General features: G+C 71.6%; 52 protein-coding genes (1 of these 52 only partly in view). 22 read left to right on the top strand and 30 right to left on the bottom strand.

Features of this window, described 5'->3' with window-relative positions:
- A partial coding sequence (locus HC031_RS12485) for a transglycosylase SLT domain-containing protein (protein WP_240942391.1) occupies positions 1–318 on the bottom strand: 318 nt, incomplete at its 3' end.
- Positions 319–438: 120 nt separating this feature from the next.
- On the opposite strand from HC031_RS12485, the gene HC031_RS12480 reads away from it, so the two are divergent.
- Positions 439–1,308 carry an alpha/beta fold hydrolase gene (locus HC031_RS12480; RefSeq protein ID WP_167925398.1) on the top strand — a complete coding sequence of 290 codons (870 nt, stop codon included), beginning with the start codon at positions 439–441 and terminating at the stop codon, positions 1,306–1,308.
- A gap of 4 nt (positions 1,309–1,312) precedes the next feature.
- On the opposite strand, the gene HC031_RS12475 is transcribed toward HC031_RS12480, so the two are convergent.
- Entirely contained in the window at positions 1,313–1,651 is a 339-nt protein-coding gene (locus HC031_RS12475) for a hypothetical protein (RefSeq protein WP_167925397.1), read from the bottom strand.
- A 66-nt stretch (positions 1,652–1,717) separates the two neighbouring features.
- Here HC031_RS12475 and HC031_RS12470 point away from each other — a divergent pair, with 66 nt between their 5' ends.
- From HC031_RS12470 to HC031_RS12460, 3 genes are all read left to right on the top strand, one after another.
- On the top strand, positions 1,718–2,026 hold the full coding sequence (locus HC031_RS12470; RefSeq protein WP_167925396.1) for a type II toxin-antitoxin system Phd/YefM family antitoxin: 309 nt from the start codon (positions 1,718–1,720) through the stop codon (positions 2,024–2,026).
- A gap of 99 nt (positions 2,027–2,125) precedes the next feature.
- Positions 2,126–2,854: a hypothetical protein gene (locus HC031_RS12465; protein ID WP_167925395.1), complete on the top strand. Its 729-nt coding sequence runs from the start codon at positions 2,126–2,128 to the stop codon at positions 2,852–2,854.
- A 28-nt stretch (positions 2,855–2,882) separates the two neighbouring features.
- On the top strand, positions 2,883–3,965 hold the full coding sequence (locus HC031_RS12460; protein ID WP_167925394.1) for an NAD-dependent epimerase/dehydratase family protein: 1,083 nt from the start codon (positions 2,883–2,885) through the stop codon (positions 3,963–3,965).
- A gap of 1 nt (position 3,966) precedes the next feature.
- Here the strand turns inward: HC031_RS12460 and HC031_RS12455 are convergent, their stop codons facing one another.
- The 11 genes from HC031_RS12455 to HC031_RS12405 form a co-directional block, all read right to left on the bottom strand.
- The gene (locus HC031_RS12455) at positions 3,967–6,492 is read right to left on the bottom strand and encodes an ATP-dependent Clp protease ATP-binding subunit (protein ID WP_167925438.1); all 2,526 of its coding nucleotides are present in this window, start codon (positions 6,490–6,492) and stop codon (positions 3,967–3,969) included.
- Between the two features lie 48 nt (positions 6,493–6,540).
- Positions 6,541–6,939, bottom strand: coding sequence for a YbjQ family protein (locus HC031_RS12450; RefSeq protein WP_240942429.1), 399 nt, complete (start codon positions 6,937–6,939; stop codon positions 6,541–6,543).
- A 186-nt stretch (positions 6,940–7,125) separates the two neighbouring features.
- A complete protein-coding gene (locus HC031_RS12445) occupies positions 7,126–7,683 on the bottom strand; it encodes a DsbA family protein (protein ID WP_167925392.1) in 558 nt (185 codons plus the stop codon).
- Positions 7,680–8,171, bottom strand: a complete 492-nt coding sequence (locus tag HC031_RS12440) for a redoxin domain-containing protein (RefSeq protein ID WP_167925391.1) — start codon at positions 8,169–8,171, stop codon at positions 7,680–7,682. The genes HC031_RS12445 and HC031_RS12440 overlap by 4 nt, the downstream gene beginning before the upstream one ends.
- A gap of 146 nt (positions 8,172–8,317) precedes the next feature.
- Entirely contained in the window at positions 8,318–8,881 is a 564-nt protein-coding gene (locus HC031_RS12435; RefSeq protein WP_167925390.1) for an HdeD family acid-resistance protein, read from the bottom strand.
- A gap of 19 nt (positions 8,882–8,900) precedes the next feature.
- Positions 8,901–11,543 (bottom strand): ATP-dependent chaperone ClpB, encoded by a 2,643-nt coding sequence (clpB, locus tag HC031_RS12430; protein ID WP_167925389.1) that lies wholly within the window; start codon positions 11,541–11,543, stop codon positions 8,901–8,903.
- The gene (locus HC031_RS12425; protein WP_167925388.1) at positions 11,534–11,857 is read right to left on the bottom strand and encodes a chaperone modulator CbpM; all 324 of its coding nucleotides are present in this window, start codon (positions 11,855–11,857) and stop codon (positions 11,534–11,536) included. The genes clpB and HC031_RS12425 overlap by 10 nt, the downstream gene beginning before the upstream one ends.
- Entirely contained in the window at positions 11,858–12,844 is a 987-nt protein-coding gene (locus HC031_RS12420; RefSeq protein WP_167925387.1) for a DnaJ C-terminal domain-containing protein, read from the bottom strand.
- A 1-nt stretch (position 12,845) separates the two neighbouring features.
- Positions 12,846–13,511, bottom strand: coding sequence for a nucleotide exchange factor GrpE (locus tag HC031_RS12415; protein ID WP_167925386.1), 666 nt, complete (start codon positions 13,509–13,511; stop codon positions 12,846–12,848).
- Complete coding sequence (gene dnaK / locus HC031_RS12410) at positions 13,508–15,445, bottom strand: molecular chaperone DnaK (protein WP_167925385.1); 1,938 nt, start codon at positions 15,443–15,445, stop codon at positions 13,508–13,510. Before dnaK ends, HC031_RS12415 begins: the two co-directional genes overlap by 4 nt.
- A gap of 89 nt (positions 15,446–15,534) precedes the next feature.
- A complete protein-coding gene (locus HC031_RS12405) occupies positions 15,535–16,116 on the bottom strand; it encodes an Hsp20/alpha crystallin family protein (RefSeq protein ID WP_167925384.1) in 582 nt (193 codons plus the stop codon).
- Positions 16,117–16,418: 302 nt separating this feature from the next.
- Between HC031_RS12405 and HC031_RS34360 the strand changes: the two genes are divergently transcribed.
- From HC031_RS34360 to HC031_RS12390, 3 genes are all read left to right on the top strand, one after another.
- On the top strand, positions 16,419–19,133 hold the full coding sequence (locus tag HC031_RS34360; RefSeq protein WP_167925383.1) for a winged helix-turn-helix domain-containing protein: 2,715 nt from the start codon (positions 16,419–16,421) through the stop codon (positions 19,131–19,133).
- Positions 19,134–19,386: 253 nt separating this feature from the next.
- The gene (locus HC031_RS12395) at positions 19,387–19,758 is read left to right on the top strand and encodes a response regulator (protein WP_167925382.1); all 372 of its coding nucleotides are present in this window, start codon (positions 19,387–19,389) and stop codon (positions 19,756–19,758) included.
- A 128-nt stretch (positions 19,759–19,886) separates the two neighbouring features.
- The gene (locus tag HC031_RS12390) at positions 19,887–20,819 is read left to right on the top strand and encodes an EamA family transporter (RefSeq protein ID WP_205862625.1); all 933 of its coding nucleotides are present in this window, start codon (positions 19,887–19,889) and stop codon (positions 20,817–20,819) included.
- A gap of 78 nt (positions 20,820–20,897) precedes the next feature.
- Here the strand turns inward: HC031_RS12390 and HC031_RS12385 are convergent, their stop codons facing one another.
- The gene (locus HC031_RS12385; RefSeq protein WP_167925380.1) at positions 20,898–23,306 is read right to left on the bottom strand and encodes a Tex-like N-terminal domain-containing protein; all 2,409 of its coding nucleotides are present in this window, start codon (positions 23,304–23,306) and stop codon (positions 20,898–20,900) included.
- 282 nt (positions 23,307–23,588) lie between these two features.
- Here HC031_RS12385 and HC031_RS12380 point away from each other — a divergent pair, with 282 nt between their 5' ends.
- Positions 23,589–24,386, top strand: a complete 798-nt coding sequence (locus tag HC031_RS12380; protein ID WP_167925379.1) for a dienelactone hydrolase family protein — start codon at positions 23,589–23,591, stop codon at positions 24,384–24,386.
- Between the two features lie 9 nt (positions 24,387–24,395).
- Entirely contained in the window at positions 24,396–25,250 is an 855-nt protein-coding gene (locus HC031_RS12375; RefSeq protein WP_167925378.1) for an aldo/keto reductase, read from the top strand.
- 6 nt (positions 25,251–25,256) lie between these two features.
- Here HC031_RS12375 and HC031_RS12370 read toward each other — a convergent pair whose 3' ends face one another.
- Both HC031_RS12370 and HC031_RS12365 read right to left on the bottom strand, forming a co-directional pair.
- Entirely contained in the window at positions 25,257–26,990 is a 1,734-nt protein-coding gene (locus HC031_RS12370) for a GAF domain-containing sensor histidine kinase (RefSeq protein ID WP_167925377.1), read from the bottom strand.
- An 18-nt stretch (positions 26,991–27,008) separates the two neighbouring features.
- Complete coding sequence (locus tag HC031_RS12365) at positions 27,009–27,656, bottom strand: response regulator (protein ID WP_167925376.1); 648 nt, start codon at positions 27,654–27,656, stop codon at positions 27,009–27,011.
- A 516-nt stretch (positions 27,657–28,172) separates the two neighbouring features.
- Here HC031_RS12365 and HC031_RS33045 point away from each other — a divergent pair.
- The 8 genes from HC031_RS33045 to HC031_RS12330 all read left to right on the top strand — a co-directional run bounded on the left by HC031_RS33045 (position 28,173) and on the right by HC031_RS12330 (position 36,911).
- Complete coding sequence (locus HC031_RS33045) at positions 28,173–28,775, top strand: GtrA family protein (protein ID WP_338090621.1); 603 nt, start codon at positions 28,173–28,175, stop codon at positions 28,773–28,775.
- Positions 28,669–29,841, top strand: coding sequence for a glycosyltransferase (locus tag HC031_RS12360; RefSeq protein WP_338090625.1), 1,173 nt, complete (start codon positions 28,669–28,671; stop codon positions 29,839–29,841). Before HC031_RS33045 ends, HC031_RS12360 begins: the two co-directional genes overlap by 107 nt.
- Positions 29,831–31,471, top strand: a complete 1,641-nt coding sequence (locus HC031_RS12355) for a glycosyltransferase family 39 protein (protein ID WP_205862622.1) — start codon at positions 29,831–29,833, stop codon at positions 31,469–31,471. The genes HC031_RS12360 and HC031_RS12355 overlap by 11 nt, the downstream gene beginning before the upstream one ends.
- A 33-nt stretch (positions 31,472–31,504) precedes the next feature.
- Positions 31,505–32,950, top strand: a complete 1,446-nt coding sequence (locus tag HC031_RS12350; RefSeq protein ID WP_167925374.1) for a hypothetical protein — start codon at positions 31,505–31,507, stop codon at positions 32,948–32,950.
- Positions 32,951–32,968: 18 nt separating this feature from the next.
- The gene (locus HC031_RS12345) at positions 32,969–34,171 is read left to right on the top strand and encodes a sensor histidine kinase (RefSeq protein WP_167925373.1); all 1,203 of its coding nucleotides are present in this window, start codon (positions 32,969–32,971) and stop codon (positions 34,169–34,171) included.
- Positions 34,171–34,842: a response regulator gene (locus tag HC031_RS12340; RefSeq protein ID WP_167925372.1), complete on the top strand. Its 672-nt coding sequence runs from the start codon at positions 34,171–34,173 to the stop codon at positions 34,840–34,842. Before HC031_RS12345 ends, HC031_RS12340 begins: the two co-directional genes overlap by 1 nt.
- Positions 34,843–35,320: 478 nt before the next feature.
- On the top strand, positions 35,321–36,556 hold the full coding sequence (locus HC031_RS12335) for a glycoside hydrolase family 5 protein (RefSeq protein WP_205862621.1): 1,236 nt from the start codon (positions 35,321–35,323) through the stop codon (positions 36,554–36,556).
- A 199-nt stretch (positions 36,557–36,755) separates the two neighbouring features.
- Entirely contained in the window at positions 36,756–36,911 is a 156-nt protein-coding gene (locus tag HC031_RS12330; protein WP_167925370.1) for a DUF6131 family protein, read from the top strand.
- A 60-nt stretch (positions 36,912–36,971) separates the two neighbouring features.
- Here HC031_RS12330 and HC031_RS12325 read toward each other — a convergent pair whose 3' ends face one another.
- Positions 36,972–37,484 carry a hypothetical protein gene (locus tag HC031_RS12325; RefSeq protein WP_167925369.1) on the bottom strand — a complete coding sequence of 171 codons (513 nt, stop codon included), beginning with the start codon at positions 37,482–37,484 and terminating at the stop codon, positions 36,972–36,974.
- Positions 37,485–37,593: 109 nt separating this feature from the next.
- Complete coding sequence (locus HC031_RS12320) at positions 37,594–38,823, bottom strand: DUF4032 domain-containing protein (protein WP_167925368.1); 1,230 nt, start codon at positions 38,821–38,823, stop codon at positions 37,594–37,596.
- A 118-nt stretch (positions 38,824–38,941) separates the two neighbouring features.
- On the opposite strand from HC031_RS12320, the gene HC031_RS12315 reads away from it, so the two are divergent.
- Together HC031_RS12315 and HC031_RS12310 are read left to right on the top strand one after the other, a co-directional pair.
- Positions 38,942–39,430, top strand: coding sequence for a hypothetical protein (locus tag HC031_RS12315; RefSeq protein WP_167925367.1), 489 nt, complete (start codon positions 38,942–38,944; stop codon positions 39,428–39,430).
- Positions 39,427–40,629 (top strand): alcohol dehydrogenase catalytic domain-containing protein, encoded by a 1,203-nt coding sequence (locus HC031_RS12310; RefSeq protein WP_167925366.1) that lies wholly within the window; start codon positions 39,427–39,429, stop codon positions 40,627–40,629. Before HC031_RS12315 ends, HC031_RS12310 begins: the two co-directional genes overlap by 4 nt.
- Here the strand turns inward: HC031_RS12310 and HC031_RS12305 are convergent.
- The 4 genes from HC031_RS12305 to HC031_RS12290 all read right to left on the bottom strand — a co-directional run bounded on the left by HC031_RS12305 (position 40,616) and on the right by HC031_RS12290 (position 44,066).
- A complete protein-coding gene (locus HC031_RS12305) occupies positions 40,616–41,884 on the bottom strand; it encodes a hydroxyacid-oxoacid transhydrogenase (RefSeq protein WP_167925365.1) in 1,269 nt (422 codons plus the stop codon). The two genes, HC031_RS12310 and HC031_RS12305, sit on opposite strands and share 14 nt — an antisense overlap.
- Positions 41,881–42,333, bottom strand: coding sequence for an acyl-CoA thioesterase (locus HC031_RS12300; RefSeq protein ID WP_167925364.1), 453 nt, complete (start codon positions 42,331–42,333; stop codon positions 41,881–41,883). The genes HC031_RS12305 and HC031_RS12300 overlap by 4 nt, the downstream gene beginning before the upstream one ends.
- A gap of 321 nt (positions 42,334–42,654) precedes the next feature.
- Positions 42,655–42,834, bottom strand: coding sequence for a hypothetical protein (locus HC031_RS12295; RefSeq protein ID WP_167925363.1), 180 nt, complete (start codon positions 42,832–42,834; stop codon positions 42,655–42,657).
- A gap of 74 nt (positions 42,835–42,908) precedes the next feature.
- Complete coding sequence (locus HC031_RS12290) at positions 42,909–44,066, bottom strand: NsdA family TPR-like regulatory protein (RefSeq protein WP_338090620.1); 1,158 nt, start codon at positions 44,064–44,066, stop codon at positions 42,909–42,911.
- 188 nt (positions 44,067–44,254) lie between these two features.
- On the opposite strand from HC031_RS12290, the gene HC031_RS12285 reads away from it, so the two are divergent.
- The gene (locus tag HC031_RS12285) at positions 44,255–44,740 is read left to right on the top strand and encodes an NUDIX hydrolase (RefSeq protein ID WP_167925361.1); all 486 of its coding nucleotides are present in this window, start codon (positions 44,255–44,257) and stop codon (positions 44,738–44,740) included.
- An 88-nt stretch (positions 44,741–44,828) separates the two neighbouring features.
- Here the strand turns inward: HC031_RS12285 and HC031_RS12280 are convergent, their stop codons facing one another.
- The 6 genes from HC031_RS12280 to HC031_RS12255 form a co-directional block, all read right to left on the bottom strand.
- On the bottom strand, positions 44,829–46,379 hold the full coding sequence (locus tag HC031_RS12280; protein WP_167925360.1) for a deoxyguanosinetriphosphate triphosphohydrolase family protein: 1,551 nt from the start codon (positions 46,377–46,379) through the stop codon (positions 44,829–44,831).
- A gap of 9 nt (positions 46,380–46,388) precedes the next feature.
- Entirely contained in the window at positions 46,389–47,207 is an 819-nt protein-coding gene (locus HC031_RS12275) for an endonuclease/exonuclease/phosphatase family protein (protein WP_167925359.1), read from the bottom strand.
- A gap of 14 nt (positions 47,208–47,221) precedes the next feature.
- The gene (locus tag HC031_RS12270) at positions 47,222–48,037 is read right to left on the bottom strand and encodes a chitosanase (protein WP_338090619.1); all 816 of its coding nucleotides are present in this window, start codon (positions 48,035–48,037) and stop codon (positions 47,222–47,224) included.
- Positions 48,038–48,125: 88 nt separating this feature from the next.
- A complete protein-coding gene (locus HC031_RS12265; RefSeq protein ID WP_167925435.1) occupies positions 48,126–49,292 on the bottom strand; it encodes an MBL fold metallo-hydrolase in 1,167 nt (388 codons plus the stop codon).
- A 111-nt stretch (positions 49,293–49,403) separates the two neighbouring features.
- Positions 49,404–50,666 carry a L,D-transpeptidase gene (locus HC031_RS12260; protein WP_167925358.1) on the bottom strand — a complete coding sequence of 421 codons (1,263 nt, stop codon included), beginning with the start codon at positions 50,664–50,666 and terminating at the stop codon, positions 49,404–49,406.
- A 195-nt stretch (positions 50,667–50,861) separates the two neighbouring features.
- Entirely contained in the window at positions 50,862–51,068 is a 207-nt protein-coding gene (locus HC031_RS12255) for a hypothetical protein (RefSeq protein ID WP_167925357.1), read from the bottom strand.
- A 193-nt stretch (positions 51,069–51,261) separates the two neighbouring features.
- On the opposite strand from HC031_RS12255, the gene HC031_RS12250 reads away from it, so the two are divergent.
- The gene (locus HC031_RS12250; protein WP_205862620.1) at positions 51,262–52,734 is read left to right on the top strand and encodes an FUSC family protein; all 1,473 of its coding nucleotides are present in this window, start codon (positions 51,262–51,264) and stop codon (positions 52,732–52,734) included.
- On the opposite strand, the gene polX is transcribed toward HC031_RS12250, so the two are convergent.
- Positions 52,731–54,503 (bottom strand): DNA polymerase/3'-5' exonuclease PolX, encoded by a 1,773-nt coding sequence (gene polX, locus HC031_RS12245; protein ID WP_167925356.1) that lies wholly within the window; start codon positions 54,501–54,503, stop codon positions 52,731–52,733. The two genes, HC031_RS12250 and polX, sit on opposite strands and share 4 nt — an antisense overlap.
- 191 nt (positions 54,504–54,694) lie before the next feature.
- Between polX and HC031_RS12240 the strand changes: the two genes are divergently transcribed.
- On the top strand, positions 54,695–56,635 hold the full coding sequence (locus HC031_RS12240) for a glycoside hydrolase family 9 protein (protein ID WP_338090617.1): 1,941 nt from the start codon (positions 54,695–54,697) through the stop codon (positions 56,633–56,635).
- A gap of 72 nt (positions 56,636–56,707) precedes the next feature.
- On the opposite strand, the gene HC031_RS12235 is transcribed toward HC031_RS12240, so the two are convergent.
- Positions 56,708–57,245, bottom strand: partial view of a TetR/AcrR family transcriptional regulator C-terminal domain-containing protein gene (locus HC031_RS12235; RefSeq protein ID WP_167925355.1) — the 3' portion only. 104 nt of this gene lie beyond the right edge of the window; only the last 538 of its 642 coding nucleotides appear in the window; its start codon lies off the right edge, out of view; the stop codon is at positions 56,708–56,710.

The following is a 57,245-nucleotide window of genomic DNA, read 5'->3' as shown; positions in this document are numbered from 1 at the left end:
CCTGCACTTTGGTTTGACGTGCGGGCCGCGGCTCCACCCGCCGCTCTCGCCCAGGGCGACAGCCACGGAGACGGTCCAGTTGTGCCCGCGGAAACCCGCGTCCCGGGCGACTCGGGCGATCTGGACGGCGCTGTAGTGGCTGCCCTGCAAGATCCCCCGTTGCCGGCACCTCGCCTGGGGGGCGGCCGGGTCCGGCGCGGCCGTGGCGACGCCGGGGTCCGGTGGTCGGGTCCCGGCGCTTGCCGGCGTGCTCACCAGTACTCCCGAGGCCGCGGCGACGAACAGGGTGGCGCCCGCTGCGGTGCGGCTGAGAAGCATCGAGATCCTCCATATCGGTCAAGTCCGTTCGATACCGCCATGCCGGGTCCACCGCTGATCGGCGCACGATGGAGCGGCGCTGCCGGTTTGAGCGCCGGCCGGCTGGATACGTGATCGAAGGTGTTCGAAGGCTTCGCGCTGAGCAGGATCGACGTCGGTGACGCCGTGTTGCGCGTCCGGCACGGCGGATCCGGGCCCCCGGTCCTCCTCATGCACGGACATCCGCGCACCCATGCCACCTGGTACCGCGTGGCACCGCTGCTGGTGTCCGACTATACGGTGGTCTGCCCCGACCTGCGCGGCTACGGAGAGTCATCGAAGCCTCCGACCACCGCCGACCACGAGCCGCACTCCAAGCGGGCGATGGCCCGCGACTGCGTGGCGCTGATGAGCGCGCTGGGCCACGACCGGTTCGTCGTGGTGGGGCACGACCGGGGCGCGTACGTCGCCGCGCGCGCGGCGCTCGACCACCCGCACGCCGTGGCCGGCCTGGGGGTCATGGACGCGGTTCCCATCGCGGAGGCGCTGGCGCGGAGCGACGCGACGTTCGCCGCGCTCTGGTGGCACTGGTTCTTCCTCGGGCAGACCGACAAGCCCGCCGAGCGGGTGATCAACGCCGACCCCGATGCCTGGTACCGGGTCACACCCGAGCAGTTAGGCGAGGCGTACGACGACTACCGGCGGGCCATCCACGACCCGGCGACCGTGCACGCGATGTGCGAGGACTACCGGGCGGGCCTGGGTGTCGACCGCGCTCACGACGAGGCCGACCGGGCGGCCGGCCGGCGCGTGCGCTGCCCTGTTCTCATGCTGTGGGCGGCCCGCGACGACATGGAGCTGCTGTACGGAGACCCGCTGGCGATCTGGCGAGACTGGGCCGATGACGTCCGGGGCGGCGGCCCCATCGGCCGCGGGCACCACATCATGGAGGAGGCTCCGGAGCAGCTTGCCGTGGCGTTGCGGGCCTTCCTGGCCGACTGCTACCGCTGACGCCTCAGCCGTGGGGCCCGCCCGGCGGTCTCGGCGGACGGGGATCCGGGATAGCGACGCGCGCCAGCCGGCGCTGCACCTCGAGGGCGGACAGGGCCCGCACCAGGACCTCGCCGTCGATGACGGTCTCACCGCGCTCGAACATCAGCGCCAGCGCGTCGCGCAGGCCGGCCGCGTGGGCTGCGAGGGCCTGTGCCGCGAGCAGCGCGCGGTGGGTGTGCTCGGCGCGGGTGGGGTTGATCCGTGCGAGGTCGTCGACGATCGCGAGGAACTGGTCGACCACCGTGGCTTCCGCGCTGGTCAACGCCGGCATCGGCACGTCGTCTCCGCCACCTCGGCTCATGGTTCGGGAACCCTCCGGCTGGGACCGTACAGCGCGTACGTTCTGTACAGAACGTATCATCATCGTATGGCATACGAGGTCCCGGTAACCCAGGCGCGTGCCGAGTTCGCCGACCTGGTCAACCGGGTCGCCTACGGTGGCGAGCGGGTCGTGGTGACCCGCCACGGCAAGCCGATCGCGGCGCTGGTGCCACCGTCCGACCTGGACCGTCTCGCGCAGGGCGACCAGCCGGACCAGCAGCCCGGCACCGTCGTCCGGCTGACCGCCGACGCGCTCGACCGGCCGGCGCGGCCACGGTCCACGCCCGACCGCCGGTTGGACATCGCCGCCCGGCACCGTCCCGTCGGCGGCGACCCCGGCGCCCGCGTCGATTAGACGCGCCGGAATCTGACTCCGACGCCGACGTTTGAGACGGCGGCTTCGACGGAAGTGTGCCTCTCGGTCGACGTGGTCAGCTGGAGAGGCGCCGGGGATGTGAACAGAAATCAGATACGGGCCGTCCTCCACGGCGCCCGAGCGGCCCTGCCGTACCTCACCGGGCGCGTGTACAACGAGGCGCGGGACGCGATCGAGAACCTGTTCGCCGTACTGGAACGGCGCGCGCCGCAGGTCCGGGACGCGGCCGCGAACTACGTCGCGCTGATGGAGCTGCGCAGTGAGGTCCGCGCGGCGATGGAGAGCGGGGGGCTGACCCCGCCGATACCCGTACGCGCGGTCCTGGCCGAGCGCGCGGTCGTCTGCACGCTGCGCGCCGTGGCCCACGACAGCTGGGACGACGCCGCCGATGCCGACCGGTACCTGCGTCGGCTCGCGCCCGACCTGATGTTCGAGCTGACCGTCGACATGGGACCGGCGTCGCCCGCCGCCTTCACCGGACGGTGGCTGGTCGAGCCGCCGCCCCCGGCGGCCCGCCGGGAGGGGCAGCCGGAGACCTACTGCGGCGTGGCCCAGCTCGGGCACGGGCGGGTGCTCGTCTACCTCGCCGACCTCGACGACCGGCTGCCCGGGTGGCTGGCGGAGTTCGACGACCTGGCCGCCGCCGCCGAGATCCTCCCCGCGCACGTCACCCGATACGCCGCCGCCGCCATCGTGCGCGAGCACAACCGGCAGGAGTGGCTGCGCCGGTTCGCCCGGGCACCCGAGCGGGCCGATCGGCCGCGCCCGGACCGCTCCCGCCCGGTGCTCGCCGGCCGGACCGGTTGATCCGGGCCCACCCGGGTACCTGAACCGCATGCGGATCGTCATCGTCGGCGCCAGCGGCAACGCCGGCACCGCCCTGCTGCGCCGGCTGCGCGACGAGCCGGACGTCGATCTCGTCGGCATCGCCCGCCGGCCGCCCGGCCCGCACGCGGGCCCACCCTACGACGCCGTCGAGTGGCGGTCCCTGGACATCGGCGCGCCCGACGCGGCGGTCCGCCTCCGGGAGATCTTCACCGGCGCGGCGGCCGTCGTGCACCTGGCGTGGCAGATCCAGCCCAGCCACGACCAGCGGGTACTGCACCGCACGAACGTCGCCGGCAGCAGCGCCGTCATCGACGCGGTCGTACGGGCCGGCGTGCCGGCGCTGGTGTACGCGTCGTCGGTCGGCGCGTACGCCCCCGGCCCCAAGGACCGCTTCGTCGACGAGACCTGGCCGACGACCGGTGTCGCCGCATCGTCGTACAGCCGCGACAAGGCGGCGGTGGAGCAGATGCTCCAGCGGGCCGAGTCCGACCATCCCACGCTGCGGATCGTGCGTCTGCGGCCCGGCCTGAACTTCCAGCGCGACGCCGGCACCGAGATCAGCCGGTACTTTCTCGGGCCCCTCGCCCCGGTCCAGCTGCTGCGCTACGGCCGACTGCCGGTGGTGCCGCGCAACGACCGGCTGCGCCTGCAGGCGGTGCACACCGACGACGTGGCGGACGCGTACGCGCGAGCGGTGCTCGGCGATGCCCGGGGTGCGTTCAACCTCGCCGCCGACCCGGTCCTGACCCCGGAGCTGGTCGCGTCGCGCTTCCACGGCCGTACCGTCGCAGTGCCCGCGGCGGCGCTGGCCGTCCTGGCCGACCTGACCTGGCGGGCGCGGCTGCAACCGGTCGACCGGGGCTGGGTGGAGCTGGCCCTCAACGCCCCGCTCATGGCATGCGAGCACGCCACGCGGGAGCTGGGCTGGCGGCCGCGCGTGGACGCGGTGACCGCGCTGCGGGAGCTGTTCGACGGCATGGCGGGGCGGGACGGAACGGGCAGCCCGCCGCTGTCGGACACCGTCATGGCGCCCGGCCGGCTCGGCGGGCTGGTGCGCGGCCGGCTACCCGGACAGGGCAACCCCTACTGAGCTACGGCTGGCGCTCCGCCTGGGCCAGCTGCTCCTGCGGCGACTCCAGGATGAACTGCAGCTTGCCGTCCCTGGCGTCGACCATGACCCGCTGGTCCGGGTTGAGCCTGCCGTCGAGCAGCATCTCGGACAGCACGTTGTCGACCTCGCGCTGGATGGTGCGCCGCAGCGGCCGTGCCCCGAACCGCGGCTCGTACCCGTGCTCGGCCAGCCAGTTCAGCGCCTCCGGGGTGACCTCCACGGTGATGCCCTGGGCGTGCAGCCGCCGCCGGGTGTGCTCCAGGAGCAGATCGGAGATCTGGCGGACCTGCTCGAACTCCAGCCGCTGGAAGACCACGATCTCGTCGATGCGGTTGACGAACTCCGGCCGCATGTGCTCGGTGAGCACCCGCAGCAGGCGTTCACGCAGCGGCTTCTCCACGTCCTCCTGGGTGAAGCCGAGGGCGCCGCGCTGCGCGGTGATGAGATCCGAGCCGAGGTTGCTCGTCATGATGATGATCGTGTTCTTGAAGCTGACCACGCGGCCCTGACCGTCGGTCAGCCGGCCGTCGTCGAGGATCTGCAGCAGGATGTTGTAGACGTCCGGATGCGCCTTCTCGATCTCGTCGAGCAGGACCACCGAGTACGGGCGGCGGCGGATCGTCTCGGTGAGCTGCCCCGCCTGCTCGTACCCGACGTAGCCGGGCGGTGCGCCGATCATCCGGCTCACCGTGTGGCGCTCCTGGAACTCGCTCATGTCCAGCCGCACCATGCGTGTCTCGTCGCCGAACAGGGCCTCCGCGAGCGCCCGCGCCAGCTCCGTCTTGCCGACCCCGGTGGGGCCGAGGAACAGGAAGCTGCCGACCGGACGGTTCGGGTCGCCCAGCCCGGCCCGGGCCCGGCGCACCGCCTGCGCCACCACGCGGACCGCCTCGTCCTGGCCCACGATCCGCCGATGCAGCCGCTGCTCCAGCTCCATGAGGCGCTGCCGCTCCTCCTCGGTGAGCTGGCGGGCGGGGATGCCGGTCAGCCGGGAGACGATCTCGGCGATCTCCTCGGCCGTGACGTCCGGGACGCCGCCACCGCCCTCCTTGGCGTCGTCGATGCGCTGGCGAAGCTGCATCATCTCGTCGCGCAGCGCGCTGGCGCGCTCGTACTGCTCGTCGGCGACCGCCTGGTCCTTGTCGCGGGTGAGCTGCTCCAGCCGCAGCTCGGCCTCGCGTACGTCCATCGTCGGCACGTGGGCCCGCAGCTGGACCCGGGCGCCCGCCTGGTCGATGAGGTCGATCGCCTTGTCCGGCAGGAAGCGGTCGGCGATGTAGCGGTCGGACAGCTCGGCGGCCGCGACCAGCGCCTCGTCGGTGTACCGGACGCCGTGGTGCGCCTCGTACCGGTCGCGCAGCCCGCGCAGGATCTCGATGGTGTCGTCGACGCTCGGCTCCGGGACCAGGATCGGCTGGAACCGGCGCTCCAGGGCCGCGTCCTTCTCGATGTTGCGGCGGTACTCGTCGATCGTCGTCGCGCCGATGACGTGCAGCTCCCCGCGGGCCAGCGGCGGCTTGAGGATGTTGGACGCGTCGGTGGAGCCCTCGCCGCCGCCGGCGCCGACCACCGTGTGCACCTCGTCGATGAAGATGATCAGATCACCGGGGTGGTCGCGGATCTCCTGGATGACGTTCTTCAGCCGCTCCTCGAAGTCGCCCCGGTAGCGGGTACCGGCCACCAGACTGGTCAGGTCGAGCTGGATCAGCCGCTTGCCGGCGAGCGTCCGTGGCACGTCGCCGTCGCAGATCCGCTGGGCGAGCCCCTCGACCACGGCGGTCTTGCCGACACCGGCCTCTCCGATCAGTACCGGATTGTTCTTGGTACGGCGGGCGAGGATCTCGATCATCTGCTCGAGCTCCTGCTCGCGGCCCACCACCGGGTCGATCTTCTCCTCGCTCGCGAGAGCGGTGAGATCGCGGCCATACCGGTCGAGGGTCGGGGTGGCATGGTTGGGCTGGGGTGCGGCGGGCGCGGCGGGCGCGGCCCGTTCGTTCGCCGCCCGCTGCAACGACTCCGGGTTCACGTGGCGCTCGTTGAGCATGCGCCCCGCCTCGGACTCCGGGTTGAGCGACAGCGCCAGCAGGATGTGCGCCGGGCCGAGGTAGGACGCGCCCAGCGCGCGCGCGATCTGGTGCGCCTGCAGCAGCGCGCGCTTCGCCGCCGGCGTCAACGACGGTACGGCGTGGCGCGGGGAGTCCCGGCGGCCCCGCCGCTCGATCTCCCGGGCTATCTCGTCGGGCTCGGCACCCGCCCGCGACAGCAGTTGGCGCAGCGGCTCGCGGTGGCTGGCAGCCCACAGCAGGTGTTCGGTGTCGAGGTCGGAGCTGCCCAGGTCGGCCGCCTTCGCGGCGGCGGTGGCGAGCAGTTCCCGCGCCTCCTGGCTCATCATCCGGGTGATATCCACGCGCTGCATGTGCTGCTGGGGCGTCTGGGCGCCGCCACCGAGGAAGCGTGCGAGGAAGTCGTCGAACTGGCCCGACCCGACGTCGCCGGGTCCCCACATTCCGCCGGTCACGATCGTCCTCTCCGATGTGGGGTTTCCTTCGCGTGTTCAGTCGGTCGGTATCGGCGTCGGCATCGGCGCCGGCGCCCAACCGCGGGCCGACACACTGGTCGCGGGCCCGGCCATCGCCCGGCGCACCGGGGTCGGCACGACGAACACGGCGGTCCCGTACGCGCAGATCTCCGTCCACATCGTGCTGATGTCGCGGTGGTCGAAGCGCATGCACACGACCGCGTTGGCACCCCGTACGTACGCGCGCTGGCTCATCTGCGCGATCGCGTCGTCGCGCCAGCGGGCCAGCGCGGTGCCCATGCGGGGGTTGGAGCCACCGCTGAGCAGCTTGACGCCCTCGTTGTAGACGTTGCGCGACCGGGCGGTGATACCGTGCACCTCACCGAGAACGTCACGGATCTCGTACCCGGGCACCCATTCCGTGGTCACAACCATCATTCGAGGGCCATCCTGCATACGGTGACGTGGCAGTCGAAACGGGCGGCCGAGGACGCGTTTCCGCTGGCATCGGCTCGATCCCGGTCCGCGCCCTACTTCCCGGTCAGCCGGTAGTCAAACCAATCAGCGTGGGACGCCGGGGGGCGGAGCGGCGCCGACGCGGCCGCGGTCCGCGGCGGGCGGTCAGGCGGCGACCGTGGCGGCCCGGTCCACGGCCACCAGCATTTCCGGCAGCGAGTAGCCGCCTTCGTGGCGGACCCCGTTGACGAAGAACGTCGGGGTGCCCTGCACCCCGCTGCGGGCCCCGCTGACGAAGTCGCGTCGGATCCGGTCCAGGTAGATGTGGTCGTTCACCTCCTGGATCACCTCGTCGACCGGCAGGCCGACCTCCTCGACGCCGGCCGCGAGGTGCACCGGGTCGAACTGGTCGGAGTGCTCGTACAGCCAGTCGTGCATCTGCCAGAAGCGCTGCCGGGCGCTGGCCGCCTCCGCGGTCTCGGCGGCCACCTCCGCGAACGGGTGGACGTTGGTCAGCGGGAAGTGGCGGAACACGAAGCGGGCCAGGTTCGGCCGTTCCCGCAGCAGCTCCAGGGTGATCGGGTGGGCCATGCCGCAGTACGGGCACTGGTAGTCGCCGTACTCGACGACGGTCACGGGTGCCGTGACCGGGCCGCGGATGTGATCGTCGTCGGTGACCGGGGCCGCGAGCCGGCCGTTCGTCACACGGAATGGCGTCGTCATGAGACCACCTGCCGTTCATAGGTGAGAGCTTCGAGCGCGGTCAGGATCCCGTCCGCGCCCGGGTTCACGTCGGGTGGAGATACCTGGGCCCAGGTGATGTGGCCATCGCGGTCCAGCACGAACAGCGCGCGCTCGGCGACGCCCTCCGGCAACCGGTAGGCGTGGTACGCCCGGGCGACCTCGCCCTTGGGCTCGAAGTCGGCCAGCAGCGGAAAGGTGATGCCGCGGTCCTCGGCCCACGCCCGGTGGCACCACACCCCGTCGACCGAGATGCCGAGCAGCGCCGCGCCGAAGTGCGTGAACTCCGGCAGGACCGCCTGGTACAGCGCCATCTGGTCGCTGCACACCGGGTTCCAGTCCGCAGGGTAGAACGCGAGCACCACCGGCCGGCCGCGTAGCTGTGACAGGGTGAGCCACCGGTCGGGGCCCGATCGCAGGCAGAAGTCGGGGGCGTGTCGACCCCGCTCCGGCCACCCGACGTCAGTCATGGGGCGATGATCGACGCGGGAGGGGTGACTCGCCGTCACCCGGCCCGGGTGGTTCACCCCGCCCCGTGGGTGGCCGGAGGCCGGGGGCGGGGTGAACTCGTGCGCGCGGCGCCGGAGCCGGCGCGCCGGGACGAACCGGTGCGGGATCATGCGCCGGCCGGCGCCATCCGACCCCGCGGCCCGGTCAGCGCCCGGTGCACGCGCCACGCCTCGACCAGTTGAAGGACCCCCGCCACGATGGCGAACCAGCCGATGGTGAGCGCGAGGACGAGGACGCCCAGGGCCGGCCGGGCCAGGATCAGGATCCCGGCGATCATCGAGGCCACGCCGACGACCAGGGGCAGCCACTGGCCGTGGCCACGCACGGCGGCACCGATCTCCAGGGCGCCGGTGACGACCGCCCAGGCGCCCAGCAGGACGACCAGCACGAGCGCCGTGACGCCCGGCCAGAAGAGCGCGACCAGGCCGGCGCCGATGGTCAGCAGCCCGATGATGATGCGCGCGGTCCGCTGGGCGGCGTCCTGGTGGCGGCCGAACGCCCCGGCAAGCGAGATCACGCCGGAGACGATGGCGAACCCGGCGAACAGGAAGTCCAGGGTGAGGACGGTGATGCCCGGCACGATCACGGCCCAGATGCCGAAGATGAGGGCGATCACGCCCCGCAGGGCCAGCAGCCACACGTGGTGCCTGCCGACGGTCGCTTCTGTCATCTCTGCACCTCCGACGGTCTCAGATGCGCGCCGAAACGGCTGCTTCGGCGGGTTGCTTCCAGGTGACGGTGAGGTCGCCGGCTTCGAAGTCCACGACGATCGTCGTGCCGCCGCGGACGTCACCGCCGAGCAGCGCCCGCCCGATCCGGGTCTCGACCTCGCGCTGGAGGAACCGGCGCAGCGGCCGGGCGCCGTACACGGGGTCGAAGCCCGCGCTGGCGATGTACCGGCGGGCCGCCTCGGTGACCTCCAGCCGCAGATCGCGGTCGGCCAGTCGGTTGCGCAGGTCGTCGAACATCAGGTCGACGATCTTCTCGATCTCGGGCAGGGTCAGCGGCTTGAACAGCACCGTCTCGTCGACGCGGTTGAGGAACTCGGGCCGGAAGTGTCCCCGCAGGTCGGCGAGGACGGCGGCGCGCGCCTCGTCGGTGATCTCACCGGCGGCGGTGACCCCCTCCAGCAGGTACTGCGACCCGATGTTGCTGGTCATGATGATCACGGTGTTGCGGAAGTCGACGGTGCGGCCCTGTGCGTCGGTGAGCCGGCCGTCGTCGAGGATCTGCAGCAGCGTGTTGAACACATCCGGATGGGCCTTCTCGATCTCGTCGAGCAGGACGACCGAGTACGGCTTGCGGCGGACCGCCTCGGTGAGCTGGCCACCCTCCTCGTACCCGACGTAGCCGGGCGGCGCGCCGACGAGCCGGCTGACCGTGTGGCGCTCCTGGTACTCGCTCATGTCCAGCCGGATCATGTTCTCTTCGGTGTCGAACAGCGCCTCGGCGAGCGCCCGGGCCAGCTCCGTCTTGCCGACCCCGGTCGGACCGAGGAACAGGAACGAGCCGATCGGCCGGCGCGGGTCCTTGATGCCGGAGCGGGCGCGGATGATGGCGTCGGCGACGAGCTGTACCGCCTCGTCCTGGCCGATCACCCGCTGGTGCAGCACCTCGTCGAGGTGCAGCAGCTTCTCCCGCTCGCCCTCGGTCAGCCGGCTGACCGGGATGCCGGTCCAGCGCGAGACGATCTCGGCGATCTCCTCGGCGGTGACGACCTCGCGCAGCAGCCGGTGCCCGCCCTGCTTGTCCTCCAGGCGCTCCTCCTCGGCGCGCAGCCGCCGCTCCAGCTCCGGGAGGCGGCCGTGGCGCAGCTCGGCGGCGCGGTTGAGGTCGTAGGAGCGCTCGGCCGCTTCGGCCTCCCGGCGCAGCCGCTCCAGCTCTTCGCGCAGCGCCTGGATCTTGTGGATGGCGTTCCGCTCGGCCTCCCACTGCGCGCGCATGGCGTCCGCCTCGGCGCGCAGGTCGGCCAGCTCCTTGCGGAGCTGGTCCAGCCGGGCCCGGCTGGCCGGATCCTCCTCCTTGGCCAGCGCCGCCTCCTCGATCTCCAGGCGGCGCACCCGCCGGGTGATCTCGTCCAGCTCGGCGGGCTGCGAATCGATCTCGGTACGTAGCTTCGCGCACGCCTCGTCGACCAGGTCGATCGCCTTGTCCGGCAGGAACCGGTCGGCGATGTAGCGGTGTGACAGCGTCGCGGCCGCGACGAGCGCCGCGTCCTGGATGCGCACGCCGTGGTAGACCTCGAAGCGCTCCCGCAGGCCGCGCAGGATCGAGATGGTGTCCTCGACGCTCGGCTCGTCGACCAGGATCGGCTGCATGCGCCGTTCGAACGCGGGGTCGGACTCGATGTGCTTGCGGTACTCGTCCAGCGTGGTGGCGCCGATCATGTGCAGCTCGCCGCGCGCCAGTGGCGGCTTGAGCATGTTTCCGGCATCCATCGCGCCCTCGGCGCCGCCGCCGGCGCCGACGACGGTGTGCAGCTCGTCGATGAACAGCAGGATCCGCCCCTGCGCCGCGAGGACCTCGCTGACCACCGCCTTGAGCCGTTCTTCGAACTCGCCGCGGTACTTCGCGCCCGCCACCAGGGAGCCCATGTCCAGCGCGAACACGATCTTGTCGCGCAGGCCCTCGGGCACGTCGTTGTTCACGATCCGCTGGGCCAGCCCCTCCACGATCGCGGTCTTGCCCACTCCGGGGTCGCCGACGAGGACGGGATTGTTCTTGGTCTTGCGGGACAGGATCTGGACGACCCGGCGGATCTCGGCGTCCCGGCCGATGACCGGGTCCATCTTTCCGATGCGGGCCTCGGCGACGAGATCGCGGCCGTACTTCTCCAGCGCCTCGTACGTCACCTCCGGCATCGCCGAGGTGACCCGCTGGTGGCCGCGCACGCTCGTCAGCTCCGACAGGAACCGCTCCCTGGTGAGGCCGTGGCTGTGCAGGATCCGCCCCGCGGGGCTGCCGGACCCCTCGTCGATGAGGGCGAGCAGGAGGTGCTCGACCGAGACGTACTCGTCTTTGAGCCGGTTCGCCTCGCGCTCCGCGGCGTCGAACACGCGGGCCAGCCGTTGCGTGATGAACACCTGGCCGGGCTGTGCCCCTGGCCCGGTGACGCTCGGCCGGCGATTCAGGTCCCGTTCGACGTCGGCGCGGACCTGGTCCACGTCGACGCCGGCTACGGACAGCAGCCGTGGCACCAGCCCTTCGGGCTGGTCGATCAGGGCGAGCAACAGATGCTCGCCGTCCACCTCGGTGTGCCCGAAGCGCAGCGCTTTCGTCTGCGCGTCGTGCAGCGCTTCCTGGGACTTCTGGGTGAGCTTGTTCATGTCCATGGCGGGCTCCTCCGCGCCGGCCGCCGTCCGGAGCGCACCGCGGCCTCCAGTTCGTCGATGCGCGCGAGCAGGTCGAGAACGATCCCGACCGCCGCGTAGTTGAGCCCCAGACCGTCGTGCAGCCGGCGCGCCCGTGCCAGGGTCGACAGCTGGGTGGGGGAGAACCAGAACTGGCCGGCGCTGTCCACGTACGGATCGATCAGGCCCAGGTTGACCAGGCGGCGCAGCAGTTCCGGATGGACGTCGGCGTCGGCGGCGAACGCGTCCAGTGACAGCCGCGCCGTCTTCGCCGACCGTACGAGCGTGTACGGCATCTAGGTCCCCCTTCGAGGGTCGAACGTCGAGACCTTGGCCAGCTGCTCGAACAGCTCCCGCTCCGGCGGCGAGGGGCTGCGGGGCACCATGACGCGCACCTCGGCGTAGAAGTCGCCGGGCCGTCCGCGCGGGTTGGGCAGCCCCCGGCCGCGCAGCCGGAGCTTGCGCCCGCAGGAGCTGCCGCCCGGGACGTTGACCTGCACGGTCCCGTCGGGCGTCTCCACCGGCACCTTCGCGCCGAGCGTCGCCTCCCACGGGGTGACCGGCAGCGGTGCGGTGATGTCGCGGCCGTCGAGCCGGTACCGGGGGTGCGGCGCGATCCGGGCGATCAGGTACAGGTCGCCCGAGGCGCCGCCGGCCGCGCCGGCTCCGCCCTGCCCGGCCAGCCGGATCCGCTGGCCGTCGACCACGCCGGGAGGGATGTTGACGTCGAGCGTGCGGCTGCCCTCCGGCCCCTGCAGGGTGATCCGGTGGTGGCCGCCGTGGTAGGCCTCCTCCACGGTCAGCGGTATCTCGGCCTCGCTGTCCGCGCCGGGCACCGGGCCGCGGCCGAACCCGCCGCCGTACCCGCCGCCCCGGAAGCCGCCGAACCCGCCCCGGCCGCCGAAGATGCCGCCGAGCAGATCCTCCATGTCGACTCCGCCGGTATCGAACCCGCCCGTGTCGACGTGCACGCCGCCGCCGAACGGCCCACCCGGGCCGCCGGCGCCGGCCCGGGACCGGAACCCGGCGCCCGCGGTCTCGAAGTCCTCCGGCACCTGCCGCCACTGGGAGCCGAACCGGTCGTAGCGCTTGCGCTTGTTCGGATCGGACAGCACGTCGTACGCCTCCGTGATGTCCTTGAACCGCTCCTCCGCGCCGGGCTCCTTGTTCACGTCGGGGTGGTTGCGGCGGGCGAGCTGCCGGTAGGCCCGCTGGATGTCCTGCGGGCTGGCGTCGCGAGGGACGCCGAGGATGTCGTAGTAGTCCCGATCGCCCCTCGCCATGTCACTCCTGCTTTCCGGCCACCGCCACCGCCGCGGGGCGCAGCAGGATGTCGGCGGCCGCGTACCCGGGTCGGATCACTTCGACCACCGTCCCCGGCACCGCGTCCGGGGCGGGCACGGCCCGCACCGCCTCGTGGCGGCTCGGGTCGAAGGGGACGCCCACCTCGTCGAGGCGGGTGAAGCCGAGCCGGTGCAGTACGTCCAGGGCCTGTTCGCGGATCGCCTCGACCCCCCGCGCCACCGACTGCGGATCCGCGTCGGCGTGGCTGAGCGCCCGCTCCAGGTTGTCCACCACCGGCAGCCACTCGGACGCCACCCGGGCCCGCTCTGCCCGCCAGTCGTCGGCGCGCTGGCGCTCGTACCGCTTCCTGGTGTTCTCCACCTCGGCCTGGGCCCGCTGCCAGCGGTCGCGCATCTCGGCGAGCGCCTGTTCGGCGGTGGCCGTCTCCTCGGTGGGGGTGATCGGCCCCGGCCGCTGTTCGCCGGCCGCCGATGCCCCGGCTGTCTGCTCGCCGGCCGCCTGCTGGCCCGCCGTCTGCTCCGGCGGGGTGCCGGTCGCGGTCTCGTCGAGCGGCCGCTCGGTTGTGGTGGTGGCCGTCTGCTCCAGCTGGCCGGCCGACCGGTCCTGGCGCTGCTGTGTCGTCTGGTTCGTCCGTGGCTCGTTCATGATCCACCCGTCGTGAAGTCCGCGTCGATGACCTCGTCGCCGCCACCGGCACCCGCCGGGGCGCCCGCCCGGGCACCGCCCGGCTGACCGGCCTCGGCCTGTCCGCCCGGTCCGGCCGCGCCGGTGGCGGCACCGGCCGCCGCGGCGGCGGAGCTGAGGGACTGGTAGACCTGCTGCAGGTCGGAGGTCAGCTGGCGCAGCCGGTCGAGCGGCGCGTCCTCCTTGACCGCCTGGCGGGCTTCGTCGACGAGCATCCGGGCGCGGGCCACCTCGTTGGACGGTGCCCGGTCGCCGACCTCGCCCACCAGCCGCTCCACCTGGTACGCGGCGCTGTCGAGCTCGTTGCGGGCGTCGATCTGCTGGCGCAGCCGTTGGTCCTCGGCCCGGTTGCGCTCCGCTTCCTGGATCATCCGCTGCACCTCGGACTCGTCCAGGGTGCCGCTCTCGGTGATCGTGATGTTCTGCTCGGCGTTGGTGTCGCGGTCACGCGCGGATACGTTGAGGATGCCGTTGGCGTCGACGTCGAACGTCACCTCGATCTGCGGCACGCCCCGCGGCGCCGGGCGGATGTTCTCCAGTCGCATCCGACCCAGGACCCGGTTGTCGGCGGCCCGTTCCCGCTCGCCCTGCAGGACCACGACGTCGACGGCCGGCTGGTTGTCCTCGGCGGTGGAGAACGTCTCGGCCCGGCGGGTCGGGATCGTGGTGTTGCGCTCGATGAGCCGGGTCATGAGCCCACCCAGGGTCTCCAGGCCGAGCGACAGCGGCGTCACGTCGAGCAGGACGACGTCCTTGACCTCGCCCTTGAGGACCGCGGCCTGGATCGCCGCGCCGATGGCGACCACCTCGTCGGGGTTGACCGACATGTTCGGCTCTTTGCCGCGGGTCAGGCGCTTCACCAGGGCCTGTACCGCGGGCATCCGGGTGGTGCCGCCGACCAGGATGACCTCGTCGATGTCGTCGGCGGTCACCCGGGCGTCCTGCATCGCCTGCTGTACCGGGCCGTTGGTGCGCTCGACGAGGTCTCTGGTCAGCTCCTCGAAGGCGGCCCGGGTGACCGTCATGGTCAGGTGCTTGGGGCCGGTCGCGTCCGCAGTGATGAACGGCAGGTTGACCTGGGTCTGGGTGACCGATGACAGCTCGACCTTCGCCCGCTCGGCGGCTTCGAGCAGCCGCTGCAGGGCCTGCGGGTCGGAGCGCAGGTCGATCCCGGTGTCCCGCTTGAACTGGTCGGCGATGTGGTCGACCAGGCGGCGGTCGAAGTCGTCGCCGCCGAGGTGGCTGTCGCCGGCGGTGGCCCGTACCTCGATCACGCCGTCGCCGACGTCGAGGATGCTCACGTCGAACGTGCCGCCGCCGAAGTCGTACACCAGGACCGTCTCGTGGCCCTTCTTGTCCAGCCCGTACGCGAGCGCGGCCGCGGTCGGCTCGTTGATGATCCGCAGCACGTTGAGCCCCGCGATGCGGCCCGCGTCCTTGGTGGCCTGCCGCTGCGCGTCGTTGAAGTACGCAGGCACGGTGATGACCGCCTCGGTGACCCGCTCGCCGAGCTGCTTTCCGGCGTCATCGGCCAGCTTGCGCAGGACCGCCGCGGACACCTCCTCGGGCGCGATCAGCTTGCCGTGCACGTTGAACCGGACCGCGTCGTCCGGTCCCGGTACGACGTCGAACGAGACGATCTTCGCCTCTTCGCTGACCTCGTGGTACTTGCGGCCGATGAACCGCTTGGCGGAGTAGATGGTGCCCTTCGGGTTCAGTACCGCCTGGCGCCGGGCCATCTGCCCGACGAGGCGCTCACCGGTTTCGGTGAACGCGACGACCGACGGCGTGGTCCGGCTTCCTTCGGCGTTCGGGATGACCTGCGATTGGCCGTCGATGTGGGCGGCGATGACCGAGTTGGTCGTACCGAGGTCGATGCCGACGGCTTTGGCCATGGTTTCGTCTTCCTTTCACAGGGCCCGTCCGCAGCCGGTCCGGCCGCGGACGGGCGGAACGCAGGCGGCGCTGCGAGGGGAGTGCGCTGCTATTTCTTCGCTCCCGGTTCGGTCCCCGGCGAGACCCGCGTCTGGCTTTCGGTGGTCTGGCCGGAGATGGTGCCAGCTTCCCCGCCGGCCTTGACCGGGATGCGGCGCGCCTGCGGCTGGGCCTTGCCCGCGTGTACGGTCAGCACGCCATGCTCCAACGTGGCGTCGATCTTCTCGGCGTTGATGTCGCCGGGCAGCCCCACGTCGTACTCGAACTCGCCGCCACCACCGCCGCGGCGCTCTTCGCGCCGCATGGTTCCGCTGTGCTCGCGCGTGGTGTACCTACCGGTGATCCGCAGGGTGTTGCTGTCGATCAGTTCGATGTTGACGTCCTCCGGACGTACCCCGGGAAGGTCCATCTCCATGACGTAGGAGTCCTGGGTCTCCTCGATGTCGAACGGTGGCACCCAGATCGGAACGACCGCGGGCGCCAGCGGGGCGGAGAGGAAGGGATCGCCGAAGAAGCTCTGGAGCAGATCGCCCATCCGGCTCTGGAGGTCGGTCAGCGGGTCGGCGACACCACGGCCGCCTCGTCGCTGCTCCGTGAGCTGTCGGCCGCGTCGTGGGGCGAGAGAGGTCATGACGGAGTACTTCCTTTCGTGGGCCACATTCCAGGTGTGCGCACAAGGCGGTGCTCTCACGCGTCGGACCCACCGGCTCGGCCGCCCGGCCGGCCGGCACCACTGTCACTCGCGTTGGGCGAACCCCCACATCAAGACCATGCTTCGAGCGCGGTGGGTGAGCATGCCTCACCCCGACCGGACGAATCCCCGAGATCGAAGTGGTCCGCGGCGCAACGTCGCGAGCGCCGTGAGGTTTACAAGCGCCGGTCGCGGCTATCGAGCCGACGTGTCCGCCGGGGATCAGGATGCGCGGTGATCGGGTGAAGGTCTGCGCGAACGATCTTGAGTACGCGCCGGTGCCGGGGGGTCGCACCGACGTGTCCACCGGCGTGCCGCTGCTGACGTCGAAGCTGGCCGTCCCGGTGCTTCCGGACAGCCTGGTGACCCGCCGACGCCTCGTCGACCTGCTGGACGCGGCGGTCCGCACCCCGCTGACCGTGCTGTCCGCGCCGGCCGGCTGGGGCAAGACCGCGGCGCTCAACGCATGGGTACGGGCGGGTGGCCCGATCCAGCCGGTCACCTGGCTGACCATGGAGCCCGAGGACGAGGGTGACCGGTTCTGGTCGTATCTGCACTTCGCCCTGCACACGGCCGGGGTGACCAAGGGTGAGGACCAGCAGGCCCTGCCCGCCCCCGGGTTCGTACCGCACAACGTCTACCTCGCCCAGCTCGCCAACGCGCTGGCCGGGTTGTCGGCACCGACGGCGGTGGTCCTCGACGACTTCCACCGGGTACGCGACGCGGGCGTCGCCGGCGGACTGGAGTTCCTCCTGCGGCACACCGCCGGCCGGCTGCGCCTCGTCATCGCCACCCGGGTGGATCCCGCGCTGCCGCTGCACCGCTGGCGGCTGTCGGGCGAGCTCACCGAGGTGGGCGCGAGGGAGCTGGGGTTCACCGTGCCCGAAGCGGCCGAACTGCTCGCCCGGCACGGGGTCGAGCTGCCCGACAGCCACCTCGCCACGCTGCACGGCCGTACCGAGGGGTGGCCGGCGGGGCTGCGGCTGGCCGCGCTGGCCATGCGCGGGCACCCGGACCCGCCGCGGTTCGTCGACCTGTTCTCCGGCGCGCAGCCCGACGTCGCCGAGTACCTCACCGGGGAGGTGCTCGCCGACCTGCCGGCCGCCGACCGGTACGCCCTGATGTCGACGTCGGTGCTGGAGCGGGTCTGCGGCGGGCTGATGGACGCGATGAGCGGCCGTACCGACGGCGCACACCTGCTCGCTGAGCTGGAGCACCGCAACGCTTTCACCGTCGCGCTCCCCGGCCAGTACCCGTGGTACCGCTACCACCGGCTCTTCGGCGAGCTGCTGCGCGCCGAACTGACCCGGCAGGCGCCGGAGCGGGTACCCGACCTGCACCGCACCGCCGCCTCCTGGTACGCCACGAACGGCCTGGCCGGCGACGCGCTGCGCCATGCCCTCGCCGCACGGGACCGGCGCTACGCCACCGCGCTGCTGGCCGACCACTGGCCGGCTCTCGCCCTGTGCCGGGGCAGCGGAGCGCTGCGGACCCTGGTACCGCCGCCCGACGCGGCCGCCCGGGCCGACCCGGAGCTGGCGCTCGCGTACGCGGCCGACCGGCTCGACCTGGGCGACCTGGGTGCGGCCGAGCGGTACCTGCGGCTGGCCGAGCAGAACCGCTCCGGGCTGGCGGCGGACCACCGCGAGCGGTTCGCCGTCATGGTCGCCGCCTTCCGGTTGGCGAAGGCCCAGCTCGCCGGGGACAGCGGCGAGGTGCTGTCGACCGCGGCGGGGCTGGCCGACCCGGCGTCGGCGTCGCCGGAGCTGGCCGGCGACGACGCTGGACTCGCCGCGGTCGCGTACACCGCGCTGGGCGCGGCCCACCTCAACGAGGGCGATCTGACGGCGGCCGGGGACGCGCTGCGCGCCGGGCTCACCGCGGCCGAACAGGCGGCGCTGCCCTGCGCCCAGCTGCTGTGCGCCGGGCGGCTCGCGGTCGTGCTGGCCCTGCGCGGCGCGCTGCGCGCGGCGGACGAGGCGGCCCGCGCCGCGCTGGCACTGCCGCCGTGCACCGGTCGGTGCCGCCTGGTCGGCAGCGCGTACGCGTACCTGGCGCTGGCGCTCGTCCGCTACGAGTGGGACCGGCTCGACGACGCCGCACGGTACCTGGAGCTGGCCGCGGGGACCGGCGATCCGGTGACCGAACCGATCCTCGGTGTCGGCATCGCCGCCGTCCGGGCCGGCGTGCTGCGGGCCCGTGGCGAGCTGGCGGCCGGCTACGAGACGCTCGTGGCGGCCCGCCGGGACCTGCGCGCGGACGCGCCCCGGTACCTGCGCGACTGGCTCACCGCGAGCGAGGCCGACCTGCGTGCCTGCTACGGGGACACCGAGACGGCGCGGGACCTGCTGATCCCGTTGATCGAGGACCGTGGGCGGACCCCGCCGGTCGTCGCGGTGGCGCTGGCCCGCGCGTACCTGCGCGACGACGATCCGGGCGCGGCGGCGCGCGTGCTGCCCGCCTGGGCCGAGGACCGGTCCGACGCGCCCGCGCTGCCGCTACGGCTGCAAGCCGGGTTGCTGGCCGCGGTGACGTCCCGGCTGGCCGGCGATGACCACCGCGCCTCGGCGCAGCTGGAGCGGGTGCTCCAGCTGGCCGAGCCGGAAGGGTTCCGGCGGCTGTTCACCCAGGGCGGCCTGCGGGTGCGGGAGCTGCTGGTGGACCACCTCGACTCGGGCACCGCGTACTGGTCGATGGTGACGGAAGCGCTCAAGGCCACGACCGCGCCGCCGGTGGAGGGCAACCTGCCGTCACCGGCGCTGGTCGAGCCGCTCAGCGAACGGGAGCTGACGGTCCTTCGGTACCTGCAGGGCGCGCTGTCGAACCTGGAGATCGCGTCGGACCTGTCGCTGTCGGTCAATACCGTCAAGACCCACGTGCGCAGCATCTACCGCAAGCTGCACGCCGCCCACCGGCGCGAGGCGGTGCTCAAGGCGAGGCAGTTGCGCCTGCTGTGAGGACCGCCCGGGGATCACAGCTCCGGCGACGGCGGAGTTAGCGGCTTGTGCGATCGGGTACATCTACCGGAGTGCATGTCCAGCCGTGGCGGTGGCCCGGACCGGCGTGGACGGGCCGGCGTGGCGTGGCCGATCGGTCATGACTTCGTAGCGTTCGTCACGTTCGTCGGAACAAACGTCGTGCCAGCCGCGTCGGTTCGGGTGCTGCGCCGTTGTACACACGAACATGTACCAGTGGTGGGGGTGAGCGGCGATGGCGCTGGTCCTGGTGGCCGATGACAACGAACGCATCCGTGAGGTCATCAGCCGCGTCCTGCAGCGGAACGGGCACACCGTCATCCCCGCCGTGGACGGCGAGGCGGCCTGGGAGACGGTCCGCGAGCGCAAGCCCGACCTCGTCATCATCGACGGCGTCATGCCGGGCACCAGTGGATTCGAGGTGTGCGAACGCATCCACGCCGACACCGCCACCACGCACATCCCGGTGATCGTGGTCAGCGGATGGCTGCCGGCCGGCTCCGAAGCCTCCTGCGCCACGGCGACCCTGGCCAAGCCGTTCATGCCCAACGAACTGACCGAGCAGGTCGAACAGGTTCTCCAGGCGCGGGCCAAGCCCGCCGCATAGCGCCGGTACGGGTGGTTCCGGCCGCCCGACCGTGACGACGATCGCACCGCCGAAATCCCGATCCGGTCATCGGCGGAAAGGACCGAAGAGCACAATCGGTCCTGTCGCCGATGGTCGATGGAGGACGGGTGTCACGACGAGGCTGGGTGCTGTTCACGGTGATGTGTCTCGTGTGGGGCCTGCCGTACCTCTTGATCAAGGTAGCCGTCGGCACGTTCTCCCCGGCGGCGCTCGTCTTCGTTCGCACCGGGACCGCGGCCCTCGTGCTGCTGCCGCTGGCCGCGATGCGCGGTCAGCTCCGGCCGCTCCTGCCGCGATGGAAACCGCTGGTCGCGTACACCGTCGCCGAGCTCGCCGTGCCGTGGCTGCTGCTGTCCAGCGCCGAGCGGCGGATAACCAGCTCGCTGGCCGGGCTCCTGATCGCCGCCGTGCCGCTGGTCGGCGCGCTGCTCGCCCGGATCGCCGGCGGTCACGAGCCGCTCGGCGTCCGGCGCCTTGCCGGGCTGCTGGTCGGGTTAGCCGGCGTGGCCGCGCTCGTCGGGACGGACTACCACGGCGGCAACGCGGTGGCGTTCGGGGAGATAGCCGTCGTCGCCGTCGGGTACGCGCTCGGGCCGTTCATCCTGGCCCGGTACCTGTCCGACCTGCCGGGGCTCGGGGTGGTGGCGGCATCGCTCGTGCTCACCGCTGTCGCGTACGCCCCGGTCGGCATCGCCCAGCTACCGAGCCGGTGGCCGGCGGCGACCGTCACGGGCGCGGTGATCGTCCTCGCGCTGCTGTGCACCGCCGTCGCGTTCCTGGTCTTCTTTGCCCTGATCGGCGAGGTCGGTCCGGTCCGGACGACGATCATCACGTACGTCAACCCGGCGGTCGCGGTCGCGCTCGGCGTCGCGTTCCTGGGGGAGCCTTTCACGCTCGGCATCGCGGTCGCGTTCGTGCTCATCCTGGCCGGCTCGGTGCTGGCCACCGGCCGCTCGCGTGGTTCGGCGACGGCGACCGGCGGGGCCTCCGCCTCCGGAACGGCCGGAGCGGCCGCGCCGGTCGCCGTCGCCGAACCCTAAGCTCCGCGATCTTGGACACTTGGCGGGGCCATAGGCCCGCCAAGTGTCCAAGATCTGCGGGAAGGGTTGTGGGAAGGGCTACAGCAGGCCCGCGCGGCGCAGCGCGTCCGCGAGTGCGGTGTCGGCCGGCGCCCCGCCGCGACCCTGTCGCTGCTGGCCCTGTCGCTGCTGGCCGCCCTGCCGCTGACCCTGTCGCTGCTGGCCGCCCTGTCGCTGCTGGCCTCCGCCGGGACCGCCGCCCGGTCCGCCCCGCCGACCGTCGTCGCGCCGGCGGTCCGCCGGGCCGGAGCGCTGCGGACGGGCGTCCGGCTCCTGGTCCAGGCGCAGCGTCAGGGAGATGCGCTTGCGCGGGATGTCGACGTCGAGCACGCGGGCGCGCACGATGTCGCCCGGCTTCACCACGTCGCGCGGATCCTTGACGAAGGTGTTCGACAGGGCCGACACGTGGACGAGGCCGTCCTGGTGCACGCCGATGTCGACGAAGGCGCCGAACGCGGCGACGTTGGTGACCACGCCCTCCAGCACCATGCCGGGCTTGAGGTCGGCGAGGGTCTCCACGCCTTCGGCGAACGTGGCCGTTTTGAACGCCGGGCGCGGGTCGCGGCCCGGCTTCTCCAGTTCGGCGAGGATGTCGGTCACGGTCGGCAGCCCGAACGTGTCGTCGACGAACTGTTCGGGCCTGATCGACCGCAGTACCCGGCCGTTCCCGATCAAGCCCTTGAGGTCGCCGCCGGTCGACTCGATGATGCGGCGCACCACCGGGTACGCCTCGGGGTGCACGCTGGACGAGTCGAGCGGGTCGTCGCCGCCCGGGATGCGCAGGAAGCCGGCGCACTGCTCGAACGCCTTGGGGCCGAGCCGGGGCACGTCCTTGAGCGTGCCACGGGTGCGGAACGGGCCGTTGGCGTCGCGGTGGGCGACGATGCTGCGGGCAAGGCTCTCGCTGATGCCCGACACCCGGGTCAGCAGCGGCACGGACGCGGTGTTGACGTCGACACCCACCCCGTTGACGCAGTCCTCCACGACCGCGTCGAGCGAACGGGACAGCTTCGCCTCGGCGAGATCGTGCTGGTACTGCCCGACGCCGATGGACTTCGGGTCGATCTTGACGAGCTCGGCGAGGGGGTCCTGCAGGCGGCGGGCGATCGACACCGCGCCGCGCAGGGAGACGTCGAGATCGGGCAGCTCCTGAGAGGCGTACGCGGACGCCGAGTACACCGAGGCGCCCGCCTCCGACACCACGACCTTGGTCAGGTTGAGCTCCGGGTGCCGCTTGAGCAGGTCGCCGGCGAGCTTGTCGGTCTCCCGCGACGCGGTGCCGTTGCCGATGGCGATCAACTCGACCTTGTGCACGGCGGCGAGCCTGGCGAGGGTCGCGATCGACTCGTCCCAGCGCCGCCGGGGCTCGTGCGGGTAGATCGTGTCGGTCGCCACCACCTTGCCGGTCGCGTCGACCACGGCGACCTTCACACCGGTGCGCAGGCCCGGGTCGAGCCCCATCGTCGGACGGGTGCCGGCGGGCGCGGCGAGCAGCAGGTCGCGCAGGTTGGCGGCGAACACGCGCACGGCCTCGTCCTCGGCGGCCTGCCACAGCCGGGCGCGCAGGTCGATGCCCAGGTGCACCAGGATCCGGGTACGCCAGGACCAGCGCACCGTGTCCAGCAGCCAGCGGTCGGCCGGACGGCCCCGGTCGGCAATGTCGAAGCGCTCGGCGATGCGGGCCTCGAAGCTGCTCGGCCCGACCGGCGCCTCCGCAGGCGTCTCCTCGGGCTCCAGGACGAGGTCGAGCACGTCCTCCTTCTCGCCGCGAAACATCGCGAGGATGCGGTGCGACGGCAGCTTGGTGAACGGCTCGGCGAAGTCGAAGTAGTCGGCGAACTTCGCGCCGGCCTCCTCCTTGCCTTCGCGTACCTTCGCCACGAGCCGGCCGCGCGACCACATCCGCTCCCGCAGCTCGCCGATCAGGTCGGCGTCCTCGGCGAACCGCTCGACGAGGATGGCGCGGGCGCCGTCCAGCGCGGCCGCCGCGTCGGCGACGCCCTTGTCGGCGTCGACGAAGCCGGCGGCGACCGTCTGCGGGTCGAGCGTCGGGTCGGCCAGCAGCTGGTCGGCGAGGGGCTCGAGGCCGGCCTCGCGGGCGATCTGGGCCTTGGTGCGCCGCTTCGGCTTGTACGGCAGGTAGATGTCTTCGAGCCGGGCCTTGGAGTCGGCCGCCAGGATCTGCTCTTCGAGCGCGGCGTCGAGCTTGCCCTGGCTGCGGATCGACTCGAGGATGGCGCTCCGCCGCTCCTCCAGCTCCCGCAGGTAGCGCAGCCGTTCCTCGAGCGTGCGCAGCTGCGCGTCGTCGAGCATCTCGGTGGCTTCCTTGCGGTAACGGGCGATGAAGGGCACGGTGGCCCCGCCGTCGAGCAGGTCGACCGCGGCCTTCACCTGCCGCTCACGTACGCCGAGCTCGTCGGCGATCCGCTGGTACACAGACGTCGTCACGATGTTGATCCGCCTTCGTGGTGGGTTCGGGGTGCATTGTGCCGGTACCTGGCCCGGTTGTCGCGCCACCCGCCCGGCGGTGAGCGAAGATGCCGAGATCATCACATCGGCGGCGCGCGGCCCCGCGCCGCGGAACGCCGCGTCGTCAGGTGCGCGGAATCGGATGAACGGCCGACCGGATCCTGGCCGCCACGATCTGGATCGAGAAGGCGTTTTGTGCTATATTGAGGAAATTCACTTCTAGCCTTGCGAGCGACATCCCACCCTGATGAGGAGCCGCTCGTGTGCTACGACGCCGACGCCACACCGCCCCGTTACGGTGCCCCCGTCACCACGGCAACCGGCACGTCGCTGATTCTGACCTCCGCTGACGGCACGCGGTTCGACGCGTATCTGGCCCGCCCGGGCGAGCCGTCCGGCATCGGGCTGCTGGTGCTGCCCGACAACCGCGGCCTCTCCGGCTTCTACACGCAGCTGTGCGTGCGGCTGGCCGAGCAGGGCCACACCGCGCTGGCCGTCGACTACTTCGGTCGCAGCGCGGGCGTGGGCTACGCCGCCCGGCGCGCGGACTTCGGGGAACTGGACAACCTGATGCCGCACCTGGGCGCGTTGACCAGAGACGGGCTGTACGCCGACTTCGACGCCGCCCTCGATCACCTTCGCACGGTCGACGACGGCGTCTGCCGTACCGTCCTGTCCCTGGGCTTCTGCATGGGCGGCCGGTTCGCGTTCCAGACGGCCGAGCCGCGCTTCCGCCTCGCCGGCGCCATCGGCCTGTACGGCGCGCCGGACGCGCTGCAGGGCCGGCCCGGTCCGATCCAGCTCGCGCCGAGCTTCACCGCGCCGATCCTCGGCATGTTCGGCGGCGCTGACGAGGGCATACCGGTCGCCACAGTCGAGGCGTTCGACGGCGCCCTGACCGCCGCCGGCGTCCCGCACGACATCGTGGTGTACCCCGGCGCGCCGCACGGCTTCTTCGAGCTCTCGGCGCACGAGTTCGCCGACGCCCAGGCCGACGCCTGGCGGCGCATCCTCGCGTTCGCCCGGCAGCGCGACCTGGCGTCACACGCCGGACGTTAGGCTTTGGCCATGCCCGATGCGTTTGACGCCGGAAGCGTCCGCCTCGCCGACCGCGACGTTCCCCGGCTGGGGTACGGCGCGATGCGGCTGCCCGGCCCCGGCGTGTGGGGCCCGCCGGCCGACCGCGCCGAGGCGCTCGCCGTCCTGCGCCGCGCCGTAGAGCTGGGCATCCGCGTGATCGACACGGCGTGGTACTACGGCCTGGACGTGGCCAACGAGCTGATCGCCGAGGCGCTGCGCCCGTACCCGGAGGATCTGGTCCTCGTCACCAAGCTGGGTGGCGCGCGGCGCGACGACGGCTCCTGGTACGCGGCGCTCAGCGACGCGGAGCTGCGCGCCGGCTGCGAGCGCGACCTGCGGGTGCTGGGCCTCGACTCGATCCCGGTGGTGCACCTGCGCTGGATGGACGGCACGGAGAGCGGGGTGAGCTTCGCCGACGCGCTCGGCACGATGCTCGAGCTGAAGGCGGAGGGCAAGATCCAGCGGATCGGGCTGTCCAACGTGACACTCGACCAGCTCGAGCAGGCCCTGGCGGCCACCGACGTCGCCACCGTCTCCAACCAGTACGGCTTCGCCCAGCGCGATGACCAGCCGGTCCTCGACCGGTGCGCCGCAGCGGGCATCCCGTACCTGCCGTTCTTCCCGCTCGTGGCCGGCGGTGGTGCGCCCGGCGACGAGCGGCTCGCCAGGGTAGCCGACCGGCACGGCGTCACCCCGGCGCAGGCGGCGCTGGCCTGGCTGCTGGCGCGGTCGCCGGTGATGGTGCCGATCCCGGGGACCAGCCGGGTCGCGCACCTGGAGGAGAACGTCGCGGCGGGCGCGCTCCGGCTCACCGACGAGGATCTGGCGCTGCTGGACGGGTAGAGCCGGTCAGCCGGGCCGGCGCGGGTCACGGGTAGTGCCGGTCAGCCGGGCCGGCGCGGCGTCGCCGCCGGCCGGCACCTCGGCGCGGATCACCGTGCCACGGCCGGGCGCGGTGATGATGTCCAGGCGGCCGCCGACGGCGCCGGCCCGGTCCCGCATCGACCGGAGACCCATCCGTCCGCGGAGGTCGCCGCCGGGTGTGAAGCCCTGCCCGTCGTCGACGACCTCCAGCACCACGTACGGGTCGCGGGTGTACAGGCGCAGGGTGACCAGCCCGGCGCGGGCGTGCTTGGCGGCGTTCGCGATCGCCTCCTGGGCGATGCGGTACAGCGCCTGGCGTACCTCCGCGCCAACCGGCGGCTCCGGGCCCAGCTCGGCGGAGGTCCGGCAGCCGTGCAGCGTATGCAGCGTCTCCAGCAGCCGCCCGAGCGCGGCGGTCAGCCCGTCGTCGGCGAGCGCGTCCGGGCGTAGGCGCTGGATCAGCCCGTGCATCTCGGTCAGCCCGGCCACGGCCGTCTCGTGGATCCAGGCCACCGACTGCTCGGCCTGCGTGGTGTCGTCGCGCAGCAGGGCGCCCGCCGCGCCGGCGCCGAGGCTGATGCCGTACAGCGTCTGTATCACCGAATCGTGCAGTTCGCGCGCGAGCCACTCCCGCTCACGGGTGGCGACCTGCTCCTCTTCGAGGGCGCGTCGGCGTTCCCGGTCGACCAGTCCGGCGGCCTCGCCGGCGGTGAGGTTGACCAGCATCCGCTCGGCCGGGTCCGGTTGGGTGCCGTCGGGCCACCGGACGCACAGCGCTCCGAGCACGGCTCCGTGGGCGGGCAGCGGCAGGCACAGCAGCCGGCCGCCGGCCAGCCGCCACAGCGTGCCCGGCCGCTGCTCGGCGAGCAACCGCGCGACCAGCGCCGGGTCGAGCGCCCCCGCTCCGGTTGCGGTCTCCGCTCTGCCGCCGGCCCCCGCTCCGGTTGCGGTCTCCGCTCTGCCGCCGGCCCCCGCTCCGGCGCCGGTGGGGGCGGCGTTCCCCCCGGCCGTCCGGCCCGGCCCGCGGGCGAGCGCGACCGGGGTCAGGGACCGGCCGTCGGGTAGGTAGACGCCGCAGTCGGTCGCTCCGGTCAGCTCGACCACCCGCTCGACCATCGTCTGGAACCGCGCCCGCGAGCCGGACCCGTCCAGCGTCGTGACCGTCGCGAACCCGCCGGGGTCGCCCCGCGCCGGGCCCGGCGCGACCAGGCCGGCGACAGCCGCCAGGGCGGCCAGCCGGCGCAGCCGGTGCGCGGCCACCGAGCCGCCGTACCGGTACGCGACACCGAGCACTCCGGCGACCGAGCCGTACCCGGTGATCGGCGTGTAGACCACCCGCCGCAGGCCGGCCGCGGCGAGCGCCTGTTCATGTACGTGCGGTGGCCGGCGGAGCGGGGCGGACAGCGCACCGCCGGTGAGCGGGCCGCCGTCGCGCAGGACGGTACCGGCGACGGTGTCGCCGGCCGGAACCCGTACACCGCGCAGCCAGGTGCCGACCGGGCCGGCCACGGCCCGTACCACCAGCCCGCCGCCGCCGTCGGGTTCCGCGGTCATGGCGGCGGCAGCGGCGGCCCCGGTGAGCAGGCGGGCGTACGCGCAGACCCGGTCGAGCACCTCGGCGCTGTCGCGCCCGCGCCGGATGTCGGCGGTGAGTTCGGCGACCGCGCGGTCGAGCTGGGCGGTGCGGTCGGCTTGACGCGCGCGCCGCTGTGCAGTCATCACCTCGGTCGCCTCCGGTCAACTCGACGCCGTTTCGTTGACGGGTACGAGCCCCAGCCGCATCGCGTACAGCGCCGCCTGGGTGCGGCTCTGCGCGTGCAGCTTGGCGAGGATGTTGCTGACGTGGGTCTTCACCGTCTGCGGCGCGATGTGCAGTTCACGCGCGATCTGGCCGTTGGCCCGGCCGCGCGCCAGCAGCGTCAGCACCTGCTCCTCGCGGTGGGTCAGCTGCGGCGGGCCGCCCGGCACGTGGACGTCGCGGACCAGCCGCGCGGCCACCGCCGGCGACAGTTGTACCTGGCCGGCGGCGGCCGCGCGTACGGCGCGCTGGAGGTTCTCCACGTCGGTGTCCTTGAGCAGGTAACCGACCGCGCCGGCGTGCAGCGCGTCGGTGATGAGGTGGTCCTCGAGGTATCCGGTCAGGGCCAACACCTCCACGTTGGGCAGCTCCTGGCGGATAGTGGCCGTCGCGCTCACCCCGTCGAGCCCCGGCATCAACAGGTCCATCAGCACCAGGTCCGGGTTCAGCCGGTGGGCGAGATCGATGGCCTGCCGGCCGTCGGCGGCCTCGCCGACGGTCTGGAGGTCCGTGCTGAGCTCGAGGAACGTACGCAGCCCCTGCCGCACCATCGCGTGGTCGTCAGCGAGCAGGATGCGGATGTTCAACGGACCCACCTCTCATCCAGTACCGGACGGCTGCGGTGTGGCCGGACGTGGGGGTTGGGCGCGGACGTCGCCAGCGGCGCGGGAACGCCGGCGACGTGCCCGTCGGATCTACCCGGCAGGACCGGCAGGAAACCGACCTGACCACGACCGACGCCGGTACGGGCGGCCGCTCTCACGCCCGGGGGCCAGCGCACGTCGGCCGGGTGGGGGAGGCCGAAGGAGGGGACGGTACCGGCTCCCCAGCGGGAAGCGGCACGGCGAGCGGGATCGGCAGGGTGGAACGGAACACTCCAATCCCTACCCGATCAGCACGCGGCGGCGCCGCGCCCGGGGTGAGCAGCAACCCGCTCGCGGCACGAGCCGTCGGTGCCCACGACGATGTCTCGTGAAGGGCCTGCCATGCCGGTCAGTGATCACCCGTGGCATCCGCCGGGCCGGCGGGTGGCCACGCCGCCGATCGACGCGCCGACTCCACTCCGTCGGGGGCGGCGGTACCGGTGGTCGAGAGCGTTCCGGGTGCTGCCCAAGCTGACCCGGTTCTCGATCGTCGGCGCCACTGGTCTCCTCGTCAACAGCGTCTTCCTGTTCGCCCTGCACGGCCTGCTGCGCCTGGCCCTGTTGCCGGCCTCCGTGGCGGCGGTCGGCGCGGCGATCGTGCACAACTACCTGCTCCACGAGGCGTGGACCTTCCGGCGTGGGCGTCCGACGCTGCGCCGGTTCGCCAGCTTCAGCCTCGTCGCGGTGGCCGCGCTGCTGGTCAACGTGAGCGTCGTGCAGATCCTCGCCGGATTCGGTCTGTTCTACCTGCTCGCGAACCTCTTCGGCGTCGGTGTCGCCTTCACCGTCAACTTCGCGGTCAGCTCGATGTGGATTTGGAGTGAACGCACCGATGGAGCAGATCGTGCTGGCCGCCATAGCCCTCGTGTCGGTGGTGCTGACCGTTCAGGCCGGGCACACCCTCTACTTGATGATCTACACCTGGGATCAGCCGGAGGCGGAGGCGAAGGCGCGGGTGCCCGACGAGCGCGCCGCCCCGCAGCTGTCCTTCACCGCCATCGTGCCGGCGCGGCACGAGGAGGAAGTTATCCAGCAGACCATCGCCCGCGTCGCTCACACTGACTACCCGGCCCGTCTGGTGCAGATCATCGTGGTGTGCTCAGCTGACGACCTCGGCACCATCGAACGCGCCGCCGCCACCATCAGCCGGCTGCGCTCGGCCGGTCGTACCAACGTGGAGCTCGTGGTCTTCGACGACCAGCCGATCAACAAGCCGCACGGTCTCAACGCGGCGCTGGCCCGCTCCGACGGCGACGTGATCACCATTTTCGACGCCGAGGACGAGATCCACCCCGAGATCTTCAGCATCGTCAACACGGTCATGGTCACCGAGCGGGTCCACGTGGTGCAGGCCGGCGTGCAGCTGATGAACTACGAGTCCAACTGGTACTCGACGTTCAACGTGCTCGAGTACTTCTTCTGGTTCCGCAGCCGCCTGTACTACCAGGCCAGGGCCGGTGCGATCCCGCTCGGTGGCAACACCGTCTTCTTCTCCCGGGAACTGCTGGAACGCATCGGCGGGTGGGACGAGACGTGCCTGACCGAGGACGCCGAGATCGGGCTGCGGGTGTGCGTGATGGGCGAGCGGGTGCGGGTGCTCTACGACCACCGGTACGTCACCAAGGAAGAGACCCCGCCCACGCTGCGGCACTTCATCAAGCAGCGCACCCGCTGGAGCCAGGGTTTCATGCAGACCCTGAAGAAGGGCACCTGGAAGGAGCTGCCGACCCGCAAGCAGCGCCTGCTCGCCTGGTACACGCTGATGTTCCCGTACGCCCAGGCGCTGCTCGGCATCTACCTGCCGGTCGCCGTGCTCACCGCGTTCGTGCTGCGGGTACCGGCGTCGATCGCGCTGCTGTCGTGGCTGCCGGTGCTGCTGCTGGCCGCCCACTTCGTCACCGCGGTGATCGGGCTGTACGAGTTCACCGAGGCGCACGAGCTGCGGGCGACCCCCCGCACCGTCGTGACCCTGGCCGTCGGGTGGATGCCCTACCAGATGGTGCTGGCGTACGCGGCGATGCGGGCGCTGAAGCGCCAGCTCAGCGGCGTCGGCGACTGGGAGAAGACCGCTCATGTCGGTGCCCACCGTTCCGCGCAGGAAGAGGAGGTGACGAGCCGTGCCGCGTGAGAACCCGACCGCGCTGCTGGACCAGGAGCAGGGCCGCGGCTCGGCGCCGGTGGCCGTGCACCGCCCCGTCGGCGACCCGCTGGACCGCACCGGCAAGATCCTGCTGGCGGTGTCCATGCTGATCGGTCTGGTGAGCCACGGCTGGAACATCTTCAAGTACCCGCTGTACCTGTCCGATGAAGGCATCTACATGGAGCAGGCGTGGTCGGTGCTGCGGGAGGGCAAGCTCGCGCCCTACACGTACTTCTACGACCACGCGCCGTTCGGTTGGATGGTCATCGCCGGCTGGGTGGCGCTGATCCCAGGGCAGTTCAACAGCCTCGGCTTCCCGGTCAACATCGGCCGGGTGCTGATGGTGCTGGTGCACGTGGCCTGCGTGTTCCTGATGTTCGAGATCGTGCGCAGGTACTCGCGCAGTGTGCCCGCGGCCTTCCTGGCGACGTTCTTCTTCAACGTCTCCCCGCTGGCCGTGTACTTCCAGCGCATGGTGCTGCTGGACAACCTGATGGTCTTCTGGGTGCTGCTGGGGCTGTACATCCTGGCGCGCAAGGACGGTCGGGTGGTGACCGCGATGGGCGCCGGGCTGGCGTTCGGGCTGGCGCTGGTCACCAAGGAGAACGCGTTGTTCCTGCTGCCCGGCTTCGGATACCTGCTGCACCGCAGCATCGTCGAGCAGGGCAACCGGCGGTTCTCCGCGAGCTTCTGGTGGTTCGCGGTGGGCTCGCCGGTCGCGCTGTACATGCTGTACGCGGAGATCAAGAATGAGCTGCTGCCGGCCGGCCTGGACTTCAACCTGGCGTCGCCGCCGGCCGACCACGTGTCCCTGCTGTACACCATCTGGTGGCAGCTGCACCGCACCGCGTCCGGCGGGCAGGGCACGATGTTCAACACGCTGCTGCACCAGAGCTGGCTGTTCAAGGACAAGTACCTCCTGCTCGCCGGCACCGCGGCGACGGTGGGGACGCTGGCGCTGTCGTTGAACGAGCGGCGGCGTGAGGTGCCGATGCTGGGCACCGCGCTGCTGGCGATCGGCTACGGCTTCTACCTGACCCGCAGCGTGCTGCTGGACTTCTACGTGGCGCCGCTGGTGCCGCTGCTGACGCTCAACATCGGCCTGCTCTACGGCCGGATCACCCGGTACGCCAAGCCGGCGGCGGTGGCGCTGCTGACCGCCTGCCTGTGCGCGATGCCCCTGTCGTACCCGCACGGCTACCTGGTCGCGTGGGACTTCACCGGCACGAAGCTGCTGCTGGCCGACCAGTACCGGCTGCCGCAGACCAACATGCAGAACCTGCAGGTGAAGTGGATCCGCGAGCACGTGCCGCCGAACAGCCGGCTGATCATCGACGACGACATCTGGGTGGCGCTGCGCGAGGGTCACCCGAACTTCCCGTACGCCCAGTCGCACTTCAAGGCGGCGTCCGACCCGGATATCCGGGACAAGTTCTTCCATCGGGACTGGCACAACGTCGACTACGTCGTGATGTCCAACAAGATGCGCGACGCGCTCGAGCGCAACAACGAGGGCTGGATCCTCGAGGCCATCGACCAGCACGGCGAAGAGGTCTGGCGCATCGACCGAGGCGACGTGCACCTGTCGGTAATCAAGATCAACAACAGTTCCGAGTGAGCGTCGACCTCTCGCAGCGCAGAGGAGGTACAGATGGCAAACGCAGTGCGTACCCGGTCGGGACAGTCGGCGCAGGAGGCGCGTGTCCGGGCCCGGCAGAACTGGAAGCGGCTGCTGATCCTCGTGGTGGCCCTGTTCCTCGTGGTCAACGTGGGCCGGTCGGTGCTGCCGTCGCTGGGCATCCGGTCCCCGGTGGGCGGCAAGCAGCCGACCCCGGGCGAGACCACCACCACCCAGGCCCAGACCACGCCCCCGGCCAACGCCGAGGTCAACGGCGTGAAGGTACTCGGCAGCGGCGCGCCGATCGTCACCGTCGACCCCGGCATCGTGCGCCCCGACATGCCGGTCACCATCGTCGGCTCGGGCTTCGACCCCGGCGCGAAGATCGACCTGGTCATGACGGCCGGCAGTGGCAAGAAGGCCAAGACCACGCCGTTGGGTACGGCGATCGGGGACCGGTACGGGTCGTTCTACACGACGATCAAGTTCCCGTCCCAGGGGCTGAACGCCGACACCTCCACCCGCGACATCACCGCCCAGCAGCGCGGCGGCAAGAAGGTCGCCAAGTCGCAGGCCCAGCTCGCCGCCGGCGCCGCCGGTGTGGCCAAGATGTCGGCGATGGTGGGCAAGCCCGGTGACGTCGTGACGCTGACGGTGTCCGGCTTCTCGCCCGGCGAGGACCTCAACGTGTACTGGGGCCGCATCAGCGGCACGCCCAACGCGGTCCTGCACACCGACGCGCACGGCGCGGTGAGCAAGGTGCCGATCAAGGTGGGTGTGTCGGCGGTCGGCACGACCAGCGTGGTCATCGTCGGCCAGAAGAGCGGTGCGGCCGCGAGCCTGCCGTTCCAGGTGCTCAAGCTCTACCCGTCGATCGCGCTCAAGCCGTACGCGATGCGGGCCATGAACCCGGTCGGCTTCAGCGGCAAGGGCTTCATGCCGGGCGAGCGGGTGCTGGTGCGGCTCAACTCGGCCGGTGGCGCGCCGATCCTGGCGCTCCAGACCGACGGCGCGGGCGCCTTCCACAGCGGCGGGTTCATCGTGCCCTACCAGCTGAAGGGAGCGCAGCGGCTGGTGTTCACCGGTGAGCTCAGCGGCGCGACGACCACGTCCAGCTTCTCCGTGCTGCCGTACATGCCGATGGTGCGGACCAGCACCTACGGCGGCTCGCCGGGGACGAGCATCAGCTTCTACGCGCAGGGGTTCGGCGCGAACGAGGCGGTGTGGGTGTACGCGGCCAAGGGCAAGGGCGCCAAGAGCCAGCTCGTGGCGGCGTTCCGGGTGGACGCCACCGGCCGCGCCCGAGCGGCGGGCCAGTACACGATCCCGGGCGACGCCGGGGACGCGGTGCTGTTTACGCTGGTGGGGCAGCGTTCCGGCGGTACCGCGACGGTCACGTTCAAGGTCGACAACTCGGCCGGCCCGGTCGACGTGCCACCCCAGCCGCCGTACAAGCTGCCCCCGGATCTGCAGAACTAGCGCGCCCGGGAGGCGCCGATGACCGAGCCGGTCGGGTACGAGGCGGCGTTCCGGGCAGCACCGCAGGCACTCCTGGTCACCGACGGGGCCGGCGTGGTCACGCTGGTCAGCGCGGAGGCGGAGCGCCTGCTGCGCCGGGACGCCGCCGATCTGGTCGGCCAGCGACTCGACCGGCTGCTGGTCGGCGACCCGACCCGCGGCTTGCGTACCGGCCCGGCGGCTGACCGGGCCGGCGGTGCCGCGGCTGACGGGGCGGGCGGTGCCGCGGCCCCGGCCGGTTCGCCGTCGGGCCCCGTGCTCGCCACCTCCGCGCTGCGGCTGCCCGACGGCCGCCAGGTGCCGGTCGACCTGCGGATGACCACGCCCGAGACGGCCGGCGCTCCGGACGACCGCCCGAACGGCGGCCGGCCCGTGATCGTGGCGATCGACGTCCACGGCGAACCGGGCCGTTCACGGGTCGCGCTCGAGGCGCGCCTGCGCCGGCTCGCCGACGCCGAGCAGGAGCAGGAGCGGCTGCTCGCCGACCTGATCCGGACGCAGGAGCGGGAGCGTGCACGGATCGCCGCCGGGGTGCACGACGACAGCCTCCAGGTGATCACCGCGTCGATGCTGCGGCTGCAGCAGCTGCGCCGCCGGCTCCAGGGCGACCCCGGCGCGCTCGAGGTGCTGTCCCGGCTGGAGGAGTCCCTGGCGCTGGCCGCCGACCGGCTGCGCCGGCTGATCTTCGACTTCCGGCCACCCGCGCTGGAACGGGTCGGGCTGCCCGCCGCGGTGCGCGACGCCCTGTCCCGGCTGCACGACGACACCGGCATCGAGGTGCGGCTGGACAACCGGCTGACCGCCGAGCCGCCGCTGCCGGCCCGCGTGCTGCTGTACCGGATCATCCAGGAGGCCCTCGCCAACGTCGGCAGGCACGCCCACGCCCAGCGGGTCGAGGTGATGTTGGACCACCGCAACGGCGGGTACGCCGCGCGGGTGAGCGACGACGGGGTGGGGCTGCCGGCCGGCGACCGCCGGCCCCGCGCGCCCGCGCCGGGGCACCTCGGGCTGGTGCTGATGCGGGAGCGGGCGACGTTCGCCGGCGGCTCGTTCCGGCTGGACAGCGCTCCCGGCGCCGGCACCACGGTCTCGGTCTGGATACCGCGCGGCGCCGACCTGGAGACCATGGCCCGACCGCCGGCGCTGCGGGGGAGCCGGCCCAGCGACGGCGCGGTCGCCTGATGACCGGGGCGCGCCCGTACCGGGTACTGATCGTCGAGGACCACCAGGTGGTCGCCGAGGGCCTCGCGGTGCTGCTGGGGGAGTACCCCGGCCTGGAGGTCGTCGGGGTGACGGGCAGTGTCGCCGAGGTACGGCGGCTGCCCGACAGCGGCCCGGTCGACGTCGCGGTGGTCGACTACTGGCTACCCGACGGCACCGGGGTCGACGCGACGCTGGCGCTGCGCGAGCGCTGGCCCGAGATAGCCGTGGTGTTCCTGAGCGCCGACGACAGTGACGAGTCGATGCTCGCGGCCCTGGAGGCGGGCGCGTCCGGCTACCTGGTCAAGAGCGCGGGCGGGGCGGACGTGGCGGCGGCGGTGCGCCGGGCGGCCGAAGGGGAGATCCTCGTGCCGGCCCGGCAGTTGGCCGGCCTGCTGGCCCGGCGCCGGGAGCAGGCGCAGCGGCAGGCCGAGCGGTCCCGCCTGCTGGAGAGCCTGACCCCGCGGGAGCGGCAGATCCTGGGGCTGATGGCCGAGGGCATGGACAACCGTGACATCGCCCGGCAGCTGGGCGTGAGCTATACGACAGTACGTAGCCATGTCCGCCATCTGTTGAGCAAACTGAGCGCGCACTCCAAATTGGAGGCTGTCGTCAAGGCCGCCGAGTGGGGCCTGCCGGAGTGCCAGCACTGACCGCCACGTGACTGTGACGACGCGTCGACCGGATGGTCGGCGCGTCGTCGTCCCGTTGCAGTAGTCCCGTTGCAGTAGTCCCGTTGGACGAGACGCCGCGGTCGCCGTTGGCGTAGGCCGGTTGGCGTAGCCGCGGTCGAGCGAATCACTCGGTAAAAGTCCGGTCATCGGTACGTTTGGCTGCCCGAGCCACGTACGTAGCGTTTGGACCTGCCCGAGAGGTTGAGCGGGACACCCCTACCCCCAGGGGCGTCGCGCGACGACCTCGGCAGGTCATCGCTGACCGGTCGAGGTGGTCGGAGGTGTCGTGTCGTCCGCGTGTCGCGGTCGGCCGGTCGCATCCTCAACCGACCCGAACCGACGACCATGGCTCGCGGGGTGCGCCGACCACCGGCGGATCCGCGGTACGTGGTGTCGCCCGACCGTTAGGACAGAGCCACGTATGGGACCTTCCTGGCTCCCCAAGACGATCGAAAGATTGACCTCCCGACTGCGCGTCCGCAAGCCGGTGCTGTACACCAGCGTGCTCGCGACGCTTCTGGCCATCGCGGCTGCTTTCTCCATTCCCACGTTCACCGCGGGTAAAACCGTGACCGGGACCGGGACCGGAGACGCGCGCCCGCAGGCAGTTGGCAATGGCATTGTGGCCCCGCTGCACGCCCAGGGCGGCAAGCTCGTCGACGCCCGTGGCAAGGTCGTCCAGCTGACCGGCATCAACTGGTTCGGTATGGAGACCGGTACGTTCGCGCCGCACGGCCTGTGGTCGCGTAACTGGCAGCAGATGCTCGACCAGATCGCCGCGCAGGGCTTCAACACCCTCCGGCTGCCGTACAGCAACGAGCTGTTCCTGCCGGGTAGCAAGCCGAACGGCATCGACTTCCACCAGAACCCGGACCTGCAGGGCCTGACCGGCCAGCAGATCATGGACAAGATCGTGAGCGGTGCGACCAGCCGCGGCATGATGGTCTTCCTGGACCAGCACCGTCCGGACCAGTACGGCCAGAGCGCGCTGTGGTACAGCGACAAGGTCAGCGAGGAGACCTGGCTCAAGGACTGGACCAACCTGGCCGCGCGGTACAAGAACAACCCGCTGGTCATCGGTGCCGACCTGCACAACGAGCCGCGCGGTGAGGCCACCTGGGGCGACGGCAACGAGAAGACGGACTGGCGGCTGGCCGCCGAGCGCGCCGGCAACGCGATCCTCAAGGTCAACCCGAACTGGCTGATCATCGTCGAGGGTGTCGAGAACTACAAGAACAAGGGCTACTGGTGGGGCGGCAACCTGCAGGGTGCCATGGAGTACCCGGTGCGGCTGTCCGACCCGTCGAAGCTGGTCTACTCGGCGCACGACTACGGCCCGGGCGTGTACAACCAGAACTGGTTCACCGACAAGGACTTCCCGAAGAACATGCCGGCGATCTGGGACCAGATGTGGGGCAACCTCGCCAAGAGCGGCAAGGCCCCGGTGATCATGGGCGAGTTCGGCGGCAAGACGGTCGACCAGAAGGAGACCGAGGGTGTCTGGCAGCACGCGCTGATCGACTACCTGAAGCAGAACGGGCTCAGCTACACCTACTGGTGCTGGAACCCGGACTCGGGCGACACCGGTGGTGTGCTGACCGAGGACTGGAACACGATCGACAAGGCCAAGATGGACATGCTGAAGAGCTACCAGGCCCCGATGGCGGCCAAGCCCGGCAACAACCCAGCTTGATTCCCTCCCCCCGATAAGGGTCCTGGGGACCGCCGGCCGGCGGTCCCCAGGACCTCACCCCGGACAGCAGCGAAGCCCCCGCAGCCGCACGGCTGCGGGGGCTTCGCCGTCGTCGGACGTCGCCATGATTGACATCGGTGGGCTTTGGGTACGAGGAGGTCGCTGTCACACCCCTCGATGCGACATCCGGGAGCGCGCGATGTTGATCTTAGGTCTCATCCTTCTGCTACTGGGGATCTTTCTGAAGGTCTCCATCCTGACGACCATCGGTGTGATCGTGCTCGTGATCGGCGCTGTGCTGTTCATCATGGGCTCGATCGGCCACCCGGTCGGCGGACGACGCCATTATTGGTAGCCGCCTGTATTCATGATCGCGGAGACTTTTCCGTGCCCCGGCACGGAAAAGTCTCCGCGATCATGTGCGCCGGCGGTACGCCAGGTAGGTCAGGCTCGCGGCGAGGGGCAGCTCGACGAGTACGGCCGACAGGATGCTGACGACGGTGTCGGCGCCTCCGGTCGTCGTCATCACGTCGAACCAGGCGTCGCAGACCAGGAGCACCGCGGTGGCGAGGGCGAGCGCCGAGAACACTTCGAGCCCCCGCCAGCCCGTCCACCCGACGGCGGCGAGGCCGACCAGCAGCATGGAGTCGAACCCGATCCACGCCGCGTCCCAGTGACCGACGAGGTACCGCGCCGGCAGCGTCTGCGCCAGCTCGAACATCCACCCGGCCAGGGCCGCGCACGCCGCGCCGACAGCGAGGACGAACATTCTGCGCTGGAACGGCGTGGGGCCCCCGCCGGTCAGGCGGGCGAGCCGGCGCGCGAGCGCGCGACGCTCCGCCACGCTCATCCGCCGGAGCTGCTCGTCGGTGATGACGACGCCACCGGACGCGGCCGTACTGCTCGGGTTCGTCACAACGGTCGTCACTGTTCCTCCTCGGCGTCACCCCGGCGGGCGCTGGCCGGCCAAGCAGTTGCCTACTGCTAACAATCGGCCGGGAGGATGAGAGTTGACCCAGAACGAGCTGTGAGCTGGCTCAAGGAACCGGATCCGCGCCCTCGTCCGGAGGGTCGAGCACGGCGCTCTCGTCCGGCCGGTGGGCGAGCACCGTACGCAGGTACGACTCCAGCGCCGCCGCCGTACCCACATCGCGGCCGGCGGCCTCCGACAGGTACCACCGGTGGTCGAGCAGCTGGTGGTACAGCTCGGCGGGTTCGAGCTTGCCGCGCAGGTCGGCCGGGATCGCCGCCACGACCGGCTCGAACGCCCTGGTCAGCCAGCGGTGCGCCACGATCTCCTCGTCGGACTCGGAGAGCTGGTGGGCGACCCGGAAGGCGTCGAGGTCGTTCAACAGCCGGCGCGCCTGGTTCTCCTCCGCGTCCAGGCCGGTCAGGCGCAGCAGCCGGCGGCTGTGGTGGCCGGCGTCGACCACCTTGGGGCGTACCACGTACCGCTCGCCACCGTCCACCAGGGACACCGCCAGTTCGGCGACGTCGAAACCGAGCTCGTTGAGCCGCCGCATCCGGTGCTCCAGCTCGTGCCGGGAGCCGCGCTCCACGACCTGCTCATGGGTCAGCTCGTGCCACAGCCGCTCGTACCGGGTCACGACCTCGTCGCACACCTGGTACGGGTCGATCGACGGATGGAGGTATCCGCCGGCCTCCAGGTCGAGCGTCTCCCCGAAGATGTTGACCCGGGCCAGCTCCAGGTCCTCCGCCCGCTGACCGGGGGACAGGCGCGGCCGCAGCACGCCGGTCTCGGCGTCGACCAGGTACGCGGCGAACGCACCCGCGTCGCGCCGGAACAGCGTGTTCGACAGCGAGCAGTCACCCCAGAAGAAGCCGTGCAGGTGCAGCCGTACCAGCAGCACCGCGAGCGCGTCGAGCAGCCGGTTGAGGGTGTCGGGCCGCAGCGTGCGCGAGAACAGCGCCCGGTAGGGCAGCGAGAACCGCAGGTGCTTGGTGACCAGGGCCGCTTCCAGCGGCTCCCCGTCGGGGGTGGTCCGGTCGGAGACGACGCCCACCGCCTCCACGGCCGGCGCGTCCAGCCGCTCCAGGGTGCGCAGCAGCTCGTACTCGCGCCCGGCCACCTGCTCGGCTATCTCCTTGACCGCGTACACGTCGTTGTCGATGCGGACGAACCGCACCACGTGCCGAGAGATACCCCGGGGGAGCGTGACGAGGTGGTCGACCGGCCACTGCTCCAGCGGGACCTCCCACGGCAGCTCCAACAGCGACGGATCGGCCATCACGGTGGTGAAGCGCATGGTTGGAGATCATGCCGGAAACGGGCTCCCGGCGGGGACCAGGTGCCGGTTTGAGCCTCGTGCTGCCGGGAAGGTCCATGCCTCGCCGGATATCCCCACCTCACGAAGCAGGTGAGCCATGAAGCGGACCACGATGGGCGCCGTCGTCGGATCGGTGGTCGCCGGAGCCGTCGCCACCCGGTTCCTGTCGGCGCGCCAGCGCAAATGGCCGATGTCCACGCGCGCGCAGGACCGCCGCAGACCGCGCTGGCACGTTGTCACGATCAACCGCCCGCCGGACGAGGTCGCACCGGGAGGCCGGCTGCCGGAGCCGATAGCGAAGCTCGGCGACGAGGTGGAGGTCCAGGTCAACCGGGCGGTCGGTGACCGGGGCACGGCGCTGGCGGCGCGGCTGCGCCGCGAGCCGTCCGGGATCACCGGTGCCGCCTCGCGGCTCGCCGGCAGCGATCCGCTCCAGGCCGTCCGGGCCGCGCTGCGCGAGTCGAAGATGCTGCTGGAGACCGGGGAGATCCTTCAGGCCGACAAGCCCGGCACGGCGAAGCACACCATCACCGGCCGGCCCCTCGACCTCGCGATCAGCCGGGCCCGAGGGGAGGGGCGGCTGTGAAGGCGCTCTGCTGGGAAGGCGTGAACGAGCTGGGGGTCGAGGAGGTACCCGATCCACAGATCCTCAACAACCAGGACATGATCATCAAGGTGCGCCTCAGCTCGGTCTGCGGGTCCGACCTGCACCTGCTGGACGGGTACATTCCCGCCATGCGCGCCGGTGACGTGATCGGCCACGAGTTCCTCGGCGAGGTCGTCGAGACCGGTCCGGAGGTCCGCCGCCATCACGTCGGCGACCGCGTGGTCGTCTGCTCGGTCATCGCCTGCGGCCGCTGCTGGTTCTGCGAGCAGGGCCTCTACTCGTGCTGCGACAACGGCAACACCAACCCCGGCATCCCGGAGATGATGTGGGGCCAGAGCCCGGCCGGCATCTTCGGGTACTCGCACGCCATGGGCGGTTTCAAGGGCAGCCACGCACAGTACGTCCGGGTGCCGTACGCCGACCGGGTCGCCTTCACCGTCCCCGAGGGCGTCGACGACGTGGATGCCCTGTTCGCGTCCGACGCCGCGCCCACCGGCTGGATGGGTGCCGACCTCGGCGAGGTCAAGGCCGGTGACGTGGTGGCGGTGTGGGGCGCCGGGGGAGTGGGCCAGATGGCCGCCCAGGCGGCGCAGGTGCTCGGCGCGTCCCGGGTGATCGTCATCGACCGGTTCGACTACCGCCTCGACATGGCCGCCCACCACCTCGGTGTGGACACGCTCAACTACGAGGAGACCGACATCGACGGCGAGCTGCGCGAGCGCACCGACGGGCGGGGCCCGGACGTCTGCATCGAGGCCGTCGGCATGGAGGCGCACAGCCCGCACACGGTGGCGTACCGCTGGGAGCAGGTCAAGCAGCAGACCCGCGTCATGGAGACCGACCGGCCGCACGCGCTGCGCCAGGCGATCATGTCCTGCCGCAAGGGCGGCATGGTGTACGTGCTGGGCGTGTTCGCGGGGTGGATCGACGACTTCCCGATGGGCGCGCTGATGAACAAGGGCCTTACGATGCGCTCGGCCCAGCAGCACGGTGAGCGGTACATCCCGATGCTGCTGGAGCGGATGTCGCGTGGCGAGTTCAAGACCGCCTACCTCATGACGCACCCGATGCCGCTGTCCGAGGGCGCGCGCGGCTACGACCTGTTCAAGCACAAGAGGGACGGCTGCGTACGGGCCGTGTTCTCGCCGAACGGGGACGGCCGGTTCACGACAAGGTGATCGAGCGTACGAAGATCTCGGCGAGGTCGTCGGGGCCCACCGGCCGGGGCGCGGTCGCCAGCAGCCGCTGCTGCTTCATCGACCCGGCGACCAGTGTGTCCACATCGGACTCCGTGTAGCCGACCTCGCCGATACCGTTCGGGATTCCGATGTCGCGCATGAGAGCGGTCAGCGCGGCCGGCAGCAGCCGTGCCGGGTCGCGGGCTGCTGCGTCGGGCGCCAGCAGCCCGGCCGCTTTCACGTGCCGGTCCGGGCACGCCGGGAAGGTGAAGCCGAACGCCGCCGGCGCGGTGAGCGCGACAGCCATCCCGTGCGGCACCAGCGGTTCGTCGTCCGGGTAACCCGCCGGACGGTACTCCCGCACGCCGCCGGCGATCGGATACGCGTTGGCGTGCGGGATGTGCACCCCGGCGTTGCCGAAGCCCATGCCGGCGAACGTGGCGGCGAGCGCCATGTCGGTCCGCGCCCGCAGGTCGTCGCCGTCGGCGACGGCGGCGCGCAGCGACCGCGCCAGCAGTTCGAGCGCCTTCTCCGACCACATGTCCGAGACCGGGTTCGCGCCGCAGTACGGCACCCGCTCTTCCGGCTTCTTGCGCGCGAAGGCGGTGTACGGCTTGGCCGTGTAGCTCTCCAGCGCGTGGCAGAGGATGTCCATGCCGCAGGCGGCGGTCACGGCGGCCGGCTGCGTCATCGTCAGCAGCGGGTCGACCACCGCGAGGGTCGGCCGCAGCCGGGCATGGCTGATGCCCGTCTTCACCTTGAGGTCGAGCACGTCGAGCACGCAGATCGTGGTGCTCTCCGAACCGGTGCCGGTCGTGGTCGGCACGGCGACCAGCGGCTTGAGCGGCTGCGACGGGGCGCGGCCGGCGCCGACCGGCGCGTTGACGTAGTCCATCAGCTCGCCGGGGTTGGTGGTCAGCAGGTTGACCGCCTTCGCGGTGTCGATGCTGGACCCGCCGCCGACGGCCACGAACGCGTCCCAGGGGCCGTTGGCCCGCGCCCAGTCGACGGCGTGGCGCAGCGAGGCGTCGGTCGGCTCGACGTGCGCCTCCGCGAAGACCTCGGCCTCGATGCCGTACCCGCGCATCGCGTCGGCCACCCGCTGCGGCGAGCCGGTGGCGGCGACGCCGGCATCGGTGACGACGAGGACCCGGCGCACCCCGTACCGGCTCAGGTCGAAGCCGATCTCGTCGGCGGCGCCGGCGCCGAACTTCAGCTCGGGCGTACCGTACGTGAACACGGTCTCGGTACTCATGCCGTCCCCTCCAGCGTTCGCAGGGCCTTGCGGATCTCGTCGGGCACTCCGACCGGGCGGCGGTCCCGGGCGTCGACGTACACGTGCACGAAGCGCCCGACCGCGGCCGGCGCTTGCGAGTGCTGCCCGAACAGCGCCAGCCGGTAGACCACGCTCGACGTGCCGAGCCGCTCCAGACCGATCCCGGCCGTGACCACTTCGGGGAAGCGCAGCTCGGCGAAGTACCGGCAGGAGGTCTCGACGACCAGGCCGATCGCCGGCAACCGCCGGATGTCGGTGCCGGTCGCCTCCATGAGCCAGCCGTTGACGGCCGTGTCGAACATCAGGTAGTGGACCACGTTGTTGACGTGACCGTAGACGTCCTCGTCCGACCAGCGGGTGGGCTGCTCGCGCAGGACGGGGAAGTCCTCGCGGCGCAACAGGCGCGGATCATCGTCGCCCTGAGTCATCCCCGCAGCCTAGACGAGTGTTGGTTGGTACCGGCCGGGCAGTTGACGGTACGTCACCTGAAGGCCACTCGCGCTGCTCCGCGCCATCATTTCGGGCTGCTTCGGAAGATGTCCGCACTCGGTAGGTCAACGGAACAGGTCGCACAGACCAGTACCCGGCCGCATTTCTTGCACCACGAAAGCGAGCGCTTGAAAGTCAGCATTCCTGCGACCCAGCCTAGGAACGCAACGCCGACCAATAGGGGAATGGCAACGTACGCCGGCAAGTGTTGACCCTCCTTGGGATAGTCCGTCAACCACTCGAGGAACCGGTCGTATAGCTCACCGGCCGACGTTGCGGGTCGAGACGTCCATCCGACGCTCGCCCTCAAGCGCCGCCCGTAGCTTGTCGCACGGGTGGTACGGGGTCCCGCAGGAACAGCCGGCGAACACCTCACAGTTGCGCCAGTACACGTCCGAACGGTGCAGAACCTTGGTTATGGCGATCTCGTCGCGATCCACGCTGGCCTCCAACCGCCGCACCCACCCCTAGCGTCCGGTGAGCGCACGGTGACGAGATAGGGGCCGCGTGTCCGCTACGTGTCCGCGGACAAGCCGAGCCGGCGGGCAGTGGTGGACACCCGAGCCGTCAGCCGAGCAGACCGCGTCGCGCGGGCGATGGCTCGAACCCGCTCCAGTACTTCCTCTGCTGTCCGCACGTCACCGAGCTGGCCATGCGCGGCGGCGAGGTGACACAGGTACACCCCGGCCCAATCGGCGCCCTGCGCATCGGCCGGCAGCCCCTCGATACCCGAGGTGAGCAGCTCCACCGCCTGGACGCTGCGGTCCGGCTGCTGCTGGCCGAGGAGGCGGTACACGACACCGCCCTCGAGCGCGAAGAACGCCGGGCTGCGGTAGTAGTGCCACGGCGGCATCACCCCGTCGTACGCAGCGGCAGCCTGCGCCAGGTCGTCGCCGGCGGCGAGGGCTTCAACCGCGTCCGTCCGGTCGCCGACCCGGGCCAATGCCCGGGCCAGCTGGTATTGGTCGTAGGCGCGTTGCCCAACGAATACGTGCGGGTCGCGGAGACTGACCCGCGTGAGGCCGATCGCCGAGCCCATCTGTCCCTGCTCCTCGGCCAGGTAGCCGCGGAACGACAGTACGGTGCCGATCATGTCCTTGTTGTAAGCCTCGGTCGCCCACTCCAGCGCCTGGCCGAGCCACGCCCGCGCGGCGGCCGGTTCGCCGGTGGCGATGTGCAGCCAGCCCAGAAACTGAGCCCACTGCCCGCTCAGGTCGACCAGCCGGAGACGTATCGGCTCGCGGGCTTCGTCGACCAGGTCGGTCAGCAGGTCCAGTTCGGCACGTACCGCCGGGAGTACGGCGGCGGCGCCGATCGAATCCTCGAGTCGGCGCTGGCCCGCGAGCAGCGTCTCCAGGGCGTCGATGGTGGCCGTGTCGGCGCGTCGCGGGCACCGCGCGACGTAGTCGAGCCGGTCTTGATCGTCTGCGGAAATCTCTGGTCCGGCCTGTACGAGCCGGTTCAGTGCACCGCCAGCCCCGAGCGCCGCGTCGAGCCGGCCAGTGATGTCCACGGTGGGCTGCGCCTGCCCGGTCTCCAGCTCGTGCACGAGGCTCTTTCCCTGGTAGACGAGCGCGGCGAGGGCTCGCAGCGACAGGCCGCGGGCTAATCGCAGGCGGCGCAGTTCCGCAGGGAAGCGCGGGTCGACAGCGGCACGGTTACGTGGCGGCACGGTGATCCCCTGGTAGAGGACAGGTGCGGGCGGACGGTCTCCCCGGCGCACCCGCCGTGGCATCCACGGTACGCGGCGATGGAGCACTGTGGAGGGATCGGCGGCAGCACCACGCCGAGGGCGGCGGATGCGACCGTAGAGTGGATGGCCGACCGTGTCGCCGCCCTCGCCCGCGCAGGAGAAGCCGCATGACCGGGATCCGCCACTTCACCGCCTCCGCGATCGTCTTCGACAATCAGGGGCGGGTGCTGCTGGTGCACCACAACAAGCTCGGCTGCTGGCTCTATCCCGGCGGTCACATCGACCCCAACGAGGACCCGGCCCAGGCTGCCCGGCGGGAAGTTCTGGAGGAGACCGGGGTGCGCACCGAAGTGGTCGGCAACGCGCTGTTCACCCATCCGGCCGTAACCACGCATGCCGCGCCGTACACGATTGTCGAGATGGACGTCGCCGACCAGAAGGTCGGGCCGCACCGTCACATCGACCTGGTCTACGTGCTGCGCGCGCTGCCCGGCGAGCTGACCGCGCAACTCGACGAGGTCGCCGGCGTGCGGTGGGTGTCGGTCGACGACGTGGTCGAACTGGACACGCCGGCGGAGCTGCCGGCGTTGGTCACCGCGGCCGCATCGTGGGCGAAAGACCACCTACGGTTTGCATCGGCCACGGACGTCTGAGCGGACCCCCGCGATGCGCACCACCGGTGACGGGGAGCGGATCTGGCGGTAACGGCATCAGGAGCCATCTCCGTGACGAACCCCGCGGTCAGAGGACGAACGAGTCGGTCCACAACTGGCGCGACCGTCCAGAAAGCGCGTCGAGCAGCGCCACCGCCTGGCCGTCGGTCAGCGACGCGACGAAGTCGATGATCGCCCGGCCGCGGGCCATCGCGGTGAGCTCGGCGCGGGTCGGGCGGGTGATCAGACCGAGCGTGGCCGGGTCGTCGACCAGCCCGGCCATCTCTGCCTCCGACAGCTCGACCAGGTCGTGGATCCGGCGCGGCAGCCGCGCCGTCTCCTCCGGATCGACCAGCCAGTCGTGCAGCGCCTCCACCAGCAGCTCGATCGACCGGGCCTGGCCGCGCTGGTGCAGGGCCAGGTCCGGCCGGGCCAGTACGAACCGGTGATGCACGAACTTCAGTACCTGGACCTCGTGCCACTGCGCCTGGCCCAGCAGCACGTGGCCGGAGCGTACCGGCGGGTCCGGCCGTACCTCGATCGCGTCGATGAGCCGGCGCGTCCAGCGTGCGGAGAAGCGCGCCACGCCCTGTTCGGCCTCGATCGACCCGTCGAACGGCGCCGCCAGCAGCCCGTCGACCAGCTCGAGCCGTACGTGCTCCACGGCCGCGCGGAACGCGTCGTCGCACGCGATCCAGCTGTCCTTGCGCCGCAGGGTGCGGCGAAGCTGCTCGACCGAGCGGCCCGGCCGCCGGGCGGTCGCGTCGACGGTCGCGTCCGGCAGCGCCCGCAGTTCGTCGGCGTCGCGCTGCCACGCCATCAGCTCGGTGGCGACCGATCCCTGCTGGAGCACGCCCACCCGGTGGAAGTCCTCCACGTCGTGGATGGCGTACGCGATGTCGTCGGCGGTGTCCATCACCGACGCCTCCACGGTCTGCTGCCAGTCGGCGAGCCGGCCCCTGAACGGCTCTCGAGCCTGTCGCAGGTCGTTCAGCTCCGTCACGTACGCGCCGAACTTGGCCGATCCCCGGGTCGGGTCACCGGGCGGGGGAGAGGCGCCGCGCGGCGGGGGATCGAGGAAGCGCACGTGCGGCTGCGGGTAGGTGTGGCGGGTCCACGGGTACTTGAGCATCGCCGCCCGGACGGCGGCTGTGAGGTCCAGGCCGATGGTCTCGCCGCGGATCTCGGTGCTGGTGACGATCCGGTACGACTGCGCGTTGCCCTCGAACCCGTCCGGCAAGGAGAACCGCTGCCGGGCGACGGTGTCGAGGATCCGCTCGCCGAGGTGGCCGAACGGGGGGTGCCCGAGGTCGTGGGCGAGCGCGGCGGCCTCGACCACGTCGGCGTCGCACCCGCCGAGCTTGCCGAGAAGGTCGCGGTACCGGGGATCGGCGGTCAGCCGTTCCGTGATGGCCCGGGCCACCTGGGCGACCTTCAGGCTGTGCGTCAGCCGGTTGTGCACCAGCAGGCCCGATCCGCCCGGGCTGATCACCTGGGTGACGCCACCGAGCCGCGCGAAGTGGGGTGAGCTGACGATGCGGTCCCGGTCGACCCGGAACGGGCTCGCGGCGAGATTGCCCGGCGCCATCGCGCCTCCGCCGAAGAGACGCCGGGCGCGCTGATCTTCCGGCACGTCCATGATCCGACCCTACCCCGGCTCGACGAGCGTGAGGTCCACGGTAGCAACGAGGGGGTAGTGGTCGGAGGCGGTCTCGCAGTCGCCGCAGTCGGCGCCGGAGACGACCCGGCACGACCGGGCCAGGCGGGCGACCGGCGGGGTACCGAGGATGTAGTCCAGCCGCATGCGGGCGAACTCCTGGCCGCCCCCGTGCGCGGTCGGCACCGTGTGGCGCTGCGCGCCCGGCCGGTCGCCGACCGCGCGGAACAGGTCGACGAAGCCGGCGTCGGCGAGTCGCCGCACCGCCCGGGTGTCGACCTCGCCGGAGCGGGTGAGGTGCCGGGACCGGTAGTGCGGCGCGAGCGTACGTAGCTGGTCGGTGTGGTCGGTCCACGGGTCGAGGGTGTTCAGGTCGCCCATGACCAGCACCATGCGCCCGGGATCGGCGCGGCTGGCGAGCCACCCGGCCTCCCACCCTCGCCGGCCACCGGAGAACGGGTACAGGTGGGTGCCGATGACCGTGAGCGGTCCGCGGTCGGTCGCCACCGTCACCTCGGCGGCGGCGTGGTGGAACGGCCGCCGGATCGAGCCGGCGGACCGCACCGCGGCCGGCTGCCGGACCAGGACGGCGACCGGCTGGCCTCCGAGCCGCGACCGGGCGAGAAAGGCACGCATCCCGGTGGCGTCGGCGACCCGACGCATCAGGCGTCCGCCGTCCCGGGGAAAGCCCGCGAGCTCCTCGAGAGCCAGCACGTCGGGCCGCTGCGCCGTGATGACCCGGATGATCGAATCAAGCCGGCCGTCCCGGCCGCCGTACTTGATGTTGTAGGTCATCACGGTCAGCGCCATAGGTGCAGTCTCGCCTACCTGGGGATCGTGTACGGGTCGCCGTAGACCTTCCACGACAGCGGCGGATCGAGGTCGAGGTTGCCGTTCCTGAGGAACACCCGCTGCTCGGTGTCGACGCGGCTGGTGTCGGAGTGGGCCTCCTCCTTCTTCATCTCCACGACGCGGGCGTCGAGGAACGCGTTCAGGTACTTCACCTCGTCGCCGCCCTGGGCGGGTGGCTTCGCCTTCTTCAGCGCGTTCGAACGGATCGCGCCGAGCCCGTCGGGGCCGTGCATGACCGCCGCGTCGTAGTAGGCGAACTGGCCGAGCGCGCGCAGGCCGTCCTTCTTCGCCTGCGACACGGCCGGGTTGAAGTACACGCGGTCGCGTTCGTCGTTCTGGGCCTGCTGGAAGGCCGGATCCTTGGCGGCGGTGACCCAGTCCCGGGTGAAGGTCGGGTCGAGCCCGGCGTGCGAGTCGGTCCCGTTGACCTTCCGCAGCGCCGGCAGGTACTTGGCCAGGACGTTGCCCGGCTTTCGGTTGGTGTACAGCTGGACGAGGTCGAGCATGTCTCCGGTGCCGGAGCAGAACCCGATGATCCCGGCGGTGTAGCCGCGCCCGTCGCCGATGTCCTCGATGTACTTGTACTGCGCCTTCCAGTCCAGTGACGAGTTCTCCGCGCTGGACACCAACTGCATCGCGATGTCCTTCTTGTGGGGGTCGGTCAGGTCGACCCCTGATTTCGCACCGCGCGCGGTGCTGGCTCCCGCCGCGTGGTTGAGCACGAGCGGGACGGCCGCCGCGAGCGCCACGACAGCGGCAATGCCGATGAACCTGCCTCGAATTCGCACGGATCGCCTCCGGTTCAGGAATTGATAGGCAACCTTCCTGTCAGATGGAGACAACCATCCACATTCTCCAATGTCAATGGGATCGACGTCAGGCGATCGGTTGCCACCAGCCGTCCACCGGCGGCGGGTCGTCGACGTCGACGCGCTCGCCGGGCCGGGGCACGGCCAGCGTGACGTCGCGGGCCTTCGCCTCGCGCCACACCCGGTCGACCGGCTCGCTCCAATCGTGGAACGCCAGGTTGAACGTGCCCCAGTGCAGCGGGATGAGCAGCCCGCCGCGCAGGTCGAGGTGGGCGGCGACGCCTTCCTCGGGCGTCATGTGGATGTCCGGCCAGGTGCTGGCGTACGCGCCGATCTGGATGAGGGTCGCGTCGAAGGGGCCGTACGCGGCCCCGATGGCGGCGTAGCCGTCGAAGTACCCGGAGTCCCCGCTGTAGAAGACCCGGCGGGTCGGTCCGGTCACCGCCCACGACGCCCACAGGGTGTTGTCCCGGGCGAACGCGCGCCCGGAGAAGTGCCGGGCGGCGGTCGCGGTCAGGCGCAGCCCGGCGACGGAGACGGACTCGTCCCAGTCCAGTTCGATGATCCGGTCCGCCGGCACCTGCCAGTGGGCGAGGTGCGCGCCGACGCCGAGAGGTACCACGAACGGCGCCGACCGGGTGCGGGTCAGCGCCCGGACGGTCGCCATGTCGAGGTGGTCGTAGTGGTCGTGGGAGATGACGATCGCGTCGACCTGCGGCAGCCGGTCCAGGGGCACCGGCGGCCGGTGCAGCCGGCGCGGCCCTACCCAGGGTGAGGGGGAGCAGCGGTCACTCCAGACCGGGTCGAACAGCACCCGCCGGCCGTCGATCTCGACCAGGGCGGAGGAGTGGCCGTACCAGGTGACGTGCAGGCCGTCGGCGGGCGGCGGGTCGTCGACGGCGGGGGCGACCAGCGGCACGGCGCCCGACGGCCGGCGCCGGTGCCGGTCGGTCAACAGGTCGCGCAGCGTCTGTGCGGCGGAGCCCGGGGGCATCACGTGGGCGGGTACCGGGTTGCGGAAGGCTCCGTCGCGGAACTGCGGCGAGCGCCGTATCCGGGCCGCCCGCTCGCCCGTCGGGGCCGCGCCGAGCGCGTCGCGGACGGTGCGCAGCGCCACGGCTGCGGTGGCGACGACGGCGGTGGTCGCCACCGCGGCGAGGATCCGGTTCCCGCGCGACGACGGGGTCGTCGCCCGTGCGTCGGGATCGCCGCACCGGCCGTCACGGCCTGTCATGCGCATCTCACGCCCACCTTCCGCCCGTCAACCTGATCGGGGTCAGTGTGCCGGGACGGGCACCGCGGCGCCACCGGCGGTCGCAGGAGGTGACCGCCGCCGCTGTCCGACTCAGGAGGCCGACGGGTTCGGCTGCGCGTCGGCGGCGTCGGTCGCCGACGGCGCGGGCGTCGCTCCGGTGGACTGACCGACGTCGGCCAGCGCGCTGCCCTTCACGTACTGGTCCCAGGGCAGGTTCCACGCCGTCCAGCCATTGCCCTGGCCGAGCGGTACCTCGGTGCCTTTGACGATGACCGGGTCGCCCACCTTCACCCAGTCGTAGATCCACTGGCCGTTGTCGGTGGAGACGTTGACGCAGCCGTGCGACACGTTGGTGTGGCCCTGCTGCGCCACCGACCACGGCGCTGCGTGGATGAACTGGCCGTCCCAGGTCAGCCGCTCGGCGTACTGGACGTCGGTGCGGTAGCCCTCGGGGGAGTTGACCGGCGTGCCGTAGGTCGACGAGTCGAACGTCGTCTTGTCGTACTTCTCCATGATCGGCATGGTGCCGTAGAAGGAGGGGTGCTGCGGGCTGCCGAGGCTGACCGCCATCGTCTTGACCACCGCGCCGTCCTGCTTGGCCGTCAGCTGCTTGGTCGCGTTGTCGACCTCGATCTGCCTCCGTACCGTGTCGATCGAGGCGTCGATCGTGATGTCCTGCTGGCCGTAGCGGCCGCCGCCGACCGGCAGGCCGCCGAGCGCGAACCGGCCGTGAATCTTGGTACTGGGCTGCCAGAAGTCCTTCGGCCGGTACTCGACCTGGGTGTTGCTGTCCCAGTGCCAGACGCCCGGCTGCGGTGGATCGCTGGTGACGAACAGCCGGCGCTCGACCGCGGCGCGGTCGGCAGGGGCCACCCCGCCCTGCTTGAACTCGACGACGATCGGCATGGCCTGCCCGTACACGGCGTTGTCGGACATGTAGAGGTGGGCGTCCATGCGGCTGGTGGGCCGCTGCATGGTGGTGAACCTGCTGGTGCCCGTGACGCTCTTGCCGCTGGTCGACGTGGCGGTGACCTTCGCCGTGTAGGTGGTGGCGTAGTCGAGGGGCTCGTCCGGTACCCAGGAGCTGGCGTCGTCGCGGAGCTTGCCGGAGATGGACTTGCCGCCCGCGTCGGCGAGCTGGACGGCGGTCAGCTTGTCGCCGGCGTCCTGGAGCCCGACCTCGGCTGAGACGGGGATGTCGGTGGCGTTGTCCGCCGGGTTGACGTGCAGGGCCGGGGTGGGCGAGGCGCTGGCGCCCGGCTTGACGAACCTGTTGGCCGTGCCGCCGCAGCCGCTGAGCGCGAGCGTCGCCGCCAGTGCCGTGAGCAGTACCGCCCGCCGTTGTCGTTTCATGATCTCCTCGTCCGCGTCTAGCCCAGCTCCTGTCTAACAGGTCAGAAGTCAAGATCTGGTGAACTGTTGGGCTTGCGACGGACGTGACACCGGGAAATGGCTGAAAGTACGGCTAGATGATCATGCGTCCGCCGTCGCCCGGGTTCGATCCGGCCGGGCGGAAGGGCACCCTGAAGGAGGGTGCCTCCTCGCCGGTCACTGGGACGGCTGCGGCACCTTGCAGTTGACCTTCGGGTTGACGCCCAGGTAGTTCAACGGCCCGGCGAGGACGGTGACCACCGTGGTGCCCGCTTTCGCGCAGTTGTCGTTGGAGCTGTTGAAATAGCCACGCTGACCCGCCGCCACGGCGCCGATGATCAGCCAGATGAGGATGATGACGCCGCCTATACCTCCCGTGCGCACGGCCGCCTCCGAGCTCGAGAAATTGGTGAGGGGCCGCCGGCGGTTGTGGGCTCCGCCGGCGGGTGGCACCGTGATACCCAGTGGCCGTCGATGTCTAAACGGCGCTCGTCGCCGGCCGGCCTGCACGGATGTCTGTCCGGTGTGACTTCGGTCGTTAGATGGCACCGGCACCCGGGTATCGGGTACCAGCGGAATGAGCCTGACACGTCGGCTACGGCTCCGTCTGGGTCGCGAACCGTCCGCGGAGCTGCTGCGCAGAGGTCGCGGGTTCGGCGTGCGCACCGCCAAGATCACCCTGGCTGCGATCCTCTCGTTCGTGATCGCCGAGCGCCTGCACACCAGCGCTCAGCCGGTGCTCGCACCCCTGACCTCACTGCTGGTCGTCCAGCTGACGATGTACGAAACCGTCGAGCACGGCCTGGAGCGGATCCTGAGCGTCGTCGCGGGGGTGCTGGTCGCGGTCGCGGTGGCGTCGTTCGTGGGGCTGACCTGGTGGAGCCTCGGTGGAATCATCGCGGTGGCGCTCGTCGTCGGTGAGCTGGTGCGACTGGGGCCGCATCTGCTGGAAGTACCGATCACCGCGATGCTGATCCTCGCCGTCGGCGGTGTCGAGTCGGCGGCCGTCGGCCGGGTGTCCGAGACGCTGATCGGCGCCGCCGTCGGCATCGTGGTGAACGCCGTGATCGCGCCGCCACTGCACGTTCAGCCGGCCAGCCAGGCCATCGGCGAGCTCGCCGGGCGGATGGCCGATTACCTGCGGGGGCTGGCGAATCAACTGCGCACCGAGTGGTCGCGGGACGCGTCCGAACACTGGCTGGCCGAGGCCCGCACGCTGGGGCGCGAGGTGTTGCGCGCCGACCAGCAGCTCGGGCGCGCCGAGCAGAGCGCGCGGCTCAACCCGCGCGGCGCCCGGGCGCGGGAGGCCCAGCCGCGGCTGCGCACCGCCCTCACCGGTCTCGAACACTGCTACGTGTCGGTGCGCCACGTCGCCAGGGCGCTGTACGACCACACCCTCACCGTCGGCGACGAGGCGGAGGCGTACTCGCCGCAGGTACGCGAGATCCTCGCCGACATCCTCGACTGCGCCGCCGACGCGCTGGCCGCCGTCGTCCAGGTCGCCTGCGGCGGCGACCGCCTCGACGAGGCGCGCGGCTGCGTCGAGCAGCACCTGTCGCACCTGTACGAGCGGCGTCACCGGCTCAGCGAACTGCTGCTGGTCGATCCCCAGACCGACCAGGGGGCGTGGCAGCAGCACGGCGCGCTGCTGGCGGCGATCGACCGGATCCGGGTGGAGATCGAGGCCGCCGTCCGGCCGCCGCGGGCGCCGTGGCGGTCCCCGCTGGGGGTCGAGCGCCAGCGGCAGGCGGCCCGGCTGGTCATCGACGCCGCGTCGCAGGCCGCCGAGGACCTGCGACCGATGCTGCCCGCACCGCGGCGGGTGTCGCCCGTGCCGGACGAGGACGCCCACCGCCGGTACCGCTTCGTCCGCCGGACGATCGGCCGGCTGCCCCGGTTGCGCCTCGGCAACGGCCGCCGTGGCGCCGGCACCGAGACCGGCGGCGGTCGGCCCGGGGGTGCCGGTCGGCCCGGGGGTGCCGGTCGGACCGGGGGCACCGAGACGGCCGGTTCCGACGCCGGCGAGGGCGGCGGTGGTGGGCCGGGCTAGTGCCGCCCCTGACGGGCGCGGCGCGCTCCCGCGCCGACCGGCGCGAGGCGGGCCACCTTCGCCGCGATGAACTCCCGCAGCCGGTCCAGCGGCCAGGCGTTGATGACCTCGTCGGCGCTCAGCCAGCCGCGCTGCGCGGTGCCCACCCCGTACCGCAGGTTGTCCAGGTGCGCGACCGCGTGCGCGTCCGTGTCGATCGCGAACTTCACGCCGTGCTGCCGCGCCCGCAGGATCAGGTCGTCGGGCAGGTCCAGCCGGTCGGGGCAGCTGTTGATCTCCATTGCGGTACCGGTGGCCGCGGCGGCCTCGAACACGGCGTCGAAGTCGGCGTTGACCGGCGGCCGCTGATTGAGCTTCCGGGTGGTCGGATGGCCGATGACGTTGACGTACGGGTTCTCGCAGGCGCGTACCAGCCGGCGGGTCATCGCCTTGCGCGGCTGGCCGAAGCGTGAGTGGATCGAGGCGACCCGGATGTCGAACCCGGCCAGGAAGTCGCCGTCCCAGTCGACCTCGCCGTCCGGGTCGATGTTGAGCTCCGTGCCGTGCAGCAGTTCCAGGTCCGTGGTGTCGGCGAGCATGCGCAGCCGGTCCCGCTGGGCCAGCATCTTCTCGTCGGTCATCCGCTGCATGGGCAGGCTCTTGGCGTGGTCGGTCACCGCGTAGTAGTGGAACCCGCGCGCGCTCGCCGCCGCCAGCATGTCCGTCAGCGACGCCGTTCCGTCCGTGAGGTCCGTGTGGGTGTGCAGGTCACCCCGGATGTCGGCGATCGTGACCAGATCGGGGAGGCGCCCGGTCCGGGCCGCCTCGATCTCGCCGCGGTCTTCGCGCAGCGTCGGCGGGATCCAGGCCAGGTCGAGCTTCGCGTAGACCGCCTCCTCGGTCTCCGAGACCACGAGCGCGTCGTCGTCGATGCGGAACAGCCCGTACTCGGACAGCTTGAGCCCCTTGCGCACGGCGATCTCACGTACCCGGATGTTGTGCTCCTTGGAGCCGGTGAAGTACTGCAGCGCCGCGCCCCACGACTGCGGCGTGACGACGCGCAGATCGACCTGGAGTCCGGTGGTGGTGCGCACCGAGGTCTTGGTCGGGCCGTGCGCGATGACCTCGCCGACGAGGGGCAGGTGGGTGAGCGCCTCCATCACCGGGCCGGAGTCGGTCGAGGCGGCGAGCAGGTCGACGTCACCGACGGTCTCGCGCATCCGGCGCAGCGATCCGGCGTACGCGCACGTGAGGCAGGCGGGATGGGCCGACAGCGCCCGGGTGACCTCCTCGGCGACCGCCATGGCCTCGTCGAGGAGGACCCGTCCGCTGCTGCGCGCGAGCAGTTCGATGCCGTGCAGGAGGTTGGCGGCCGTCTTGGGGCCGAATCCGTGCTGCTCTTCGAGCAGGCCGGAGTGGATCGCGTCCTCCAGCTGGTCCACCGAGGCGATCCCCAGCTGGGAGTAGAGGATCATCGCCTTGCGCGGACCGAGCGTGGGGATGGTCACCAGCTCCCGTACGCCGGCCGGGATCTCCTCGCGTAGCTGGTCGAGCGCGGCGACGTGGCCGGTGGCGAAGTACTCGATGATCTTTTCGGCGATCGACTTCCCCACGTTGGGGATCTCGCGGAGGCCGCGCAGGTCGAGGCCGGACACGTCGACGGGGTAGCCGGCGACGGTCCGGGCCGCGTTCTCGTAGGCGCGGATCTTGTAGGGCTCGCCGTTGGTGATCGCGAGCAGGTCGGCGAACTCCTGCAGGAGCGCCTCGACGGCCTCGTTCGGCCGGCCCATACGGCCCAGTCTAGGCGGACACCTGGCGTGGACGGGGTGGCGCCAGGCCGGCTCACCCGTTACGGGTGACCCAGGTCTCACGGGTAAAACCACCCAAACTCCTGCCGAACGTCAGGAAATATCGCTCTCCGTGGTCGATTCGTAACGCATCTGGCTAGCATGGCGGCCCGAATCGACCCCCGGGAGAGCACGTGATCCTCAGTCGGCGCCACTGGTCAGCTCGGATGCGCGCGGCGGTCACCGCCGCGACCGCGCTCACCGCCACCGGACTCCTCGCCGTCGCGCCGGGCGCGACCGCCGCGTACGCGGACGCCGCCGAACCGGCCGGCGTCAGCGCCGCCGCGCCGAGCGGCGCCGTGCCCGAGATGTACCGGTCGGGCACCGGCCCGGAGGTGCGTGTCAACCAGGTCGGGTACCTGCCGGACGGCCCGAAGAACGCCACCGTCGCCAGCGACGCGGGCACCGGCGTGCCCTGGCAGCTCCGCAACGCCGCCGGCAAGACGGTGGCCAGCGGCCTCACCACGCCGCGGGGCATGGACGCCGCCTCGGCGCAGTCGGTCCACGCCATCGACTTCAGCGCGTACACCACCCCCGGCAAGGGGTACCGGCTGGTGGTCGGCGGCGAGGCGAGCCACCCGTTCGCCATCGGGGCCGACGTGTACGACGGGCTGCGGCAGGACGCGCTGAAGTTCTACTATACCCAGCGCAGCGGCATCGCCATCGACGACAGGCTGCGGCCCGGGTACGGCCGGCCCGCCGGTCACGTCTCGGCGGGGGAGACCGGCGACCGCGCCGTGCCCTGCGTCAACAACGGGTGCGACTACACGCTGAACGTCGCCGGCGGCTGGTACGACGCCGGCGACCAGGGCAAGTACGTGGTCAACGGCGGCATCTCCGTGTACCAGCTGATGAACGAGTTCGAGCGCAGCAGGACCGCGCCGACGGGCGGCGCCGCGAAGCTCGGTGACGGCGCGCTGGCCATCCCGGAGAGCCACAACGGCGTGCCGGACATCCTGGACGAGGCGCGCTGGGAGCAGGAGTTCCTGCTCAGGATGCAGGTACCGGCCGGTAAGCCGCTGGCCGGCATGGCCCACCACAAGGTCCAGGACGACAGCTGGACCACCCTGCCGACGCGGCCCGACCAGGACACGAAGAAGCGGGTGCTGTACCCGCCGTCCACGGCGGCGACGCTCAACCTCGCCGCGACCGCGGCGCAGGCGGCCCGCGTGTTCGCCCCGTACGACCGCGCCTTCGCGGAGCGGAACCTGGCGGCCGCGAAGGCGGCGTGGGCCGCGGCCAAGGCGCACCCCTCGATGTACGCCTCCGGCGACAGCGGCTCGGGCGGTGGCGGGTACGGCGACACCGACGTCTCCGACGAGTTCTACTGGGCGGCCGCGGAGCTGTACCTGACCACCGGCGAGCAGCAGTACGCCGACTTCCTGCACGCCTCGCCCCAGCACACGGCCGACATCTGGAGCGAGCGCGGGTTCGGCTGGGACCACGTCGCCGCGCTGGGCCGGCTCGACCTGGCCACCGTGCCGAACAACCTGCCCGACCGGGACGCGGTCCGCCGGTCGGTCGTGCAGGGCGCCGACCGGTACCTGGCGACGCTGCGGGCCAACCCGTACGGCACGCCCTACGCCCCGTCGGACAACCGGTACGACTGGGGCTCCAACAGCATGGTGCTCAACAACCTGGTCGTCATCGCGACCGCGTACGACCTCACCGGCGACGCGAAGTACCGCGACGGGGTGCTGCAGGGCATGGACTACGTCCTCGGCCGCAACGTGCTGGACCGGTCGTACGTGACCGGGTACGGCACGAACTACTCCCACAACCAGCACTCCCGCTGGTACGCCCACTCGCTCGACAAGCGGCTGCCCGCCCCGCCGAAGGGTGCGCTCGCCGGTGGCGCCAACTCCGGAAACGAGGACGACGTGGCAAAGGCCAAGCTGGCCGGCTGCGCGCCGCAGTACTGCTACGTCGACGACGTGATGGCCTTCGCGGGCAACGAACTGACCATCAACTGGAACGCCCCACTGGCCTGGGTGTCGGCGTTCATCTCGGACCAGCGCGACGGGGGCGTCCGTGAGCCGGCTCCGGCTCAGGTGACCAACCCGGTGCGCCGGTGACCCGCAGCGGCGGGGCGGTCCCACCCGCCTGCTGACCGAGCGTCACCACCGGGGCGCTGCTACCTCACCCGCTCACCGGTGAGGTAGCAGCGCCTCGAGGCCGGTGATCAGTACGTTCAGCCCGAACTCGAACTCCGCCTGCGGATCGGAGGCGGCGAGCTCCGGCCCGACCTCGTCGACCGTGGGCAGCAGCCGACCGACCGACGGCTGGTCCAGCGAGCCCGCCGGTGCCTGCGCGGCGGGGTGGGCGGCGAAGTAGGCGCCCAGCTCGACCTCCAGGGTGCCGAGCGAGTAGGCGACCAGCGCCCGGTACGCCCGGGCGGTGCTGTGCGGGTCGAACCCGGCGGCGCGGAACGACCGGAACCCGGCCTCGACGAAGGCGAGGGCGTCCGGGGTGCGCGGCGGGAACCGGGCGATCAGCGGCGCGGCGTGCGGGTGCCGCAGGGTGACCGTGCGGGCCGAGCGCATGATGCGGCGCGCCGTCTCCTGCCAGCCGATTCCCGGCGGTGGCGCTTCGATCTCGGCGAGCAGGAGCTGGGCGACCGCCTCGAGGACGGCGTCCTTGTCCGGAAAGTGGTTGTACAGCGCCATCGCCGAGGTGGAGAGCTTC

Source organism: Planosporangium thailandense, from assembly GCF_011947195.1.
Classification (GTDB): domain Bacteria; phylum Actinomycetota; class Actinomycetes; order Mycobacteriales; family Micromonosporaceae; genus Planosporangium; species Planosporangium thailandense.
Note: the sequence above shows the minus strand (reverse complement) of the source record. Positions and strands in the feature narration are given on the sequence as shown.

Excerpts from the sequence above, each read along its gene's own strand:
- HC031_RS12475 (WP_167925397.1), bottom strand. The coding sequence starts at position 1,651 with ATGAGCCGAGGTGGCGGAGACGACGTGCCGATGCCGGCGTTGACCAGC.
- HC031_RS12470 (WP_167925396.1), top strand. The coding sequence starts at position 1,718 with ATGGCATACGAGGTCCCGGTAACCCAGGCGCGTGCCGAGTTCGCCGAC.
- HC031_RS12460 (WP_167925394.1), top strand. The coding sequence starts at position 2,883 with ATGCGGATCGTCATCGTCGGCGCCAGCGGCAACGCCGGCACCGCCCTG.
- HC031_RS12455 (WP_167925438.1), bottom strand. The coding sequence starts at position 6,492 with ATGTGGGGACCCGGCGACGTCGGGTCGGGCCAGTTCGACGACTTCCTC.
- HC031_RS12450 (WP_240942429.1), bottom strand. The coding sequence starts at position 6,939 with ATGGTTGTGACCACGGAATGGGTGCCCGGGTACGAGATCCGTGACGTT.
- HC031_RS12445 (WP_167925392.1), bottom strand. The coding sequence starts at position 7,683 with ATGACGACGCCATTCCGTGTGACGAACGGCCGGCTCGCGGCCCCGGTC.
- HC031_RS12440 (WP_167925391.1), bottom strand. The coding sequence starts at position 8,171 with ATGACTGACGTCGGGTGGCCGGAGCGGGGTCGACACGCCCCCGACTTC.
- HC031_RS12435 (WP_167925390.1), bottom strand. The coding sequence starts at position 8,881 with ATGACAGAAGCGACCGTCGGCAGGCACCACGTGTGGCTGCTGGCCCTG.
- clpB (WP_167925389.1), bottom strand. The coding sequence starts at position 11,543 with ATGGACATGAACAAGCTCACCCAGAAGTCCCAGGAAGCGCTGCACGAC.
- HC031_RS12425 (WP_167925388.1), bottom strand. The coding sequence starts at position 11,857 with ATGCCGTACACGCTCGTACGGTCGGCGAAGACGGCGCGGCTGTCACTG.
- HC031_RS12420 (WP_167925387.1), bottom strand. The coding sequence starts at position 12,844 with ATGGCGAGGGGCGATCGGGACTACTACGACATCCTCGGCGTCCCTCGC.
- HC031_RS12415 (WP_167925386.1), bottom strand. The coding sequence starts at position 13,511 with ATGAACGAGCCACGGACGAACCAGACGACACAGCAGCGCCAGGACCGG.
- dnaK (WP_167925385.1), bottom strand. The coding sequence starts at position 15,445 with ATGGCCAAAGCCGTCGGCATCGACCTCGGTACGACCAACTCGGTCATC.
- HC031_RS12405 (WP_167925384.1), bottom strand. The coding sequence starts at position 16,116 with ATGACCTCTCTCGCCCCACGACGCGGCCGACAGCTCACGGAGCAGCGA.
- HC031_RS12395 (WP_167925382.1), top strand. The coding sequence starts at position 19,387 with ATGGCGCTGGTCCTGGTGGCCGATGACAACGAACGCATCCGTGAGGTC.
- HC031_RS12375 (WP_167925378.1), top strand. The coding sequence starts at position 24,396 with ATGCCCGATGCGTTTGACGCCGGAAGCGTCCGCCTCGCCGACCGCGAC.
- HC031_RS12370 (WP_167925377.1), bottom strand. The coding sequence starts at position 26,990 with ATGACTGCACAGCGGCGCGCGCGTCAAGCCGACCGCACCGCCCAGCTC.
- HC031_RS12350 (WP_167925374.1), top strand. The coding sequence starts at position 31,505 with ATGGCAAACGCAGTGCGTACCCGGTCGGGACAGTCGGCGCAGGAGGCG.
- HC031_RS12345 (WP_167925373.1), top strand. The coding sequence starts at position 32,969 with ATGACCGAGCCGGTCGGGTACGAGGCGGCGTTCCGGGCAGCACCGCAG.
- HC031_RS12340 (WP_167925372.1), top strand. The coding sequence starts at position 34,171 with ATGACCGGGGCGCGCCCGTACCGGGTACTGATCGTCGAGGACCACCAG.
- HC031_RS12330 (WP_167925370.1), top strand. The coding sequence starts at position 36,756 with ATGTTGATCTTAGGTCTCATCCTTCTGCTACTGGGGATCTTTCTGAAG.
- HC031_RS12320 (WP_167925368.1), bottom strand. The coding sequence starts at position 38,823 with ATGCGCTTCACCACCGTGATGGCCGATCCGTCGCTGTTGGAGCTGCCG.
- HC031_RS12315 (WP_167925367.1), top strand. The coding sequence starts at position 38,942 with ATGAAGCGGACCACGATGGGCGCCGTCGTCGGATCGGTGGTCGCCGGA.
- HC031_RS12305 (WP_167925365.1), bottom strand. The coding sequence starts at position 41,884 with ATGAGTACCGAGACCGTGTTCACGTACGGTACGCCCGAGCTGAAGTTC.
- HC031_RS12300 (WP_167925364.1), bottom strand. The coding sequence starts at position 42,333 with ATGACTCAGGGCGACGATGATCCGCGCCTGTTGCGCCGCGAGGACTTC.
- HC031_RS12285 (WP_167925361.1), top strand. The coding sequence starts at position 44,255 with ATGACCGGGATCCGCCACTTCACCGCCTCCGCGATCGTCTTCGACAAT.
- HC031_RS12280 (WP_167925360.1), bottom strand. The coding sequence starts at position 46,379 with ATGGACGTGCCGGAAGATCAGCGCGCCCGGCGTCTCTTCGGCGGAGGC.
- HC031_RS12275 (WP_167925359.1), bottom strand. The coding sequence starts at position 47,207 with ATGGCGCTGACCGTGATGACCTACAACATCAAGTACGGCGGCCGGGAC.
- HC031_RS12265 (WP_167925435.1), bottom strand. The coding sequence starts at position 49,292 with ATGACAGGCCGTGACGGCCGGTGCGGCGATCCCGACGCACGGGCGACG.
- HC031_RS12260 (WP_167925358.1), bottom strand. The coding sequence starts at position 50,666 with ATGAAACGACAACGGCGGGCGGTACTGCTCACGGCACTGGCGGCGACG.
- HC031_RS12250 (WP_205862620.1), top strand. The coding sequence starts at position 51,262 with ATGAGCCTGACACGTCGGCTACGGCTCCGTCTGGGTCGCGAACCGTCC.
- polX (WP_167925356.1), bottom strand. The coding sequence starts at position 54,503 with ATGGGCCGGCCGAACGAGGCCGTCGAGGCGCTCCTGCAGGAGTTCGCC.